Here is a 48,601-nt window from a genome sequence, read left to right on the forward strand (position 1 = left end):
GGATCAACCCGGTGCTGGATGCGGCCACCAGCGACAACGACTTCCTGCTCACCGACCTGCGCAAGAAGAAGATGACCATCTACATCGGCATCCAGCCCAACAAGCTGGCCGAGAGCCGCCTGATCATCAACCTGTTCTTCAGCCAGATCATCAACCTCAACACCAAGGAGCTGCCCAAGAGCAATCCGGCGCTGAAGTATCAGTGCCTGCTGCTGATGGACGAGTTCACCGCGATCGGCAAGGTCGACATCATCGCCTCGGCAGTGTCATATATGGCTGGCTACAATGTCCGCCTTCTGCCGATCATCCAGAGCATGGCGCAGCTCGATGCCACCTATGGCAAGGACATCTCGCGGACCATCATCACGAATCATGCACTGCAGATTCTCTACGCTCCGCGCGAGCAGCAGGATGCCAACGACTACTCCGAGATGCTCGGCTACACCACCTTCCGCAAGAAGAACGTCACCCGCGGCAAGGATGTGACCCGAAGCGTGTCGGAGGAGAAGCGGGCGCTGATGCTGCCGCAAGAGTTGAAGGCGATGGGCAACGATCAAGAGGTGTTCTTGTACGAGGGCATTCCGCATCCGGTGAAGTGCGACAAGATCAAGTACTACAAGGATCGCTACTTCACCGCGCGGCTGCGTCCCAAAGTCGATATTCCGACACTCTCGATATGAAAGTGTGACGAAAAACACCTATTTTTTGGGCTTATTTATCATTTGAACGTTTTTTTGCCAAATGCTTGACGTGGGCATGCCCCTGCGGCACATTCTCGCGAGTATGGCGGTGCGTTGGTAACAGAAACAGGAACAGGGGCGTGGGCCGAACGGCGCACGTAAGGGGTGACATGGAAGGTTTGCTGTCAAATTCCGTTTTCTTCGGCGCTGATCGCGCGGCCTCGGATACGTCCCGTTGTCTGCCGCAGATCCGTGCCCGCGCCGTTCCCGGCGCCTTCCTTGCCGCGACGCGCGTGTCGTGCCGTCGCGTCGAACTTCGCCATCCAGCAGTGGGCCGCCTGCGCGCCGCCCGCTCTCTATACGTTTCCGCAATTCAGAGGCTCGCGTGAAAAGAACGCATATGTTTCGGCTGATCGCTACGTTGAGTGCCGTCGCGCTATTGAGTGCCTGTGCAACCAGGCCGGCACCCGATTTCCGTGGCAAGTGGAAGCCGGTCAACCGTTTCTCCGAGTCGACCATGGAGATCCCGCTGTACTCGTCGTACGTGTATCAGGCGATCCCGATGGACGGCACGCTCAAGACGATGCTCGAGCGCTGGGCCAAGGATTCGAACATGCAACTGTCCTACGGCATCCAGTCCGATTACACGCTGTATGCCCCGGTCGCCAAGATCAACACCACCAGCATCCAGCAGGCGGTCGCCGAGCTGAGCGTGGTCTATGCGCAGGAAGGGCTGAGCGTGACCGCGGCGGGCAATCGCATCCTGGTGCAGCCGTCGTCGTCGCTGAGCGGCGCGCCGGCAGCCAGCGGCAGCGCGAAGTGACGTCACCGTCGGCCTGCACGCTGCGCGCCGACAGCCACATTACGAAACCTGGTGAAGTCTGATGTTCGGTAAAAAGCCGGTCGAAAGCGAAAACGTCAACAAAGCGGTAGCGAAGGCGGTCAACTACGAAATCAGCATTGCTGATCTGGCTCGCCGCAGCGAGCGCCGTGCGTGGTGGGTCGCGTTCGGCGCCATCATCATGTGCCTGCTCCTCGGCGGCGGGTACTACTACATGCTGCCGTTGAAGGAGAAGGTGCCGTATCTGGTGATGGCCGATGCGTATACCGGCAATTCTACCGTGTCTGTGCTGCGCAACATTGGCGATGTGCAGAGCGTCACCACCAGCGAGGCGCTGGCCAGGAGCAATGTGGCACGCTTCATTACCGCGCGCGAGTCCTACGACTCGGAGATGATGGGGCTCAACGACTGGAATACGGTGTTCTCGATGGCGCCCCGCGATACCGCGGTGGGGGCTGAGTACTTCAATCTGCATGCGCCCAGCAATCAGTCCGCGCCTTACTACATCTACGGCAAGGTGCGCTCCATTCGGGTCAAGATTCTGAGCATTACGCTGCTCGGTGGCGGCGGCAAGCCATATACCGGCGCCAATGTGCGCTTCCAGCGCAGCATCTACGACAAGAAGACCGGCCAATCCACGTTTCTCGACAATAAATTCGCCATTCTTGGCTTCCGTTACAACAATAATCTGGCCATGGACGAGGATCTGCGAGTGCAGAATCCGCTGGGTTTCCAAGTGACCGACTACCGGGTCGACAACGATTACTCGGCCATGCCGGTTCCGCCGTCGCCCGCCGTGCAGACGCCTGCCACGGGCGCGGTCCAGCAGCCGGCGTCCGCTCAGATGGATGGAACGACGGGGCAAGTGCCGGGGCAGCAGATGCCGGGCCAGCCGGTGGCGCCGGGCGCTGGCGGCACGATGCCGGTTCCGCAGCAGGCGCCGATGGCCAACCCGGCCAGCGCGCCAGTCTATCCGGGAGCGCAGCCCGCTACTGCGCCTCCCGCGCCCAACGTTGCACCTCAGCACAATGGTAATGGAGCGAACGTTCGATGAGTTTCCTGACGAAAACCGGTGCGGCGCATATTGCGTTGCTGGCTCTGGGCCTGTTCGCGCCGATCGCGTCGGCCCAGGTGGTCCAGCAGTACGAGTACGAGCCTGACAAGATCTATCAGGTGCGTACCGGCCTGGGCATCACCACCCAGATCGAACTGAGCCCGAACGAGAAGATCCTCGATTACAGCACCGGTTTCACCAGTGGCTGGGAACTCAGCCGTCGCGAGAACGTCTTCTATCTGAAGCCGAAGAACGTCGACGTCGACACCAACATGATGATCCGCACCGCCACCCATTCCTACATTCTGGAACTGAAGGTGGTGGCCACGGATTGGCAGCGGCTGGAGCAGGCCAAGCAGGCCGGCGTGCAGTACAAAGTGACCTTCACCTATCCGAAGGACACCAGCTTTGCCGCCGCCAGCGACGAGGTGAAGGATGAGTCGCAACTCGACACGCGGCTGACTAAGGACCGCCATTACTACTTCGACTACGACTATTCCACGCGTTCCAAGCAAATGTGGATCGTGCCGAGCAGCGTCTACGACGATGGCAAGTTCACCTACATCAAAATGGATCTGACGCGTTTCCCGACGGGCAATTTCCCGGCCGTGTTCGGGCGCGAGAAGGAAAGCGATGAGGATTTCCTGGTCAACACCACAGTCGAGGGCAATACCCTGATTGTCCACGGGACCTATCCCTTCCTGGTCATCCGCCACGGCAAGAATGTTGTCGGCTTGCGTAGGAACAAGCAAAAGTGAACTCGAATCTACCCCCGTCTGACGAAAACTACGGCAACGACCACGGTCAGCCGCGCTCCCCGCATGCGGACGATGCGCCGCGCGAGAATCCCTATTTCGCTCGCCAGCAGCAGACTGCTGACCCGAATCTGGACGCCAACGAGCCGGTGCTCCGCTCCAGCGATCTGAAGAAGCTCAATCGCAAGGCGCTGGTGTTCCTGGGCGGCATCGCCGCGCTGTTGGTCCTGGCGATCTTCTGGCTGGTGAGTGGCAGCAGCGCGCCTGAGCCGGCACCGAAGCCGCGCCAGGAAGCGGTGGTGGCACCTGCGTTGCCGCAGACCGCGGCGCCGCTACCGGTGCAGCCGGCCGAGCCGGTGCAACTGGCCGAGCAACCGAGCCTTCCGCCGCTGCCGCCGATGCCCACTGAAAAAGACCCCATGGTCCAGTCCTCGTCTCGGCAGGACCGCGGGCCGTCACTCCTGGAGCGGCGCATGGCCGGCATGCAGCAGGAAGCAGGCATGGGTGGGCAGGGTATCGGCATGCCGCAGGGTCAGGAGCTGGGAGGCTTGCAGCAGCAGGACCAGGTGACGTCCGCAAAGCCGATCGCCAATCCGGACGGTTTGCTGGTGCGCGGCACCTATATCCGTTGTGTGCTGGAGACCCGGATCATCACAGATTTCCCGGGCTTCACCTCCTGCATCATCACCGAGCCGGTGTACTCCATCAATGGCAGGCGCCTGCTGCTGCCGAAGGGATCGAAGATCCTCGGTCAGTACGGCGCCGCAGAGCCGACCGGTCCGCGCATGCAGGTGGTCTGGGATCGCATCACCACGCCTACCGGCATCGACGTGACCCTGGTTGGTCCTGGCGTCGACAACCTCGGCAGTGCCGGTCATCCGGGCCAATACAATGCACATTGGGCGAGCCGCATCTCGTCCGCGCTGATGATCAGCTTGCTCAGCGATGCCTTCAAGTGGGCGGCGGCCGAGCATGGCCCGAAGACCACGACGACCGGCCTCAACTCCGGCGTGGTCACCGAGCAGCCGTTCGAGAGCAATACGGCGCAGTCCATCCAGCGTCTGGCCGACCAGGCACTGGATCGCCGGCGTCCGGCCACCGTGACCATCAACCAGGGCACCATCGTGAACGTCTACGTGGCCAAGGACGTCGACTTCACGGCCGTGTTGCCGCGTTGACCGAGATCGAGACAGCGACGTGACGTTCGACGACTCTCCGACCGCGCAGATCTCCACGGATTTCCTGGATTACCAGTACTCGGTGCTGGGCATCCTGGATTATCTGAACTCGCCGGACGTGACGGAAATCTGCATCAACCGTCCCGGCGAGTTGTACCTGGAGACGCTGCGCGGCTGGCAGCGGATGGATATCCCGTCGCTGACCTTCGACCGCGCGCGCCAGTTCTGCACGGCGGTGGTCAACGAGAGCAATACCGGCCAGCGCATCACCGATGCCGATCCGGTGGTATCGTTGACCTTTCCCACCGGGCAGCGCGCGCAGTTCGTGATCCCGCCGGCCTGCGACGCCGGCAAGGTGTCGATCACCATCCGCCTGCCGTCAAAGCACACCAAGACCCTGGAGCAGTACAAGGAAGACGGCTTCTTCCAGGAGATCCTGGAGGTGCAGTCGGGTCTGAGCGAGCAGGATCGCGAGCTTCTCGAGCTCCGGCGGCAGCGCGATTACGCCGAGTTCTTCAAGAAGGCGGTGCTGTTCAAGAAGAACGTCGTCGTTGCCGGCGCCACCGGTAGCGGCAAGACCACCTTCATGAAGTCGCTGGTGAATCACATCCCGCACGAAGAGCGGCTGGTGACGATCGAGGACGCGCGCGAGCTCTTCATCAGCCAGCCCAATTCCGTGCATTTGCTCTACTCGAAAGGCGGACAAAGCTCGAGCAACGTCACCGCGAAGAGCTGCATGGAAGCGTGCCTGCGCATGAAGCCCGACCGCATCATCCTTGCGGAGTTGCGCGGCGACGAGTCGTTCTACTTCATCCGCAACTGCGCCTCCGGTCATCCCGGTTCCATCACCAGCTGCCATGCTGGCAGCATCGGGCAGACTTGGGATCAGTTGGCGCTCATGGTCAAGGCGTCGGCCGAAGGGTCGGGCCTGGAGTTCGCAGTCATCAAGCGGTTGTTGATGATGACCATCGACATCGTTGTCCACATCAAATCGCACGCGGGCCGGCGCTATATCACCGGTATCGATTTCGATCCGGAACGCATGCAGTCGGGTGGGGGATGAATATGTTCATTAAGGTGATAGGGCGAAGCGGCGCCGATTGACTTTGAATTTTTCTTCCAACACGATTGATTTGCGACATCTGCGGCGTTCTGGGCGATTTGCCACGACGCCGATGCATAGGGAGTAACCACGGCATGTTGCCAGGCATGGAACTACTCAGCTGTCCCGAAATGGCGGTTCCGGCTGAAGTCATGCAGCACGTTGTGCGCGTCGAGTCGTCGCACAATCCGTTCGCGATCGGTGTGGTCGGCGGTCGCCTGGTGCGTCAGCCGCAGAACCTGTCCGAAGCCGTCGCCACCGCGCGGATGCTGGAAGAGAAGGGTTACAACTTCTCCCTGGGTCTGGGGCAGGTCAATCGCTACAACCTGATCAAGTACGGCCTGGATACCTACGAGAAGGCATTCAAGACCTGTCCGAATCTGCAGGCCGCGTCGAAGATCCTGGCCGAGTGCTATAGCCGCTCCGGCGGCAACTGGGGCAAGTCGTTCAGTTGCTACTATTCCGGCAACTTCGAGACCGGGTACCGCCACGGTTACGTGCAGAAGGTCTACGCGTCGATCAACCAGGGCAGGGCGCTCGCCGCGTCCACCGCTGGTGCGATCCCGGTGATCCCGGCGGGAGGCGTGCGCCGCGTGGTCACAGACTCGGTGAAAGCCGCGGCGGTGCGCGAAGTGGATTCGATCGTGTCGAGGCGGATCGACGCGGCGGCCGGTCAGCTTGCCAGCGGTCTCGCCACGCAAGGTCAACCATCACTCCGTGCCCAAGCTGCCGTTGCGGCGCCAGCGCAGCCAACGGCAGGTGCTGTAGCGGCCGTGTCGGCACAGGCGGCTGCCGCAGATTCCGATCTTTATGTAATACGACCGACAGGCGCCGGCAAAGGAGTGGCGGTTCCTGCAGGTGGCGGAGCGCCCACAGTTCCGCACGTTGCCGCACACGCGCCTCAGGCAGTGGCGGGAACGGCCGTTCCTGGCACAAGTACGCCGCCGCCGACGTCTGGCGACGGGGCCTTCGTATTCTAGCCAGATGCAGTAGCACGGCCATGCAAATGGCTTTTGACCACCCCCTGTTTCCAAATCAAGGAGAAAACCATGATGTTCAAGAAAGCTAAAGTGAATTCGAACGCCAAGGTCATCGGTATGGCGGCGTTGAAGGCGGCGATGTTCACCGCAGCCGTGTTCGCCTCTGGCGTCGCGATGGCGGCGGGCTCCGGTGTCGACTATGCCGGCGCCGACCAGAAGGTCTGTGGCTTCCTCGGCAAGACCAACAACATTCTGAACATGGCTTCGATCGTGGTGGTGACGATCGCCGTCGTCTTTGCCGGTTACCAGATCGCCTTCGCGCACAAGCGGGTCTCCGAAGTGGCTCCGGTTCTGCTGGGTGGCGTGTTGATCGGTGCTGCCGGCCAGTTGGCCAAAATGCTCATCGGCGACACTGGCCAGACGGCCTGCTCCGCGGCCATCACGCTCGTTCAGCACGCCGTGCAGTATGCATAAGAACGTACTTTTCCGGGGCTGCACCCGGCCTGCGATGTTTTTCGGGGTGCCGTACATCCCGTTCTTCATCGGCGCGGGCGGCGGCTTCCTGATGGGTATCTATTTCAATATGTGGCTGCTGGCGCTCATTCCGGTCATCGTCTTCATCATGCAGCAGATGACCAAGCGGGACGAGATGATCTTCCGCATGCTCGGATTGCGCTGGATGATGCGGATGCGCGTGCGCAACCTGCAGCGCTATTCCGGCATGTGGGTGTTCTCGCCGAATGAGTACAGGAAAGAGGTGCCGGGCGCCAAGCGCTAGCTTGGAACCGGGCGCCGAGTCTCGACCCCATGCACGACGCCTGTGTCGTGCATGGGGTTGTTCGGTTTTTCGTGTCGACTCGCCGGCAGTGCTGGTGTGAGCGAGGTCGGCGGTTCCCGGTGCATCTGCGCCGGGCCTTGGCAAGACGAAACGGATTCTGAGTTCTATTATGTTCATCCCGGATACTTCGATCAGCGAATTCATCTCCATCTCCACGCATGTGGCGCCGTCCGTTCTGAAGACGACGGGAGGAGATTTCATGCTGGTCTGGCACCTGGGCGGGCTTCCATTCGTGGGCCGCGAAGAGTGGGAGATCGAACACCGGCACAACACGTTCAACCGCATGCTGCAGACGCTGCGCGCTCCGGATTTCGCCAATGTGGCGTTCTGGGTGCACGATGTGCGCCGCCGCCGTCGCATCAAGAACGGCAGCAAGTTCAAGCAGGCGTTCAACCAGGCCTTGTCTGATCAGTACTACGGGACATTGTCCTCGCAGAAGATCATGCAGAACGAGCTGTACATGACCATGATCTATCGCCCGGTAGTGACCGGTAAGCGTCTCATGGATAAGTCGTCGAACATTTCCCAGTTGCAGTCAGAACAGGACCAGGCGATCGCCAAGGTCCTTGAACTTGCAGGCAACGTCGAAGCCGTGCTCAAGGATTACTCGCCCTACCGGCTGAGCATGTACGAAGCCAGCAATGGCGTGGTGTTCTCCGAGGCGCTGGAGTTCTTCGGCTATCTGATCAATCGCATCGACGAGCCGGTGCCGGTGCTGCAGGCGCCGGTGCCCGCCTACCTGCCGGTCAGCAAGCACATGTTTGCCAACAAGACCGGCGACTTCGTGATCAAGACCCCGGAGGGCGTCAATCATTTCGGTGCCATTCTGAACATCAAGGAATACACCGACGGCACCTATCCGGGCATCCTCAATGGCCTGAAGTATCTCGACTTCGAGTATGTGGTGACCCACTCCTTCAGCCCGATGGGCCGGCACGACGCGCTGAAGGTGCTCGATCGCACCAAGGGCATGATGGTGTCCTCGGGCGACAAGGCGGTCAGCCAGATCCACGAACTCGACTTGGCGATGGATCAGCTGTCGTCGGGCAACTTCGTCCTGGGCGAGTACCACTTCACCATTGCGGTCTACGCCGATACGCAGGAGAAGCTCTCGCAGCAGGTGGCGACCACCCGCGCGGAACTGTCCAATGCCGGCTTTGTCTCGACCAAGGAGGATCTTGCGGTTGCGTCCTCTTTCTACGCCCAGTTGCCAGGGAACTGGCGCTACCGTACGCGTATCGCCAGTGTCAGCTCGCTGAACTTCCTCGGTCTGTCGCCGCTGCACAATTTCGCCCAGGGCAAGCGCGAGAACAATCCGTGGGGCGAGTGCGTCACCACCTTGCAGACCACCAACGGCCAACCGTACTACTTCAATTTCCACGCCACGCATCCTGCGGAGAACTCGCTCGGCGAGAAGGCGATCGCCAACACCATGGTGATCGGCAAGTCCGGTACCGGTAAGACTGCGTTGATCAACTTCCTGCTCAGCCAGGTGCAGAAGTTCGATCCGATCCCGACCATCTTCTTCTTCGACAAGGATCGCGGCGCCGAGATCTTCGTGCGCGCCTGCGGCGGCAATTACCTGGCGCTGGAGAACGGCAAGCCCACCGGCTTCAACCCGTTCCAGTGCGAGCGCACCGAGGCGAACGTGCAGTTCCTGGCCGACCTGATTAAGGTCCTCGCCGGCAAGATCGAGTACACCTCGCGCGAGGAGGAGGACATCTTCCGCGGCGTGGAGGGCATGCTCGACACGCCCATGCATCTGCGCAGCATGACCAACTTCCGCAAGAGCCTGCCCAACATGGGCGACGACGGCCTGTACGCGCGCATGCGCAAGTGGACCGCCGGCAACTCGCATGGCTGGGTGTTCGACAATCCGGTCGATACGATCGACCTCGAGAAGGCCAGCATCATCGGCTTCGACTACACCGACGTCATCGACAATCCGGAAGTGCGGGTTCCGGTCATCAACTATCTGCTGCATCGGCTGGAAGCCCTGATCGACGGCCGGCCGCTGATCTACGTGATGGACGAGTTCTGGAAGATCCTCGATGGCAAGGGCGGCCTGAAGGAATTCGCCAAGAACAAGCAGAAGACCATCCGTAAACAGAACGGCCTGGGTATCTTCGCCACCCAGAGCCCGGAGGATGCGCTTGCCAGCGACATTTCCGCGGCGCTGGTCGAACAGACCGCGACGATGATCCTGCTGCCCAATCCCAATGCCAGCAAGGAAGACTACATGGACGGCCTCAAGCTCACCGAGGCCGAGTACCAGGTCGTGGTCAGCCTGGACGAGCGCTCGCGCTGCTTCCTGGTCAAGCAGGGCCATGGATCGTCGGTGTGCCAGCTCAATCTGCGCGGCATGGACGATGCGCTGTCGGTCATCTCGGCGTCGACCGACAATATCGAAATCATGCACCAGGTGCTGGAGCGCAAGGCCAAGGAGCACGGCGTCGCGCCGGACGATCTGACGCCCGAGCAGTGGTTGAACGAGTTCTACGCACGTCGCAAGGGCTCCGGAAAATCGGGTCCGGCGAGGTCGGTGTCTTCGGATAATCGGGGGGCGGCGGCGGTCAGCTGACCGCTTTGCCCAAATCACGCATGACGGCTTTTCTACAAGAATCGAGGAGAGCAGGAAAAACCAGGACTACGATTCGCTCGGACAGTATCAACGAGTCTGTCCGCTCGCATTGAAGTCCGGTAGTTGGAAGGGAACAAAGCCGGCAAATATGTCGCCAACGGAACACTGAAAAAGACATGCAGGCTTAGGTCTGTCGATTGCCCTCGAAGAAGTTGGTCTGGCTAGGCGATCAGGCATGTCAAAACTATCTGGTCGCTATACCTGGTACTCGAAGCCTTAGGGGTGAGACTCCTGAATACGTATGCAAGTACCGCTGAAATTCCTGCATCAACGCTACTCTAGCGCAGCGTTTCGCGTGCCCGTCGCACGCGCGATCTCTGCCCGAAGGGGGGCGTTGCATGTCTCAGTCTCCATGGTGGCGCGGTGCCGTCATCTATCAGATCTATCCGCGTAGCTTCCTCGACGCCAACGGCGACGGTATCGGCGACTTGCCGGGCATCGTGCGCAAGCTGGACTACATCGCGGCGTTGGGCGTGGATGCGATCTGGATCTCGCCGTTCTTCAAGTCGCCGATGGCCGATTTCGGCTACGACATCGCCGACTATCGTGAGGTCGATCCGCTGTTCGGCACCATGGCCGACTTCGATGCGCTGCTGGCCAAGGCGCATGCGCTGGGCCTGAAGGTGATGATCGACCAGGTGCTCAGTCACACCTCGGTGGAGCACGACTGGTTCAAGGAAAGCCGGCAGAGCCGAGACAATCCGAAGGCGGATTGGTACGTGTGGGCCGATGCGCGCGAAGACGGGGCGCCGCCGAACAACTGGCTGTCGATCTTCGGTGGCGTGGCGTGGCAGTGGGAACCGCGCCGCGGGCAGTACTATCTGCACAATTTCCTTGCCTCTCAGCCGGATCTGAACTTCCACAATCCGCAGGTGCAGCAGGCGACGCTGGACAACGTGGAGTTCTGGCTGGCGCGCGGTGTCGACGGCTTCCGCCTGGACGCGATCAATTTCTGCTTCCACGATCCGCAACTGCGCGACAACCCGCCCAAACCGCCGGAAAAGCGCGTCGGCCGCGGTTTCAGCCCGGACAATCCGTACGCGTTCCAGTACCATTACTACAACAACACGCAGGCGGAGAACCTGCCGTTCCTGCAGAAGCTGCGCAGCCTGCTCGACCGCTATCCGGGGACGGTGAGCCTGGGCGAGATCTCGTCGGAGGATTCGCTGGCGACCACGGCCGAATACACCCGCGCCGGGCACCTGCACATGGGCTACAGCTTCGAACTGCTGACCGACGATTTCAGCGCGGCCTACATCCGCGAGACGGTCTCGCGTCTGGAAGCGGCGATGACCGAAGGCTGGCCGTGCTGGGCGATTTCCAATCATGACGTGCAACGCGCGGTGACGCGTTGGGGGCAGGGTGCCGAGACGCCGGCCTTCGCGCGGCTGCTGATCGCGATGCTGTGTTCGCTGCGCGGCTCGGTCTGCGTCTACCAGGGCGAAGAGCTCGGCCTTGGCGAGGCAGAGGTGCCGTTCGAGGCGCTGCAGGATCCCTACGGCATCGCATTCTGGCCGAACTTCAAGGGCCGCGATGGGTGCCGGACGCCGCTGCCATGGGATGCCAGCGAGCAAGCCGGTTTCAGCACCAGGACGCCTTGGTTGCCGATCGCGGCAGCGCATCGCGCGCAATCGGTGGCGGCGCAGGAGGCCGACCCGCAGTCGGTCCTGCATGCGATTCGCCAGTTCCTGGCCTGGCGCAAGCGCCATCCGGCCTTGCGTGAGGGCGACATCGTCTTCCACGAGACGGCCGAGCCCGTGCTGATGTTCCAGCGTCGCCACGCCGCGCAGCGCTTGCTGCTGGCGTTCAATCTTTCCGCCGAGGCCGCCGACGTGGCGCTGCCTGAGGGCAGCTGGCAGGCGCTGCAGGTGCCGGGCGTGGTCGCGGGTGCGGTCGAAGAGCGCTTGCGTTTGCCCGGCTATGCGATGGTGTGCCTGCAGGGCGCATGAGCGGGACCAAATGATTCCTGCGACGGCAGCGTCGCATCCTGCTGTGTGGCTACGGCACTGCCGAGCTGTTGTTTTGGAAAGACAGTCCGGCGTGCATCGCGTCGGATAAGGCCTCATGCATACCACGGACGTGGGCGTTTGTTGGACGACAAGGATCGCTCTGGAAGTTCAGTGTCCGTAGTAAGCATGTTGCGGTGACCACGCCACGCCGTCTTCGCGGTTTGGCGTGCCCGGTAACCTGGGCACGCGTCGTCGCCGACAATCATGCCGTCCTGGAACCAAGGCCAGCTCGGAGACTTGCCTTGCTGGCCCACACAACAGACTGCTGCGTCGCTGTCGCTCTTGCTGCCGGCTAGGCGACGCGGCCACGAATCCGCCGTCATCGCTGCGCTGGTGTCCATCGCGGCAATGTCACCATGTCTGCACGCCAGCCTTTGTGATCTGAAACGCCGCTTTTCCAGCGACGCCACCTGGTCTCGATCTCGCGGCCTACTGGCTGAGACCCGTCGTTGGCGATGGCGGTGCTGGCGTCGATCAACTGCCGCAGCATCGTGTCGGTGCGGATGCATCCTCCGTTGTGCGGTCAGGCCGGCCAGTTCGCAGTTCAGCGTTGAATGTCCGGGTATGGCGCTTTCTGGCACGCAAAGGGCTTGGGCCATGCACTCCTGAAGTGCAGATTTTTTTCGGCGACGCGGCCATTCCGCGCGCTCGCGGCGTTTTGTCGGGAACTTCGCGGGCGCGGCGAGATCTCCATCAGTTCGCGCGATCGCTTTCTGTAGATCTTCTTGCAGGCGAAAGGGCTGGTGTGCGCCCTCCAGGCCGCTCGTCTTGATCCCGATCGGCAAACTAAATCGCCACCGCTCCTCGATCCTGATCTCATCGTTTTCTCTCTGGTCACCCCGGCATTTGACGCAACCGTCCGCGGCAACCGCCCCAACGAAAACGCCCGCCGGGTGCGCCGGCGGGCGTCGTCTGCAGCCTCTACGCGGGACTCAGAACTTGTAGTTCACGCCCAGCATGTAGGTGCGTCCCCATTCGACGTACTCCAGCGGGCGATCCTTGGTGCCGGCGTAGGTGCGGTAGGGCGAGTTGGTCAGGTTGCTCGCCTGCAGCAGCAGGCTCAGCCCGGCCAGGCTGCTGCCGTCGGCGAAGGTATAGCTGACCTGCGCGTCGGTGACGTTCTCGCCGACGACGTAGCGCAGCGTGCGGTTGCCGTTGAAGTTGCCGATCTCGCCGATGAAGTCCGAACGCCGCCGCTGGCTGACGCGTGCTTCGAAGCCGTTGCGCTCGTAGTAGGCGGTGAAGTTGTACACGCGCTTGGACAGGCCGGGCAGGTCGATCGGCGCCGAGCCCACGCTGGAGGCGCTTTCGGGATCGACGATCTTGATGTCGCTGTCGTTGAACGTGGCACTGGCCTGGATGCCGAAGCCGCGCAGGCTGTCGGTGAACATGTCCAACGGCAGCGAGGCGGTCAGCTCGAGCCCGCGCAGAGTGCCGCCCTTGCCGTTCTGCGGCGAGGAGAAGGTACCGGTGGTCTGTACCGGCACGGTCATGTTGGGCGGGCGCACGTAGCTGGCGAGCAGGGCGGAGAAGTCGTAATCGTCGCGCGATTGCGTGTAGATGTAGCTCTTCAGGTCCTTGTAGAACACCGCGGCGGCCACGTAGGCCTTCTCGCCGAAGTACTTCTCGTACGACAGGTCCAGCGCGTTGGCGCGCCACGGGTCGAGCAGGGGATTGCCGCCGCTGCCGCCGGGCTTGCCGGTGGAGGTGTCCACGCCGAAGTCCAGGCCGGCGCGCATCTGGTCCACGCGCGGCCGCGCCACCTGCTTGGCCGCGGCGAAGCGCAGGGTCTGCTGGTGCGGGAACAGGAAGGCCAGGTTGAGGCTCGGCAGCCAGTCGTTGTAGGTCTTGCCGGCGTCGATCGGCAGCACATTCTGGCCGGCCGGACGGGACTGGTCGAAGTAGCTGGACTGCGAGCTCTGGTCGGCGTGCTGCAACTGCACGCCGATGTTGCCGCGCACGCCGACCTCGCCGATGTCGGTGTTGATGTTGGCGCGGAGCCAGGCCGTGGTGATCTTCTCCTGCACCGTCCACGACTTCGGAATCAGGTAGTCCAGATTGGTGACCGGGTTGAAGGTCATGTAGCGCGAGACCGCCGCCGGCACGTTCCAGGCCGGGATGGTGCCGATACCGGCGAAGCCGAGGTTGACCGGGTCGTACTGCAGGTCGCTGGCGATGCTGGTGTCGCCCTGCGCGCCGAGCAGGATGTTGCCTTCGGCCTGGGTCTTCTGCTTGCGCCGGTCGGCGTAGTTGACGCCCACGTCGATGTCCGAGAACCAGGTCAGCGCCTGCGGTGCCGGCAGCGTCGCCGCCAGGCGGCCGCCCTTCAGCCGGTCCTCGACCTCCGGCACCTTGCCGTAGCCGGAGCCGTAGATGGTGTTGGTCAGGAACAGGTTGTTCGGGTCGGAGTAGTCGCGGCCGGGGGTGATCTGCGAGAAGCCATTCGGCTTGACCACGAGACCGACCGTGTCCAGCTGCGGCATCGGCACCAGCTGTAGGTTGTTCTCCAGGTTCAGCTCCTTGCGGGTGGCCTTGGAGTAGTTCAGGTCGGCCATCAGGCGCACGCTGCCGAGGTTGAACTCGTTGTTCCAGCCGAATGCGTCGATCTTGTCCTTGCGCTTGTTGTACATGCCGCGCACCAACGGGTACACGCCGCTGGCGGTGCCGCCGGTGAAGCTGCCGCTGGCGTCGACCTGCGGATTGGTGATCAGCAGGCCGGGCGTGTAGCCGCCGTTGTAGTTGCTGAGATTGACCTCGAACTGATTGGCGGTGTCGATCTGCTCGGCTTCGGTATGGAATGCGTCGAAGGTGCTGGTCCAACTGCTGGACGGACGGAACTGCACGGTCGCCATCACGCCGTCGCGCTTGTTGTTGCCGGTGCGGCGCAGCGCCTTGATGCCGTCGGAGAAGTAGGTGCCAGGCGCCACGCCGGGACGGCTGCCGCTGTCGGTGTTCTGCGTGGTCCACGGCTCGTACAGGCCGACCTGATTTTCCTGGATGGGCATGTCGCTGTGGGCATAGCCGATCGAGAAGCCCAGGGTGTTGTCCAGGAACTGGTCGATGTAGCTGGCGCTGAAGCGGTTGCCGAAGGCGTCGACGTTGGCGGCCTTGCCGAGCGAGCTCCTCTGCAGGCGGCCGCTGACGGCGATCACCCGGTCCGGAAAGCTCAGCGGACGCACGGTCTGCATGTCGATGGTGCCGGACAGGCCCTGGCCGACCAGGCCGGCGTCGGGCGTCTTGTACACGGTCACGCCGTTGACCAGCTCCGAAGGGTACTGATCGAACTCGACGCTGCGGTTGTCGCCGGTGCTGACCACTTCGCGGCCGTTGAGCAGGGTAGTGGCGAAGTCGGGCGACAGGCCGCGCACGCTGATCACCTGGGCGCGGCCGGCGACGCGCTGCGCGGCCAGGCCGGGCAGGCGCCCGAGCGATTCGGCGATGCTCACGTCCGGCAGCTTGCCGATGTCCTCGGCCGAGATCGCTTCGACGATGGACGTCGAGTCCTGCTTGATCGCGATGGCGTTCTCGATGCCGCGGCGGATGCCGGTCACCTGGACCTTGTCCAGTTCGGTGACCGGATCCTTGGACGTGGTGGTGGTATCGGACTGTGCAGCAGCCAGCATCGGCGTCATCGCGACGGCCAGCGCCAGCGTCAGCGCGTTGCGCTTGTGGTTCAACATTTTCCCCTCCCAGGCAATGTTGTCTTGCGAATGTCTGAACCGGCGAGGCGGCCGGATGTGCGTGTCGCGCAGCCGCAGGGCGGTGTCGCGATTGCGCTGTATGGTAGACACGCGGCTTCGTCGCGAACGTCCGCTGCATACGTATTCACTGGCCTGCATCGCATTGGAAGCGCTTTCAGGATCGCAATGTCGTGCGCGCGCCGCTACGCCGGTGCCGCGGCGAGCATGCGCGTGCTTCATGCAACTAACGTCGCCTGGCATGAACATTCGGGTGCTGCACTGAGAGTGATGCCAGGGAGTACGCCGGCATGCTGACGTCGGGCGAGCTCGCAGATGGCGCGACATGGTTTGGCGGAAGCGGCGCGCCGCGCGCCGCTGACCTGCCGCGCACGATGGCGCGGCGCCGCAGAGGCGAGCGCCGTGATCCGGCATGGCGAGTGCATGCCTCCGCCGCTGTGCTGCCGGCGGTGCCGCGTGCCGCATGGTGGTGCGTCAGCGCGATGCCGCCGTGCCAGCGGAGGCCGGCGCCGGGTCCAGCGGGACGAAACGGATCGCCTGGCCGCCGCCGGGCGCCAGCTTCACCTGCAACTGATCGCGGCTGGTGACCTCGCGCTGTTCGCGCACGAAGTCGAACGGATTGTGCTGGTAGTCGGCGGCGTCGCCGTCGCGGTAGATCTCGGCGCGATAGCGCACGCCCGGTTCGAGGAAGCTCAGCGCGATCGGCAGCACGCGGCCGTGCTCGTCGGTGATGCTGCCGAGGAACCAGTCGCGGCTGTGGCGGTCCTTGCGCACGATGGTCACGTAATCGCCGATCTCGCCGTCGAGCACGCGGCTGTCGTCCCAGTCCACCGCCACGTCCTCGATGAAGCGGAAGGCGTCGCGGTGCTGCAGGTAGTGCTCGGGCAGGTCGGCCGCCATCTGGATCGGGCTGTACAGGGTCACGTACAGCGCCAGTTGCCGCGCCAGCGTACTCGGAATCGCGCGTCCGCCGCGGCCCGTCAGGCTGAGGATGCCGGGGGTGTAGTCCATCGGCCCGGCCAGCATCCGCGTGAACACCAGGTTCACTTCGTGCTCCGGCGGGTTCGGCGGCTCGCCCCAGGCGTTGTACTCCATGCCGCGTGCGCCTTCGCGCGAGAGCCAGTTAGGGTAGGTGCGACGCAGGCCGGTGTCCTTGATCGGCTCATGGGCGTTGACCGACAGGTGGCGCTTGGCGGCTTCCTCCACCACCTTGAGATGGTGGCGGGCCATGAACTGGCCGTCGTGCCATTCGCGCAACAGGGGGCCGCCGGCGGGATTGCGCCGGTCTACCTGTCCGTCGTCGCAGACGTAGCCGGTCTTGAAGGTGTCCACGCCCAGTCGTGCATATAGATCCAGCGCCGCATCGAGCTGGTCTTCGTAGTGCTCCACCGCGCAGCCGGTCTCGTGGTGACCGATCAGGTGCACACCCTTCTTCGCCGCGTAGGCGCTGAGCGCATCGATGTCGAAGTCCGCGGTGGCGTGGGTGAAGTCGAAGTCGTCGCCGTTGCCGACCCAGTTGCCGTCCCAGCCGGGGTTCCAGCCTTCGACCAGCACGCCACGAAAGCCGTGCGCTGCGGCGAAGTCGATGTAGCGGCGGGTGTTGGCGGTGGTGGCGGCATGCCTGGGGCCGCGCGCCCAGGTGTCCTGATTCAGGTGCATCGACCACCACACGCCGATGTACTTGGCCGGGTGCACCCAGCTCACGTCGCCCAGCGCGTTGGGTTCGTTGAGATTGAGGATCAGGTTGGAATCGACCAGGCCGCCGGCGGTGTCGCTGATCTGCAGCGTGCGCCACGGCGTGTCGAAGGGCGGGGACCGGCGCACCTTCCAGCCTTCCGCCGACGGCGACAGTTGCGCATGCAGGCGCTGGCCTTCGCCGCGGCGCAGCCACATGCCGGCGTAGTCGACCAGGGCGGCCTCGTGAATCGCCAGGTGCAGGCCGTCCTGGCTGCGCAGGGTGAACGGCGTGTGCGCCAGCGGCACTTCGCGCAGCGGGGTGCGCCGGTACAGGTATTCGTAGTGGATGGGGGCGCCGGCAGGAATCCACCAGGCGGTGGCCTCGGGGACGATGTCGAACTCGGTCAGTTCCTCGTCGACGATCGCCTCCTGCATTCCCGCCTGCTGCGGAAAGCTGTAGCGAAAGCCGAGCCCGTCGTCGTAGACGCGGAACACCACCGCGAAGCGGCGCTGGCGGCCGCCGCGCTCGCCCAGGTCCACGCGCAGTTCGTTGTAATGGTTGCGCACGTAGCGGCGCTCGCCCCACGGCTGTTCCCAGGTCTCGTCGACGCTGCGGCTGTGCTGGTCCAGCACCGCCAGGTCGCGATCCAGCGCGCCGTCGCGCAACTGAAAGCCCAGCCGCGATTCGCCGATCACCGCCTCGCCCAGCCGCTGCACGCGATAGCTGGGAAGGCCGTCGTCCAACTGCAGGGAGACGCGCAGGATCCTGCCCGGCGAGTCCACGCTGGCCACCGTCTGCGGCGCGGCGTGCAGGCATGGCGCAACGCACCACAATGCGCTCGCCAGCAACGACGGCACACGCAGGCGCGACAGGACCTCAAACAGCGGCATATCCCCTCCCAGGGCGACCGTGGCAGCGCATCGACTATAGCGAGGCGGTCCGCGGCCGCCGTGGCGCATGCGATGAATACGTATGCAACTGCACGCGCCGCGGTGTCGCCCGTCTACCATGTCCGCAGCGCCCCGCGATGCGGAGGCGGCGACCGCAGCGCCGGCGTGCCGGCCTGCGCTTCCACCATGCAGGCAAAGAGGGAGGGAGGTCGATCGGTGCGAGCCGGTCTGCCGCTTCGATGCTGAAGATGATTTGCTTGGCCGCCACCTTGGGTGCCGCGGCGTCGGCGTCTGCTGGACAGACGTCATTGCAATGGCGTGGCCAGACCGCGCAGGCCGAGGCCACCGCCGACGGCGGTTTCGTGCTGCATGCGGCCCAAGGCACACGCACGGTGCCGGCGCAGCCGTTGCGCAGCGAGACCGATAGCCCGTTGTTCGATGCGCTGTTCGCGCTGGCGCAACAGGAACTGCACGACGATCAGGTGCAGGCGATCCGCGATCCGGCGTTCGATCACGGCAAGCCGTTGCCGTGCGATTGCTACCAGACCGGCGAGCGCTGGCCCTACGTGTGGACCCGCGACGTCAGCTATGCCGCCGACCTGGCCCTGGCGCGGCTGGATCCGGAGCGCACGCGGCGCTCGCTGCGCTTCAAGCTGTCGCCGATGCGCGGCGCCGACGCGCTGCCGGGGCTGTTCGTGGCGCAGGACACCGGCTCCGGCGGCAGTTGGCCGGTGAGCAGCGACCGCGTGGTGTGGTTCCTGGCCGCGCGCCACCTGCTGGACGATCCAGCCTTCGCCGCCGACACCCGCGCCGCGCTCACGGCCACGCTGGCCCAGGATCGCGCGTTCGCGTTCGACCCGCGCATCGGCCTGTACCGCGGCGAGACCTCGTTCCTGGACTGGCGCGAGCAGACCTATCCGGCCTGGACCCGCGAGGATGTCAGCTTCATCGCCAGTTCCTTCGCGCTGTCCACCAACGTGCTGCATTACCAAGCGCTGCGCCTGGGCGAGCGCCTGGCCCGGGAGCAGGGCGACACGCAGGCGGCCGCGCGCTATGCCGACTGGGCCGATGCACTGCGCCAGGCGATCGCGCAGCGTTTTTGGCGCGAGGACCGCGGCACCTACGTCAGCTACATCGGCACCGCCGAGCACCCGGTGCGCTACGAACGCTACGATCTGCTGGGCCTGTCGCTGGCGGTGCTGGCCGACGTACTGCCGGCCGCGCGCGCGCGCCAGGCGCTGGCCCGCTATCCCGCGGTGGAGGCGGGCAGTCCGGTGGTGTGGCCGCAGCAGCGCGACGTGCCCATCTACCACAACCGGGCCATCTGGCCGTTCGTCAGCGCCTATGCGCTGCGCGCGGCGCGGCAGACCGACGACAGCGCGCGCATCGACCTGGAAGTGCGCTCATTGCTGCGCGGCGCCGCGCTGGCCGGCTCGAACATGGAGAACTACGAGTTCCTGAGCCAGGCCGCACATGTGGACGACGGCCCGCTCAGCGGCCCGGTGGTCAATTCACCGCGGCAATTGTGGTCGGTGGCCGGCTATCTGGCGATGGTGATGGAAGGCGTGTTCGGCGTGGAGGACGACGGCCGCGTGCTGCCCAAGTTGCCGACCAGCCTGGTGCCCATGCTGTTCGGCGAGCGCCAGGAGATTGCGTTGCAGTTGCAGGACCGGCGCATCGTGTTGCGACGTCCGGCGCAACTGCAAGGCGACCTGCTGGTCGCCGGCAAGACCCGTACCCGGGACAGCGTGACCACCGTCGACCTGGTCGCCCGCCACAGCGGCGCTGCGCCAATGCAAATGCTCACCGCCGCAGACGCCTTCGCGCCGCTGGCACCGCCGGCACCGCAGGTGCGGCGCGAGACCGGGGGCTGGCGGGTGCAGGCGGCTGCGGACTCGGTGTTGTACGTCGATGGGCAGGCACGCGAGGGCAGCGCCGACGGCGCGCTGCTGCCGCTGGCCGAGCGCGTGCAATGCCTGAGTCTCACCCGGCAGGGCGCGCGTTGGGAGTCGTTGCACAGCCCCACCGTCTGCGTCGGTGACGTCGCCCGCGTGGAGGGCGCCGACGATTGGACGTGGACGGCGCCGCACGATGGCATGTATCGCCTGAGCCTGCGTTACGTCAACGCGCACGGTCCGATCAACACCGGCGTCACCGCCGCGGTCAAACGCCTGCAGGTGCAGTGCGGTGCAGATTCGCCGCAGTCGCAGCCGTTGGTGATGCCGCACAGCGTCGGCGAGCAGACCTCCACGACGGCGCTGTTCGAGCTGCAGGCCGGGCAACGTTGCGTCGCGCGGCTGCTGCCGGCGGCAAACATGAGCGCATTGCAGCACTTCGCGCGCTACACCGGTGGCCAGGGCGGCGCCGATGGCGTGGTCAATGCCGCCGATGTCGCCGCGCTGCTGATCGCGCCGGCCGGCCCAATGGAGGAGCGTCCATGAGCGCCTTGCCACGTGCCAAGCCGGCGCTGTCGTTCTGGCAGATCTGGAACATGTGCTTCGGCTTTCTCGGTATCCAGTTCGGCTTCGCGCTGCAGAACGCCAACGCCAGCCGCATCTTCCAGACCCTGGGCGCGGACATGGAGCAGGTGCCGGGATTGTGGATCGCCGCACCGCTGACCGGCCTGGTCGTGCAGCCGATCGTCGGCTACCTGTCTGACCGCACCTGGAACCGCTTCGGCCGGCGTCGCCCGTACTTCATGGTCGGTGCGCTGTTCACCACGTTGGCCCTGCTGGTGATGCCGAACTCGCCGACGCTGTGGGTGGCAGCCGGGACGCTGTGGGTGCTGGACGCCTCGATCAACATCTCGATGGAGCCGTTCCGCGCCTTCGTCGGCGACCAGTTGCCGACGCGCCAGCGCGCCACGGGCTATGCGATGCAGAGCTTCTTCATCGGTGTCGGCGCGGTGGTGGCGAGCATGCTGCCGTGGCTGCTGGCGCACTGGGGCGTCAGCAATACCGCGGGGCCCGGAGAGGTGCCGGCGACGGTGCGCTACGCGTTCTATGTCGGCGGCGCGGTGCTGTTCCTGTCCATCGGCTGGACCGTGCTGCGCACCCGCGAGTATCCGCCCGAAGATCTGCATGGCAGCGCCGTCGTCACCGCAGATGCAGCGGTGCAACCGCGCCGTGTCGATGGCGCCGCTTCGCTGTGGTGCGCGGTGGGCATCGCCGGCGCGGCGGCCATCGCCTGGTGCCGCGGCGACCGCATGCTGTACGTGCTGGCCGGCCTGTGCATCGCTTACGGCGTGCTGCAGGGCGTCGCGCCGCGCCTGCGTCGCGGACACATGCTGGCGGCGATCGTCTGCGATCTGCAGACCATGCCACAGGCGATGCGGCGGCTGGCCTGGGTCCAGTTCTTCTCCTGGTTCGCGCTGTTCGCGATGTGGATCTACACCACCGCGGCGGTCACCCAGACCCACTACGGTACCCAGGACGTCACCTCGGCCGCCTACAACGAGGGCGCCAACTGGGTCGGCGTGCTGTTCGCCGCCTACAACGGCTTCGCCGCACTGGCCGCGATCGCCATTCCGCTGCTGGTGCGCGCCTGCGGGCTGCGCGTGAGTCATCTGCTGAATCTGTGCCTGGGCGCGGCCGGCCTGCTGTCGTTCCTGTGGATCCGGGATCCGCAGTGGCTGTTGCTGTCGATGGTCGGGGTGGGCTTCGCCTGGGCCTCGATCCTGTCGTTGCCCTACGCCTTGCTGTCGGACAGCGTGCCGGCGGCGAAGATGGGCGTGTACATGGGCATCTTCAATTTCTTCATAGTGATCCCGCAGTTGGTCGCGGTCAGCGTGCTGGGCTTCGTGCTCACGCACTGGCTCGGCGGCCGGCCGCTGTACGCGCTGGCGATCGGCGGCGGCAGCCTGCTGGTGGCGGCGCTGTGCGTGCTGTGGGTGCCATCGGATTCGGGAGCGAACGCATGATCGATCGGATGTCGTTGTTGGCGCTGGCCCTGCTGGGTGCCTGCGCCGCGTCGGCGCAGGCCCAGGCGCCTGCGCAGGAGGAGTTCTACGGCACGCTGGAGCCGTTCGCCAGCGAGGCGGTGTACTTCGTGGTCACCGATCGCTTCGTCAACGGCGATCCCGGCAACGATCACCGCGACCAGGGCGGCGCGCATCGCACCTTCGACATCCCGATCCCGGCGCCGCCGGGCGAGAGCGACAACATCGGCTACCTCGGCGGCGACTTCAAGGGCGTGGTCGACAACGCCGGCTACATCCGCGACCTGGGCTTCGGCGCGGTGTGGATCACCCCGATCGTCGACAACCCGGACGAGGCCTTCACCGGCGGCAAGCCGATCACCTGGGGCAGCTCGCTGAGCGACCGCGGCAAGACCGGCTACCACGGCTATTGGGGCGTGAACTTCTACAAGCTCGACGAACATCTGCCGAGCCCCGGTCTGGATTTCGCCGGCTTCACCCAGGCGATGCACGCGCAGCAGCTGAAGGTGGTGCTGGACATCGTCGGCAACCACGGCTCGCCGGCCTGGACCATGCCCAAGCGGCAGCCGATGTTCGGCCAGGTCTTCGACCGCGACGGCAAACTGATCGCCGACCACCAGAACCTGCCGCCGTCCAAGCTGGACCCGGCGCACAACCCGCTGCACGCGTTCTACAACACCGGCGGCAACCTGGCGCAGCTGTCCGATTTCAACGAGCGCAACCCGGCGGTGATGGAGTATCTGGTCGGCGCCTATTCGCAGTGGCTGGGGCAGGGCGCCGATGCGTTCCGGATCGACACCATCGGTTGGATGCCGGACAGCTTCTGGCACGAGTTCGTGCGCCGCATCCGCGCGCAGCGTCCGGGCATGTTCATGTTCGGCGAGGACTTCGACTACAACGCGCACAAGATCGCCGGTCACACCTGGGCCGACAACGCCGGCGTCAGCGTGCTGGATTTTCCGCTCAAGCAGGCGTTGGCGGCGACCTTCGGCCATGCCCGGCGCGGTTACGAGACGCTGCAGCCGCCGCTGTACCTGGAGCGCGGCCCGTACGCCAATCCGTACGAGTTGATGACCTTCTACGACAACCACGACATGGCGCGGCTGGACGCCAGCGACGCCGGTTTCATCGATGCGCACAACTGGCTGTTCACCGCGCGCGGCATCCCGGTGATCTACTACGGCTCGGAGACCGGCTTCATGCGCGGGCGCGCCGAGCACGCCGGCAACCGCAACTACTTCGGCCAGGAGCGGGTGAACGCGGCGCCGAGCAGCCCGATCTTCGCGCCGCTGCGGCGCATCGCCACGCTGCGCCAGCGTAGCCCGGCGTTGCAGCGCGGCCTGCAGCTCAATCTGCAGCTGTCCGGCGACGAGGCGGTGTTCTACCGGGTGTTCCAGCATGCGGGCAGCACTCAGACCGCGCTGGTGCTGCTGAACAAGAGCGACGCGCCGCGCACGCTGGAGGTGCGCCGCTACCTGCAGCCCGGCACCTGGCACGACGGCTTCGACGGCAGCGCCACCGAGGTGACCGGTGCGCTGCGCGCCGAGGTGCCGGCACATGGTGTGCGCGTGTTCCTGTCCGATGCGCCGATCGTGCGCCCGGACCTGCGCGCGCGGCTGCGCTGGCTGATGGCGGCCAAGGACGGGGTCGCGCCGACACCGTGAACGCGGCACTGCCGGTCGGCGTCAGCGCGCCGGCCGTCGGCGCGTCGGTGCCCGAGCAGGGCTCAGTTGCGCAGCAGCGAGGAGCCGCGCAGCGCCAGCGTCACCGGTAGGGTGCGGCTGCTCACCGGCTGTCCGGCGATCTGCGCCAGCAGGGTGTCCACCAGCACCGCGCCGGCCAGCTTGGTGTCTTGCTGCACCGTCGACAACGCCGGATCGACGCTGGCCGCCACCGGGATATCGTCGAAGCCGGCCAGGGCCACGTCCTCGGGCACGCGCAGGCCGTGCTCGCGCAAGGCCTTCAACGCGCCGATGGCGATCAGGTCGCTGGCGGCAAACAGCGCATCGAAGCGCTCGCCGCGGCCGAGCAGGGCCAGCGCCGCCTCGTAGCCGGATTGCTCGGTGGTGATCGCATCGACCTGCAGCGCCGGTGTGGCGTCGGCGCCGGCCGCGCGCAGCGCCTGCAGGTGGCCGCGGTAGCGTTCCAGGAATTCGGGGTAATGGTTGGAGGCGTCGCCGAGGAAGGCGATGCGGCGGCGGCCTTGCGCCAGCAGGTGCGCGGTGATGTCGTGCCCGCCCTGGAAGTTGTCGCTGCCGATCGACACCCCCGGCTGCCCGGGCAGCACCGCGCCCCAGCGCACGAAGTGCGTGCCCTGGTCGACCAGGTGCTGCAGCCGCTGCTGCGCCTGCAGGTAGTCGCCATAGCCGAGCAGGATCAGCCCGTCGGCCTTCTGGCTGTCGCCGTAGTCGGCGCGCCAGTTGTCCGACAACTGCTGGAACGACACCAGCAGGTCGTAGCCGTGGCGGGCGCAGGCGCGGGTGATCGAGCCCAGCATCGAATGGAAGAACGGATTGATCAGCGAGTCGTCGGTGGTCGGGTCTTCGAAGAACAGCAGCGCCAGGGTGCCGGCATTGCGCAGGCGCAGGCTGGAGGCGTGCTTGTCGACCTTGTAGTTCAACTCGCGCGCGATCGCCAGGATCTTGCGCCGGGTCTGCTCGTTGACCGCCGGACTGCCGCGCAGCGCGCGCGAGACCGTGGGTTGCGATACGCCTGCCAGGTAGGCGATGTCCAGCGATGTGGCCTTGCCTTTGATGACGGCGCGTCCGGGTGCGGAGAAAACGTCGGCGAAGCATGCCATGGCGCCCGCTGTAGCTCTTGCTGCGGCGCAGCGAAGACCTCGGGCGCGCACCAGGAATGACCGTTTTGGTAAACGGCCGCAATTACCATTTTGGTAAAAGCTGGTTTACCATTCTTGTCTATCGACCTGATCCGGACATGGGTGGCCCGCGGCAACGCCGGCCGAGCGTGCGACATGAGCACTACCACCGCCCTCGCTTGAGTTCCCGCCCAAGGCTGTCCGAGCAGGCGCCCTTGTGGCGCCTTCTTTCTATCCCGCGCCCAGGCTGGCCTGCCGCCGAGGTGGCGCGGACGTCATCCCCCAGTTTCCCTTTCCGCCGACTCCCATGATCACGATCACGCTCCCCGACGGCAGCCGCCGCGAATTCGAACACCCCGTCAGCCCCATGGACGTGGCCCAGTCCATCGGCCCCGGTCTGGCCAAGGCGACCATCGCCGGTCAGGTCGATGGCCGCCTGGTCGACGCCTGCGACCTCATCGACCACGACGCCAGTCTGCGCCTGATCACCGCCAAGGACGCCGAGGGCGTGGAGATCATCCGCCACTCCTGCGCGCACCTGGTCGGCCACGCGGTCAAGCAGCTGTATCCCGAGGTCAAGATGGTGATCGGCCCGGTCATCGCCGAGGGCTTCTACTACGACATCTACAGCGAGCGCCCGTTCACCCCCGAGGACATGGCGGCGATCGAGAAGCGCATGCAGGAGCTGATCGCGCAGGACTACGACGTGATCAAGAAGGTCACCCCGCGCGCCGAGGTCATCGAGCTGTTCAAGCAGCGCGGCGAGGACTACAAGCTGCGCCTGATCGAGGACATGCCCGACGACGTCACCGCGATGGGCCTGTACTACCACCAGGAATACGTGGACATGTGCCGCGGCCCGCACGTGCCGAACACGCGTTTTCTCAAGGCCTTCAAGCTGACCCGCATCTCCGGCGCCTACTGGCGCGGCGACGCCAAGAACGAGCAGCTGCAGCGCATCTACGGCACCGCCTGGGCCGACAAGAAGCAGCTCGAGGCCTACATCCTGCGCATGGAGGAGGCCGACAAGCGCGACCACCGCAAGATCGGCAAGCAGCAGGACCTGTTCCACCTGCAGGAAGAGGGCCCGGGCCTGGTGTTCTGGCACCCCAAGGGCTGGTCGATCTGGCAGGTGGTCGAGCAGTACATGCGCAAGGTCTACCGCGACAGCGGCTACGGCGAGGTGCGCTGCCCGCAAATCCTGGACGTGTCGCTGTGGCAGAAGTCCGGTCACTGGGACAACTACCAGGACAACATGTTCTTCACCGAGTCGGAGAAGCGCACCTACGCGGTCAAGCCGATGAACTGCCCCGGCCACGTGCAGGTGTTCAACCAGGGCCTGCACAGCTACCGCGACCTGCCGATCCGCTACGGCGAGTTCGGCGCCTGCCACCGCAACGAGCCGTCCGGCGCGCTGCACGGCATCCTGCGCGTGCGCGGTTTCACCCAGGACGACGGCCACATCTTCTGCACCGAGCAGCAGATCGAGGCCGAGGTCACCGCCTTCCACCAGCAGGCGCTGAAGGTGTACGGCGACTTCGGCTTCGACGACATCCAGATCAAGATCGCCTTGCGCCCGGAAAAGCGCCTCGGCGACGACGCCACCTGGGACAAGGCCGAGGCCGCGCTACGCGCCGCGCTCGGCGCCTGCGGCGTGGAGTGGCAGGAACTGCCGGGCGAGGGCGCCTTCTACGGCCCGAAGATCGAGTACCACCTCAAGGACGCGATCGGCCGCACCTGGCAGCTCGGCACCATGCAGGTGGATTTCATGATGCCCGGCCGCCTCGGCGCCGAGTACGTGGACGAGCACAGCCAGAAGAAGCATCCGGTCATGCTGCACCGGGCCATCGTCGGGTCGATGGAGCGGTTCATCGGCATCCTGATCGAGCATCACGCCGGCATGTTCCCGGCCTGGCTGGCGCCGGTGCAGGCCGTGGTCATGAACATCACGGACGCGCAGGCAGACTATGTAGACAACGTGCGGAAACTCCTTGCAAATCAAGGCTTCCGCATCGAGGCCGATTTGCGGAACGAAAAAATCGGTTATAAGATTCGCGAACACACGCTGCAGCGGGTGCCGTACCTGTTGGTCGCGGGCGACCGCGAGACGGAAAACGGCGCGATTGCGGTCCGTACGCGATCGGGGGAGGATTTGGGCACCATGTCGGTCGCCGCCTTCGCCGAACGGCTGCGCGCCGAGCAGTTGGCGTGACACCACCCTGGTGCGGACGGAGCCTCCGTCCGCGCCAGTCCGATTCCCCTGGGAGATTGCAACATCAGTACCCCTGACAACAAACAGAACCGCAAGAACCAAGAGATCCGCGTGCCGCGCGTGCGCGTGATCGGCGCGGACGGCGAGATGGTCGGCGTGTTGACCCGCGACGAAGCGCTGGCGCTGGCCGAAGAGGATGGACTCGATCTGGTCGAGATCCAGCCGCAGGCCGATCCGCCGGTCTGCAAGATCATGGACTTCGGCAAGTTCAAGTTCGAGCAGCAGAAAAAGGCCAACGAAGCCAAGAAGAAGACCAAGCAGGTCGAGATCAAGGAAATCAAGTTCCGTCCGGTCACCGACGAAGGCGATTACCAGATCAAGCTGCGCAACATGCGCCGTTTCATCGAGGAAGGCGACAAGGTCAAGGTCAATATCCGTTTCCGCGGCCGCGAGATGAGCCATCAGGAGCTCGGTCGCGAAATGGCCGCGCGGATCGAGGCCGATCTGGGCGAAGACATCGTCATCGAATCGCGTCCGCGCCTGGAAGGCCGGCAGATGGTGATGATGATCGCGCCGAAGAAGCGCTGATCCGCCGCCGCAGCACGGGATCGCGCCCCGCCAACGGCAGGCGCGCGGTTCTCGGGTCTCTGTGGCCAGCTTCTTCTTGACGTTCCGGGCGTAGCGCGGCTGCGCCGTTGCGGCGTGCTCGTGCGCCGCGCAGCCTGCGCGAATCCCGAATCCCGAATCCCGGCGCGCAAGCGCCCGTCGAACTGCATGATTTGCAAGGCATTCCAAGCCCTGGCATAATGCGCGGCCCAGTTCATCGGGTTTGCCGCTCGCGCGGCAATAGGACCCGCCCGGATCCTCAGTGGATCAAGGGCTTACAAGCAGGTAAGGGCACGGACGGAAAGTGTGGCGCAGCCACCGCCCTGACCAGTGACAAAACACCATCAAGGACATTGCAATGCCCAAGATCAAGACCAACCGGGCGGCGGCCAAGCGTTTCCGCAAGACCGCCTCCGGCAAGTACAAGGCCGGCCACGCCAACCGTAGCCACATCCTCACCAAGAAAGCGACCAAGCGGAAGCGCAACCTGCGGCAGACGAACCACGTCCGTGCCGAGGACGCAGGCCGTCTGGACCGTATGCTTCCCTACCTCTGAGGACTGAACCATGGCTCGAGTCAAGCGTGGCGTCCAGGCGCGCCGCCGTCACAAGAAAGTTCTGAACCTTGCCAAGGGCTACTACAACGCCCGTCGCAAGGTCTTCCGCGTCGCCAAGCAGGCGGTGATCAAGGCGCAGCAGTACGCCTACATCGGCCGCAAGCAGAAGAAGCGCAATTTCCGTTCGCTGTGGATCACCCGCATCAATGCGGCGGCCCGCATCAACGGCATGAGCTACAGCCGTTTCATGAACGGCCTGCTCAAGGCCGGCATCACCCTCGACCGCAAGGTGCTGGCGGACATCGCCGTGCACGACGCGCAGGGCTTTGCCGCCCTGGCGGAGAAGGCGAAGGGCGCGCTGGCGGCATAAGTTTGCGAGTCCCTGCAGAAACCCGTGCGTCCACGTGCGGGGTTTCGGCGGGAGCCATCGCAGGCATGCAGGGGAAGGGCGCAAGTCCTTCCCCTTTTGCGTTTTTGGGCGTCCCGATGCGGGGCGCCTGCCGGGTAGGTGAGGTCCCGCATCGGCGGGACACGGTGGCCACGGTTCGGCCGGAGCAGTGAGGCGCGAGTGCAATGAGTGAGATCGATTCCCTGAGCGGGCAGGCGCTGGCGGATATCGCCGCGGCGCAGAGTCCGGAGGCGCTGGAGCAACTGCGGGTCGCGCTGCTCGGCAAGAGCGGCAGCATCACCGCCCAGCTCAAGCAGCTCGGCGCGCTGGCGCCGGAGCAGCGCAAGCTGGCCGGCGAGGCGATCAACCGCGCGCGCGACACGGTGTCCGCCGCGCTGGCCGAGCGCCGCACGCTGCTGGAAACCGCGGCGCTGGACGCGCGCCTGGCCGCCGAGCGCATCGACGTGACCCTGCCGGGCCGGCGCGGCGAACGCGGCGGGCTGCATCCGGTCACCCGTACCCTGGAGCGCATCACCGAGATCTTCGCGCGGCTGGGCTACGAGTTGTCCGACGGCCCCGAGATCGAGGACGACTGGCACAACTTCGAGGCGTTGAATTTCCCGCCGCACCACCCGGCGCGGGCGATGCACGACACCTTCTATTTCGGCGACGGCCGCCTGCTGCGCACCCACACCTCGGGCGTGCAGGTGCGCTACATGGGGGAGCATGCGCCGCCGCTGCGCATGATCGCCGCCGGCAAGGTCTACCGCAGCGACAGCGACCAGACCCATTCGCCGATGTTCCACCAGGTCGAAGGCCTGCTGGTCGACGAGCACGCGACCTTCGCCGACCTCAAGGGCACCCTGGCCGAGTTCGTGCGCGCGTTCTTCGAGCGCGATTTCCAGATGCGCTTCCGTCCCAGCTACTTCCCCTTCGTCGAGCCCGGCGCCGAGGTCGACATCGCCTGGCAGCAGCCCGACGGCAGCACCCGCTGGCTGGAAGTGCTCGGCTGCGGCATGGTGCACCCGAACGTGCTGCGCAACGTCGGCATCGACCCCGAGCGCTACACCGGCTTCGCCTTCGGCATGGGCGTGGAGCGCTTCGCGATGCTGCGCTACGGCGTCAACGACCTGCGCGCCTTCTTCGAGAACGACGTGCGGTTCCTGCGGCAGTTTGCTTGAGGCTGGGAGTCGGGAAGCGGGAATCGGGAATGGGCAAAGCAACGCAAAGGCTCGTTTCCCCTCTCCGTTTCCGTTCCTAGTAGACCGCGTCTTCGATTCCCCATTCTCCATTCCCGATTCCCGGCCCTTCCATGAAATTCAGCGAAAACTGGCTGCGCAGCCACGTTCCGACCCAGGCCACGCGTGAGCAGCTCACCGCGACCCTGACCGCCATCGGCCTGGAGGTCGAGGAGGTCGTGCCGCTCGGCGACAGCCTGCAGCAGGTGGTGGTGGCGCGGATCGTCGAGGCTGCGCCGCATCCCGAGGCCGACCGGCTGCAGGTGTGCCGGGTCGATGCCGGGCAGGGCGAATTGCTGCAGATCGTCTGCGGCGCGCCCAATGCGCGCGCGGGTCTGGTCGCGCCGCTGGCGCTGGTCGGTGCGCAGGTCGGCGGCATCGCGATCAAGCCGGCCAAGCTGCGCGGCGTCGCGTCCAACGGCATGCTGTGCTCGGCCAAGGAGCTGGGCCTGGACAGCGACGCGTCCGGCCTGTTCGAACTGCCCGACGATGCGCCGATCGGCCAGGCGCTGATCGAGTATCTGGGCCTGCCCGACGCCAGCATCGAGATCAAGCTCACCCCCAACCGCGCCGACTGCTTCGGCGTGCGCGGCATCGCCTACGACGTGGCCGCGGCCTGCGGCAGCGACGTGCTGCCGCTGGCGGTGACGCCGGCCGCGGTGAGCAGCGAGCGTACGCTGCCGGTGGCGCTGGACGCGGGCGCCGACGCGCCGCGTTATTGCGGCCGCGTGGTCGAGGACCTGGATCCGGCGGCGAAGACGCCGCTGTGGATGGCCGAACGCCTGCGCCGCAGCGGCGTGCGTCCGCTGTCGCTGCTGGTGGACATCACCCAGTACGTGATGCTGGAACTGGGCCAGCCGATGCATGCCTTCGACCTGGACACCTTGCAGGGCCCGGTCGGCGTGCGCCACGCGCGCGACGGCGAGACCCTGACCCTGCTCGATGGCCGCGAGGCCGTGCTGGATCCGGCGTTCCTGCTGATCACCGATGCCGATCGGCCGGTGGCGCTGGCAGGCCTGATGGGCGGCCACGCCACCCGCGTGACCGAGACCACCTGCCACGTGTTCCTGGAGGCCGCGCATTTCGCGCCGGCCGCGATCATGGGCCGTGGGCGCAAGCTCGGCCTGCACACCGATGCCGGTCACCGCTTCGAGCGCGGCGTGGATCCGGCGCTGCCGCGGCAGGCGCTGGAGCTGGCCACGCGGCTGGTGCTGGAGCTGGCCGGCGGGCGCGCCGGCCCGGTGGTCGAGGCCGCCTTGCCCGAATTCCTGCCGGCACCGGCACCGATCGCGCTGCGCCGCGCGCGCATCCTGCGCGTGCTCGGCATCGAGATCGCCGACGCCGACGTCGAGCGCATCCTGCGCGCGCTGGGCATGGACGTGGTCGCCTCGGCCGACGGCTGGCAGGTCACCGCGCCGAGCCGCCGCTTCGACATCGCCATCGAAGAGGATCTGATCGAGGAGCTGGCGCGCATCCACGGCTACGACCGCCTGCCGACCACCTTGCCCGGCGGCGCCACGCGCATCGCCATGGACAGCGAGACCCAGCTGGACGAGCGCAGCGTGCGTCGCCAGTTGCTGGCGCGCGATCTGCTGGAAACCATCAACTACGCCTTCGTCGATGCTGCGCTGCTGGACCAGTGGGGCCTGCACGACGGGCGCGTGGCCCTGGCCAATCCGCTCAGCGCCGAACTGGCGGTGATGCGTCCGTCGCTGCTGCCTGGGCTGGTCGCCGCGCTGGGCCGCAACGCCGCGCGCCAGGCCGGGCGCGTGCGCCTGTTCGAACTGGGCAAGGTGTTCGCCGCGGCGGCGGAAGCCGGCGCCGCGCCGACCGAAACCCAGCGGGTGGCGGCGGCGGTGTGCGGCGATGCCGACGCCCTGCAATGGGGCCTGCCGGCGCGCAAGGTCGATTTCCACGACCTCAAGGGCGACCTGGAAGCCTTGGCCGCGGCCTCCGGCGCACGCCTGGACTACCGGCCGTCGGCGCACCCGTTCGCGCATCCGACCCGGTCGGCCGACGTCTATCGCGACGACGTGCGGATCGGCTGGATCGGCCAACTGCACCCGCGGCTGCTGCAGGCGATGCAGATCGACGTCGATGTGCTGGCGTTCGAGCTGGACCTGGCGCCGCTGGCCGCGCGTGCCCTGCCGCGCGCCGCCGAGCTGTCGCGGTTCCCGTCGGTGCGTCGCGACCTGGCCTTCGTGGTGCCGGACGCGGTGAGTTGGGCGGCGCTGGCGCGCAGCGTGCGCGCGGCGGTGGGGCCCTTGCTGCGCGAGGTCGTGCTGTTCGACCGCTACGTCGGCGCGGGGGTCGAGGCTGGTTGCAAGAGTCTCGCTATGGGCTTGATTTTGCAGGACAACACGCGCACTCTGACGGACCGCGACGTGGAGGCGGTGGTCGCCGATGCGGTGGCCGCGCTGGCGCGGGAACACGACGCGCGGATGCGTGGTTGAGAAGGACAGGGGATAGCAGGGCGATGGCGTTGACCAAAGCGGAAATGGCCGAGCGGTTGTTCGACGAAGTCGGGCTGAACAAGCGCGAGGCCAAGGAATTCGTCGATGCGTTCTTCGACGTGCTGCGCGATGCGCTCGAGCAGGGGCGGCAGGTGAAGCTGTCCGGTTTCGGCAACTTCGACCTGCGCCGCAAGAACCAACGGCCCGGCCGCAATCCCAAGACCGGCGAAGAGATCCCGATTTCGGCGCGGACGGTGGTGACCTTCCGCCCCGGACAGAAGCTCAAGGAGCGAGTGGAGGCTTATGCTGGACCCGGGCAGTAACCGCGAACTTCCGCCGATTCCGGCCAAGCGCTACTTCACCATCGGTGAGGTCAGCGAGCTGTGCGACGTCAAGCCGCATGTGCTGCGCTATTGGGAGACCGAATTCCCCAGCCTGGAACCGGTCAAGCGGCGCGGCAACCGGCGCTACTACCAGCGCCACGACGTGCTGATGGTGCGGCAGATCCGCAGCCTGCTGTACGAACAGGGCTACACCATCGGCGGCGCGCGCCTGCGCCTGGAAGGCGAGGGTGCCCGCCAGGAATCGGCGCTGAGCAACCAGATCATCAAGCAGGTGCGGCAGGAGCTGGAAGAAGTCCTGCAGTTGCTGCGGCGGTGAGCCATGGCGGCGCTGCTGCCGCTAGGAATGGCCGCGGCAAACCCGCTATAATCGCCAGCTCGCCGCAAGGCGGGTCCGCCTTGACGGCGGAGACGCAACACACCGGGGTATAGCGCAGCCTGGTAGCGCACTAGTCTGGGGGACTAGTGGTCGTCGGTTCGAATCCGGCTACCCCGACCATCTTTCGAAGGCCCATGTCTGCGACATGGGCCTTTTTTGTTTGGGCGCGTCGGATCGGCGGCGCGCGTGCGGCCGGTGTCGGCAATGGGCTGCCCGCCGGGATGGCAACGCGTGTCGGTATCGCGACATAGGGCGATCTGTATCGGCGCAGAGAGGCTGGCGCGTCGCCGTAGACAAAATGCGCGGGATTGCGCTGTCCCGCGACGAGGTCGTCGCCCCACCAGAGCGGAAAGCCCCATGGGAACTGAGAGCTGCGCAGCGTCAATGCCTTGACATTGATCACGTTAACATCGCGTCGATGGAACGTTCACGGGTCCTTGCTACGCTGAATAGCCGGACATGTAGTTGAACCCTCACGTTACTGCGTCAAAAAAATGTCGGGTAACGCCTTGGTGGCGGCAGATGCCTGTGCCATAGTGCGTTGCAACACGAAGCTTCGCTGTTGGCCAGGGCCGTTCGTCCCAGGCAGGAATTGACACCGTAATCATCCTCCGACCGGGAACGGAACCCTGGCCGGCTGGGGGAGTGCGGCGCTTCGAAAACCAATCGACAGAGGGCATCAGCATCGCGCATGGGTAAACTTTCCGTGACCTTCCAATGGGCGCTTGCCCTGTTCTGCCTGGGGCTGCTGTCCGCATGCAGCAGCGGGCCGGCGATGCGTACCGACCTGCCGGCGGGCGATCCGCTTGCCGCTTCAATGGGCAAGCCGGAATACCTGCTCGGCCCGGGCGACCTGCTGACGGTCAAGGTGTTCCAGGTCGACGATCTGGAACGGCAGGTGCGGGTCGACAACGAGGGCCGCATCTCGTTGCCGCTGATCGGCGACGTGAAGGCCGCCGGCTCCAGCGTCAATGCGCTGCAGAAGGAGATCGCCGACCGTTACCGCAACGGCTATCTGCAGAACCCGCAGGTGTCGGTGCTGGTCGACGAGTTCACCGGCAACCGGGTCACGGTCACCGGCGCGGTCAGCGAGCCGGGCATCTATCCCATCCAGGGCTCCGCCTTGACCCTGCAGCAGGCACTGTCTCTGGGCAAGGGCGTCAGCGACGTGGCCAGCCGCGGCAATGTGGTGGTGTTCCGCACGGTGGGCGGGCAGAAGATGCTGGCGCGTTTCGATCTGCGCGATATCCAGAAGGGCGCCGCGCCGGATCCGGCGATCTACGGCGGCGACATCGTGGTGGTGTACCGCTCCGATGCGCTGGTACTGCTGCGCACCGTGGTGCAGCTGACCCCGTTCGTGATGGTCTGGAGGGCCTACCGATGAGCGCCTCCACCTTGCCTCCCGTTTCCGCGCCGCGCCCGCGTCCTGTGGGTGCCCCGCTGAGCCCGGCCGACATCGGCCTGCTGGATTACTGGAATGCGCTGTACCGGCAGCGTTGGCTGATCATCGGTATCACCGGGGCAGTCGTCCTGCTGGCGTTGCTGGTCCTCCTGCTGATGACGCCGAAGTACCGCGCCACCAGCGTGCTGCAGATCGAGCGCGAATCGCTCAACGTCGCCAATGTCGCCAACCTGATGCCGGTGGAATCGCCGCAGGATCGCGACTTCTACCAGACGCAGTACGAACTGCTCGGCAGCCGGTCGCTGGCGCGGCAGGTGATTCGCGAGGCCAAGCTGACTGAGGCGCCGGCGTTCAAACCGCTGGTCGATGAGGCCCTGGAGAAGCTGCAGGACAACGGCGACGGGCGTGCGCCGACGCCGCAGGCGCGTGCCGCCGCGGCGGAGAACGCGCTGGTCGGTCCGGTGCTGGACGCCTTGACCATCGAGCCGGTGCGCGACTCGCGCCTGGTGCGGATCAACTTCGATTCGCCCGACCGCGTGCTGGCCACGCGCGTGGCCAACACCTACGCCAAGATGTTCATCGCCTCGACCCAGGAACGCCGCCTGCAGGCGTCCTCGTTCGCCGCGCGCTACCTGTCCGAACGCCTGGCGCAGCTGCGCGACAAGGTCGAGGAGTCGGAGAAGAACGCGGTCGACTATTCCAGCCAGGAACAGATCGTGTCGATGGGCGAGGACAAGCCCTCGCTGCCGACGCAGAACATGAGCGAACTGAATGTGCGCCTGGCCGCGGCGCAGGATGCGCGGATCAAGGCCGAGGCGGCCTGGCGCCAGGCCGGCATCGGCGACGGCATGGGCCTGCCGCAGGTGGTCAGCAACCCGTTGATCCAGAATCTGCGCGCCGAGCAGGCCAAGATGACCGCCGATTACCAGCAGAAGCTGGCGACGTTCCAGCCCGGCTACCCGGAGATGCAGCGCCTGCAGAATCAGATCGCCGAGACCAAGCGCCAGATCGCCGACGAGGTCGCCAATATCCGCAGCGCGCTGAAGAACGACTACGAGTCGGCGCGTCAGCAGGAAACCTTGCTGGCCGACCGCATCGCAGCGCTGAAGAACGACGAACTGGACCTGCAGACCCGCAGCATCCGCTACACCATGCTGCGCCGCGAGGCCGACACCAACCGCCAGCTCTACGATGCGCTGCTGCAGCGCTACAAGGAGATCGGCGTGGTCGGCAACGTGGGCACCAACAACATTTCGATCGTCGACCGCGCCGATGTGCCGGGCAAGCCGAGTTCGCCGAAGAAGCTGCTCGGCCTGGCGCTGGCCTTCGTGTTCGGCCTGTTCCTGGCGGTGGCGGTGGCGCTGGTGCGCTACTTCATCCGCGAGGCCGAAGCCGCGGCGGCGGCCTCGGCGTGATGTCGCGGTGTCATGGCGCGCCGCACCGCGCGAGGCGCGGGTGCGTGCCGCACCGCACACAACGGCATCGGTTCGACGCACAGTCTTCAGTGAGGTGATACGTGGTTCAGCTAGGCAATGAGGTGCTCCATTATTTTCCAGCGCGGTTGTACGAAGACGTTGTTCTGTTGAAGTAATCACGGGCTGCCGTGGACCTGGGGTCGGCGAGGGAGGCGCCGCAGCGGTCCACAGGCAGGCGAAATCGAGGCCCGGCGGCGTCGCATGTTCCCCCGCATGCCGATCGACCGGGTTTGGATAGGAATCCCGATCATGCTTTTGGCAGACCTGAGTAGCGCCACCTATACGACCTCCTCGCCGCGCATGTTGTCCAAGTACGCGGCCGCGGCAGACATCCTGTTGCGCGTGTCCGACCTGACCGTCATGGTCGGCGGCGCGTTGCTCACCCACCGGTTGCTGTTCGGCACCTGGATGCCGGAACCGGCCTACCGGGTGGCGATTGGCACCACCCTGCTGTACGCGGTGATCTGCTTCGCGCTGTTCCCGCTGTACCGCAGCTGGCGCGGGCGCGGCCTGTTGCGCGAGATGATGGTGTTGAGCCTGGCCTGTGGCGGCGTGTTCGCCCTGTTCGCCATGCATGCCTTCGTGGTGCAGTTCGGCCAGCAGGTCTCGCGGCTGTGGATCGGCACCTGGTTCGTCACCAGCCTGGCGACGCTGCTGCTCTCGCGCACGCTGGTGCGCGGTGTGCTCAACCGGCTGCGCTCGGAAGGCGTGGACGTGCAGCGCGTGGTCGTGGTGGGCCTGCGCCATCCGGTGGTGAAGATCCACAACTACCTAAGCCGCAATCCCTGGGTGGGCATGCAGGTGGTGGGCTACTTCAGCAGCGACTACGACCTGTCGGTGGCCGACCATCCGCAGAAGCTGCAATGCCTGGGCGAGGGCACCGCCGACGCGCTGATCGACTACCTCGACGACCACCAGGTCGAGCAGGTGTGGATCTCGTTGCCGCTGGGCGAGCGCGACCACATCAAGCAGCTGCTGCAGCGCATGGACCGCTATCCGATCCAGGTCCGGTTGATTCCCGATCTGTTCGACTTCGGCATGCTCAACCAGTCCGGCGACCAGATCGGCAACGTACCGGTGATCAACCTGCGCCAGGGCGGGGTGGACCGCAACACCTACTTCGTGGTTGCCAAGGCGCTGCAGGACAAGCTGGTGGCCCTGGCCGCACTGGCCGTGCTGTGGCCGCTGATGCTGGCGATCGCGGTGGGCGTGAAGCTGAGCTCGCCGGGTCCGGTGTTCTTCCGTCAGCGCCGCCACGGCCTGGGCGGGCGCGAGTTCTACATGTACAAGTTCCGCTCCATGCGCGTGCAGCAGGAGCCCAGCGACGTGGTGGTGCAGGCCACGCGCGGTGACAGCCGGGTGACCCGCTTCGGCGCGTTCCTGCGCCGCACCAGCCTGGACGAGCTGCCGCAGCTGTTCAACGTGCTCGGTGGCAGCATGTCTGTGGTGGGGCCGCGTCCGCACGCGGCGCAGCACAACACCCACTACGAAAAGCTGATCCACCATTACATGCAGCGGCACTACGTCAAGCCGGGCATCACCGGCTGGGCGCAGGTGAACGGCTTCCGCGGCGAGACGCCGGAACTGCGCACGATGAAGAAGCGCATCCAGTACGACCTGGACTACATCCGCCGCTGGTCGTTGTGGCTGGATACGCGGATCATCGTGCTGACCGCGTTCAAGGTGCTCGGGCAGAAGACCGCCTACTGATGCGCCCGATGCGTCTTCTTCCCGCCGACCGTGTACAGCGCCGGCGCCGCCTCCGCGTCGCCGTCGTTCCCGTGCTGCCTGCGTCGAATGACGTGGCGCGCGACACGTTTCTGCCGCGCGTGACGGCAGCCGATGGCCGCGTTGGCGTGCAATGCGCCGCCGCCGCAGCGAGGTGCGCATGCTGAGCGTGCCGGACATGCCGCTGCGCGAGCAACGCCGCAATCTGCTGATCGAGCTGGTGCTGCTGTTCGCCGTCGGCTACAACTTCGTGCTGGCGGTGATCAACGCCAAGGTGTTCCGGGTCAGCCCGGCGATGACCTACGCGGTGGAACTGGCGGTCTATGCGGCCTGTTTCCTGCTAGGTATGCGCGCGCTGGACCGCAAGCGCATGGCGATGGTGTTCACCGGCATCGCGCTGCTGGCGCTGCTGATGCTGGTGCGCCTGTTCATGGCGTGGACGCTGGATCCGAAGTTCTTCCGCGATGCGCTGATCCCGTTCGCCTTCCTGTTGCTGGGCGCGGCCTATACCGGCTCGCTGCCGCGCATGTTCGTGCGCATGGCGCTGCTGGTGTCGCTGGTGGCGGTGTTCGAGCTGGCCCTGCCCAAGGTCTACGGCGATGTGGTCAACCCCAAGAGCTATTTCGTCAACGCGCGCGGCGCCAGCGCGTCGAGCTTCTGGAATCAGGACAGCAACCTGTTCGTCAGTGCGACACGGCCGGGCGCACGCAATTTCCTGCCGTCCTCGAACCTGCCGCGCGCCTCCTCGGTATTCATCGAGCCGGTGACGATGGGCAACTTCATCATCTTCTTCACCGCGATCCTGCTGACGTTCTGGCGCTGGATGCGGCCGCTGGCGATCGTCGCCTCGGTGGCGATGATCGGCTTCCTGATCGTGGCCTCGGACGGGCGCCTGGCCGCCGGTACCTGCGTGATGATGGCGCTGCTGAGTCCGCTGCTGCTGCGCATGGACCAGCGCCTGGGCTTCTTGATCTTCTTCGCGGTGATGGGCGGGGCGTGGCTGCTGGTGTGGGCCTCCGGCATCCAGAGCTATGAGGACACCACGCTGGGGCGGGTGTTCTTCACCGTCGATTCGATCCGCAGGATGAGCGCCGATGCGTGGATGGGGCTGGACGTGGACCAGCCGTACCGCTACTTCGACAGCGGCATCGCCTACTTCATCTCTTCGCAGTCGGTGCTGCTGGTGCTGGCGTTCCTGCTGGCGTACTCGTTCGCGATGCTGATGCGCACCATCGAAGGGCAGCTGTTCAAGAACCTGCTGATCTTCGCCTTCTCGCTGAGCCTGCTGGTCTCCAACGGCTACTTCTCGATCAAGACTGCGGCGCTGTGGTGGTTCGTCTGCGGGTGCCTGTGGCAGATGACGCCGCGCCTGCGCGATGCGTCGGCGCTGCCGGCGACAGCGGCGACGCCGGCTCCGCGTCTCCCGGCGGTGCCGGCATGAGCGCGCCCGCCACGGCTGTTTCCGCATCCGTGCCGGCGCAGGCGCGCACCGCGCGGACGCGCGCGCCGCGCGATATGCGCATCGATGCGGCCAAGGCGCTGGCGATCCTGCTGGTGGTGTTCGGGCACGCCAAGGGCATTCCGCACGCCTACGTCATCCTGGCCTACAGCTTCCACGTGCCGATGTTCTTCCTGCTGTCGGGCTGGGTCGGCGAGGCCTTCGGCAACCGCCCGCTGACCCTGGCCACGGTCGGCAAGCTGGCGCGCAGCCTGCTGCTGCCGTACGTGGCGTTCTTCTTCGTCGCCTACGCGTACTGGATGCTGACCCGGCATATCGGCAGCAAGGCGCAGCTGTGGGGCGACCGGCCGTGGTGGGAGCCGCTGCTGGGCCTGGTCAGCGGCATCGGCCCCAAGCTCTACGTGATGCCGGCGCTGTGGTTCCTGCCGGCGCTGTTCGTGACCACGCTGGCGTATCTGGCGCTGCGTCGGACGCTGTCCTTGCCTGTGCTGGCCGGGCTGTCGTTGCCGCTGGCCTGGGGCTGGGCGTGCTGGTTCCCGGGGCAGGACATGCGCCTGCCGTTCTCCCTGGACGTGCTGCCGGTGGCGCTGTGCTTCTTCGCGATCGGTGCGCTCGCGGCCACGCGGGCGCAGTGGTGGCCGGCGCGGCCGGCCGGCAATGCGCTCGCGGCGCTGCTGCTGGGTGCGGCCTGGTTCGCGATCGCCTGGCACAACGGCCGCGTGGACGTGAACATGCTCAAGTTCGGCGATTCCCCGCTGGGCTTCCTGGCCGCAAGCCTGCTCGGCAGCGCCATGGCGCTGTGCATCGCCGGGCTGCTGCAGCACTGGGCCTGGCTGCAGTGGATCGGGCGCAATACCTTGCTGATCCTGTGCACGCACACCTTGTTGTTCTCGGTGATGGCCGGGGTCGCCGCCCGTACCGGCCTGGTCCGCGGCGATGCCTGGGGACCGGCCTGGGCGGTGTCGGTGAGTGTGCTGGCGGTACTGGCCAGCGTGCCGATCCGCGTGGTGCTGGTGCGGATCGCGCCGTGGATGATCGGCGTGCGCCGCAGTGCGGTCGCGGGAGCGACGGCATGACGGCGGCGCTGCGGGCCGCGCACGGGCGCGACGGAGGCCGGGCATGAAGGTGGTGCATGTGGTGCGCCAGTTCCATCCGTCGGTCGGCGGCATGGAGGAGGTGGTGCTGAATATCGCGCGCCGCCATCTGCAGCAGGGCCGCGACCAGGTCGAGGTGGTGAGCCTGGACCGGGTGTTCACCGATCCGCAGCAGCGCCTGGTGCCGCGTGACAGCCACCAGGGCGTGCCGATCGTGCGCTTGCCGTACCGCGGCTCCTCGCGCTATCCGCTGGCGCCGTCGGTGCTGGCGGCGGTGCGCGGCGCCGATCTGCTGCACGTGCATGGCATCGACTTCTTCTACGACTTCCTGGCCCTGACCCGGCCGCTGCACCGTGTGCCGATGATCGTGTCCACCCATGGCGGTTTTTTCCATACCACCTATGCCTCGCGCCTGAAGATGCTCTGGTTCAAGACCCTCACCCGTGCATCCGCACTCGCCTACGCGCGGGTGGTGGCGACCAGTGAGAACGACGGCCAGCTGTTCTCGCAGGTGGTCGCGCCGCAGCGGCTGCGGGTGATCGAGAACGGGGTGGACGTGGACAAGTTCGCCGGGCAGGGCAGCGCCACGCCGGGGCGCACGCTGATCTACTTCGGGCGCTGGTCGGTCAACAAGGGCCTGCTGGAGACCCTGGACCTGGTGCGCGCGCTGGCCGCGCAGGATCCGGCCTGGCAACTGATCGTGGCCGGGCGCGAATACGACTTCAGCATGGCCGACCTGCAGCAGGCGATCGCCGAGCGCGGCCTGCAGCAGCGAGTGCGCCTGCAGGTGGCGCCGACCCAGGCGCAACTGGCGCAGTTGCTCGGCAGCGCGCAGTACTTCGTGTGCCTGTCGCGGCACGAGGGGTTCGGCCTGGCCGCGGTGGAAGCGATGAGCGCGGGGCTGCTGCCGATCCTCAGCGACATCCCGCCGTTCGCGCGCCTGCACCGCGAGTCGGGGCAGGGCGTGCTGGTCGACCCGGCCGATGCGCAGGCGGCCGCGGCCACGGTGCGCGCCTTCGCCGCCGGCACCGATGCGGACTTCGCCGCGCAGCGCGCAGCGGCAATGGCCTACGCGCATCGCTACGACTGGGACCGTGTGGTCGGCGCCTATCTGGACGAATATCGCCTGGCGCTGGGCGGCACGGAGGGCGGCCGATGAGCGGCGAGAGCCAGCGCCATGGCACGTCGCAGCAGGCCGCGCCGGCGGTCACCGTGCTGCTGTCCACCGAGCGCCCGACCGCGACCACCAATCCCTATCTGACCCAGCTCTACGCGGCGTTGCCGCCGCAGGTGCAGCTGCGCTTCTTCTCGATGCGCGCGGCGCTGCTGTCGCGCTACGACGTGCTGCACCTGCACTGGCCGGAGTACCTGCTGCGGCATCGCACGGCGCTCGGCACGCTGGCCAAGCAGCTCTGTGTCGCCGTTCTGCTGCTGCGCCTGCGCCTGGCTGGCGTGCCGCTGGTGCGCACCCTGCACAACGTGGCGCCGCACGAGGACAAGGGCTGGCGCGAACGTCTGCTGCTGCGCTGGATCGACCGCCAGACCGCGCGCTGGATCCGCATCAATGCGACCACGCCCGAACGCACGCCGGCCACCGACACCATCCTGCACGGCCATTACCGCGACTGGTACGCGCCGCTGCCGCAACCGCCGCGGGTGCGCGGGCGCCTGCTGCACTTTGGACTGCTGCGCCCGTACAAGGGCGTAGAGACGTTGATCGCGACGTTCGGCGCGCTGCCCGATCCGCAACTCAGCCTGCGCATCGCCGGCAATCCGATCGATGCGCAGATCCGCGGTGTGGTCGAGCGCGCCTGCGCCGAGGATCCGCGGATCAGCGCGCGCCTGCAGTACGTGGAGGACGCGGTGCTCGCGCAGGAGATCGGCGAGGCCGAACTGGTGGTGCTGCCGTACCGGCAGATGCACAACTCCGGCACCTTGCTGCTGGCGCTGTCGCTGGCGCGCCCGGTGCTGGCGCCGTGGAGCGAGGCCAATGCGGCCATCGCCGACGAGGTCGGCGCGCAGTGGGTGCAGCTGTACCGGGGCGAGCTGGATGCGGAGCAACTGGCGCAGGCCCTGGCGCAGGCGCAGCAGTTGCCCGCCGACGCCGTGCCGGACCTGTCGCGGCGCGACTGGAACGGCATCGGCCTGCAGCATTACCGCAGCTATCTGCAGGCGCTGACCGTGCGCCGCGGGGAGGACGCATGAGTAGCGCCGAGACCCCGCGGCCGGCAGCGCCGCAACCCGGACTGGGCGCGCGCGCCGCCGGCGGCGCGGCGGTGACCATGGCCGGGCAGCTGGCCAAGATGGTGGTGCAGTTCGGCGGCATCATTCTGTTGGCGCGGCTGCTGACGCCCTACGACTACGGCCTGATGGCGATGGTGACGGCGATCGTCGGCATGGCCGAGATCCTGCGCGACTTCGGCCTGTCCTCGGCGGCGATCCAGGCCAAGCACGTCAGCCGCGAGCAGCGCGACAACCTGTTCTGGATCAACAGCGGCATCGGCCTGGCGTTGGCGATCGTGGTGTTCCTGTCCTCGTCGTGGATCGCGCACTTCTACCGCGAGCCGGCCTTGCTCGGCATCTCGCAGGCGCTGGCGGTGACCTTCCTGTTCAACGGCATGACCACGCAGTATCGCGCGCACCTGAGCCGTGCGCTGCGCTTCGGCCAGGTCTCGCTGAGCGACGTCGGCGCGCAGGTGCTGGGCCTGCTGGCCGGCGTCGGCGTGGCCCTGGCCGGCTACGGCTACTGGGCGCTGGTCTGGCAGCAGGTGGTGCAGGCGCTGGTCAATCTGCTGATCGCCGGCGCCTGCGCGCGTTGGCTGCCGCGCGGCTACCGGCGCGATGCGCCGATGCGCACCTTCCTGAGCTTCGGCTGGAACCTGATGGCCGCGCAGCTGCTCGGCTACGCCAGCCGCAACGTCGGCCAGGTGATCATCGGCCACCGCATCGGCGCCGAGGCGCTGGGCCTGTACAACCGCGCATTCCAGCTGCTGATGATGCCGCTGAACCAGATCAACGCACCGGCCACCTCGGTGGCGCTGCCGGTGCTGTCGCAGCTGCAGGACGACCCGCCGCGCTTCGGCAACTTCCTGCTGCGCGGGCAGACGGTGATGGTGCACCTGATCGTCGCGCTGTTCTCCTTCGCCTGCGCGCTGGCGATGCCGTTGATCGTGCTGGTGCTGGGCGAACAGTGGCGGCCGGCAGTGCCGCTGTTCCAGGTGCTGACCCTCGGCGGCATCTTCCAGACCGCGTCCTACGCCACTTACTGGGTGTTCCTGGCGCTGGGCCTGATGCGCCAGCAACTGGTGTATTCGGTGGTCGGGCGGGTCATGCTGATCGCCTGCATCTTCGCCGGCTCGCTGTGGGGCGTGATGGGCGTGACCGTGGGCTACACGCTGGGCTTGTTGGTGATGTGGCCGCTGTCGGTGATCTGGATCGCGCGCATCGCGCCGCAGATCCCGGCCTGGGAGTTGTTCAACAACGCCTTGCGCGCGGTGCTCGGCTACGGCGTCTGCGGCGTTGCCGCGTACTTCGCCGCACAGCAGTGGGGTGGCGCGTCGTTGTGGCTGCAACTGATCGTCGGCGCGGTGGCGATGGCGCTGGGCTGCCTGCTGGTGTTCGCGCTGTGGCCGGCGTTCCGCCGCGACGTGCTGGCGATCCTGCAGATGCGCACGCTGCTGCGCCAGGCGCGGGGGCCGCGATGAACGCCGGACTGCCGCGTCTTTCTTTCCCTTCCACCCGCACAGGAGCGAGCGCATGAGCGATTCTTCCGCAGCGGCGCTGCCCGCATCGGCACCGGCCGCGGCCACCAGTGGGCGTGCGCCGTGCTATCTGGTGCTGTCGGCGCACGACTACCGCACGCCGCGTCGCGCCAACATCCACTTCATTGCCGACGAGCTGGCCAAGCGCGGCCCCACGCGGTTCTTCTCGCTGCGCTACAGCCTGCTGTCGCGGCTCAAGGGCGACCTGCGCCTGCCGCTGGACGCGACCGCCAACCAGGTGGTCCGCCACAACGGCGTGGACTGCTATCTGTGGCGCGCGCTGCTGCATCCGTTCAACACCCGGCGGCGCTGGCTGCGGCCGCTGGAAGACCTGATGTTCAAGGTCTACGCGGCGCGCGCGCCGGCCACGCTGATCCGCTGGATGCGCGAGGCCGATGTGATCGTGTTCGAGAGCGGCATCGCGGTGGCGTTCATCGCGCTGGCGGCGCGGATCAATCCGACCGCACGCAAGGTGTACCGCGCCTCCGACGGCTTGAGCACGATCAACGTCGCCGACTACATCGAGCGCGAATTCGACCGCGTGGCGCCGAGCCTGGACGTGATCGCACTGGTGTCGCCGGCGATGGCCGAGGAGGTCGCCAGCCGCCACAACGTGTACCACGTCGGCCACGGCGTGGACCACGATCTGCACACGTTGGGCGACCCGTCGCCGTACGGCGAGGGCATCCATGCGGTGGCGGTGGGCTCGATGCTGTTCGATCCCGATTTCTTCGTCGCCGCCAGCCGCGCCTTCCCGCAGGTCACCTTCCACGTGATCGGCTCGGGCATGGGGCGCGCGCCGGGCTATGGCGACAACGTGGTGGTGTACGGCGAGATGAAGCACGCCGAGACCATTCGTTACATCAAGCACGCTCGCTTCGGCATCGCCCCGTACGCGTCCGAGCAGGTGCCGGCGTATCTGGCCGACAGTTCGATGAAGCTGCTGCAGTACGACTTCTTCGGCCTGCCGGCCGTCTGTCCCAATGCCGTGGTCGGCCGCTATCCGTCGCGCTTCGGTTACACGCCCGGCGACGAGGCGTCGATCGTCACGGCGATCGGGCAGGCGCTGCAGGCGCCGCACGTGCGCCATCGGCAGTGCCTGAGCTGGTCCGATACCACCGACCGGGTGCTGGACCCGGCCGCCTACCCGGAGACCCGTCTGTTCGCCGACGGCGTGGCCTGAGTCCAGGCCCCGGCTTGTCCGCCGTACCCCCCGCGCAACCAAGGAGGACCGATGTCCGCATTGCAAAAATGGATCGATTACGAAGAGCGCCGGGCGCTGTTCTGGTGGAAGCCGAAGAACGGCGAGATCAACGTCGGCGATCATCTTTCCAAGATCATCGTCTCCAACGTGCTTGGCCAGCGCGACCGCACCTTGCTGGACAAGCGCGACAAGCGCACGCGGCTGATCGCGATCGGCTCGGTGCTGCACTTCGCCCGCGACGGCGACACCGTGTGGGGCAGCGGCGTCAACGGCAAGATTCCCGCCGACCGCCATACCTTCCGCCAGCTCGACGTGCGTGCGGTGCGCGGCCCCAAGACCCGCGCGTTCCTGCGCGAGCGCGGCCTGCAGGTGCCGGAGGTCTACGGCGATCCGGGTCTGCTGATGCCGTTGTTCTTCCCGCGCGAGGCGCTGTTGGCGCCATCGGCACGGCAGCCGTTCCTGGTGGTGCCGCACTTCAACGAACCGTTGGACAAGTATGCGCAGTACAAGGACCACCTGGTGCTGCCGAACCGCCAGCCGGCCGCGTTCGTGCGGCAACTGCTCGGCGCCGACCTGGTCGTGTCCAGCTCCTTGCACGGGCTGATCCTGGCCGAAGCCTACGGCGTGCCGTCGGTGTACCTGGACTGGGGCAACGGCGAGGACCGCTTCAAGTACGACGACTACTATGCCGGCACCGGCCGCGGCCGCTGGCATGCCGGGCACACGGTGGAGGAATGCGTGGCGCTGGGCGGCAATACCGTGTTCGACCTGGCCGCGGTGCAACGCGGCCTGCTGGAGAGCTTTCCGCATGACCTCTGGTGAACGCGCGACCGGCGAGGTGCTGGCGCTGGGCGGTTATCCGATCCTGCGCAGCACCGAGACCGAGTTCGTTGCCGCGTTGCTGCAGGCGCTGGCGCGCGGCGAGCGCCGCCAGGTGTTCTTCGCCAACACCAACTTCGTGGTGCAGTGCCAGGCTCTGTGCGAGCGCCTGGCCGCGCCGGACGTGTGCATCGTCAACGACGGCATCGGCATGGACCTGGGCGCGCTGCTGGTGCACGGCCGCCGCTTCGCCGGCAATCTCAACGGCACCGACCTGATTCCGGCGCTGTGCCGGCAGAGCCCGCGGCCGCTGCGCTTCTTCCTGCTCGGCGGCCGGCCCGGCGTGGCCGACGCCGCGGCGCAGACCTTGCGGCAGTCGCTGGGGCAGCAGGTGGTCGGTACCTGCGACGGCTATGCCGAGTTTGCCGCGGCCGGCGACGGGCTGGCCGCGCGCATCAACGCCAGTGGCGCCGACGTGCTGCTGGTGGCGTTCGGCAATCCGCTGCAGGAGCGCTGGCTGCTGCAGCACGCGGCGCAACTGCAGGTGCCGCTGGCGTTCGGCGTGGGCGCGTTGCTGGACTTCCTGTCCGGCACCGCCCGGCGCGCGCCGGCCTGGGTGCGCCGGCTGCGCCTGGAATGGATCTATCGCCTGCTGCGCGAGCCGCGGCGCCTGCTCAAGCGCTACAGCTGGGACCTGCTGGTGTTCTTCGCCCTGTGCCTGCGGCACGGCAGGCGGCTGGGCGCCATGCCGCCTGCACGCGACTCGCTGCGCCCCTCGTGACGTCGAGCGGCCGCCGCCGCGGAAATGGCGCGGCCTGACATCCGCACGGCCACGCGCCGGATTAGACTGGAGGCATGTCCAGCGCCGCCGCCTTCCGAATCGCCGCCTTGGTGCGCGACCTGTCGCTGCTGCCGCACCCGGAAGGCGGGCGCTACGCGCGCGTGCATACCTCGGCCCTGATGGTGCAGCACGAGCAGACGTTGCGCCCGGCCTGCACCGCGATCCGCTTCCTGCTGGCGCAGGGCGAAGTCAGCAATTGGCACCGCATCGATGCCGACGAGACCTGGCAATGGGAAGAGGGCGGGGCACTGGAACTGCTGGGCTTCGATCCGCAGCATGGCCTGCAGCGCTACCGCCTGGATGCCAGCGAGCGCGGCGGCATGCCGTCGGTGGTGATCGCGGCCGGCACCTGGCAGGCCGCGCGTCCGCTGGCCGACTACTGCCTGGTGCGCTGCGTGGTGGCGCCGGGGTTCCTGTGGGAGCGCTTCGAACTGCTGGCGGACACCGACCCGCTGGCCACGCACCTGCCGAAGCTGGCGGACTGATGACGGCGCGGCGCGGGGTGCGCGCAGCGACCGCGCCGGGGGCCGTCGCGCGCCGGCTCGGCCCGGCGTTGTGCCTGGCGGCGGCGTTGCTGGCGGCGGGCATGCCCGCCGCGCAGGCGCAGACCGCGACGCCGGCCGCACCAGCCCATCCGCCGGTGGTCGACCTGGAGGCGGTGCTGGTGAGCGGGCGCCAGCCCGGCCCGGGGCTGTGGCAGGTGCGCCGCGGCGACCACGTGCTGTGGATCCTCGGCACGGTGTCGCCGCTGCCCAAGCGCATGCAGTGGGAATCGGGCGAAGTGGAGCGGGTGATCGCCCAATCGCAACAGGTGATCGCGGCGCCGACCCTCACCCTGGACTCGGGCCTGGGCATGTTCCGCAGCCTGATGCTGCTGCCGTCCTTGCTCAAGGCGCGGCGCAATCCCGACGACCGCACCCTGCAGCAGGTGCTGCCGCCGGAGCTGTATGCGCGTTGGCTGCCGCTGAAGGCGCGCTACCTGGGCCGCGACAGCAGCGTGGAACGCTGGCGGCCGGTGTTCGCGGCGCAGGAGCTGTACGAAGCGGCGATGCGCACTTCCGGCCTGAGCCTGGGCAGCGTCGTGCAGCCGGTGATCGCGCGTGCGGCCAAGCGCGCCAGGGTGCCGATCGTGCCGGTGGTGGTGGAGGTCAAGGTGCCCGACGCCAAGCGCGCGCTGCAGGAGTTCCGGGCGACCTCGCTCAACGACAGTGCCTGTTTCGCGCGCACCTTGCAGGTCATCGATCGCGACCTGGAGACGATGCGCCAGCGCGCCAATGCGTGGTCCGAAGGCGATCTGGACACGCTGGCCGCGTTGCCCGCCAACGATCAGTACCGGGTCTGCCTGGACGCGGTCGGCGAAGCGGCGATCGCGCGCAAGCTGGGCCTGGGCGATGTGCGCCAGCGTGCGCAGGCGGCCTGGTTGCAGGTGGCCGAGCGGGCGCTGGCGCAGAACCGCTCCAGTTTCGCGGCGTTGCCGATGCAGACCCTGCAGGAGCCGGGCGGGCCGCTGGATCGGCTACGCGCCAGCGGCGCCGAGGTGATCGCG

The 48,601-nt window shown here is 66.6% G+C and carries 39 protein-coding genes and 1 tRNA gene (1 of these 40 running past the window's edge); 36 read left to right on the plus strand and 4 right to left on the minus strand.

Going from position 1 to position 48,601, the window contains the following annotated elements; translation table 11 throughout:
* On the plus strand, positions 1-680 hold the 3' portion of the coding sequence (locus tag SLW55_RS18890) for a type IV secretory system conjugative DNA transfer family protein (protein WP_026143628.1). Its footprint begins 994 nt before the window's first position; 680 of the gene's 1,674 nt are visible here — the last part of the coding sequence; the start codon falls outside the window, past its left edge; the stop codon is at positions 678-680.
* A 185-nt stretch (positions 681-865) separates the two neighbouring features.
* On the opposite strand, the gene SLW55_RS18895 is transcribed toward SLW55_RS18890, so the two are convergent.
* A complete protein-coding gene (locus SLW55_RS18895) occupies positions 866-1,003 on the minus strand; it encodes a hypothetical protein (RefSeq protein ID WP_157835126.1) in 138 nt (45 codons plus the stop codon).
* Between the two features lie 77 nt (positions 1,004-1,080).
* On the opposite strand from SLW55_RS18895, the gene SLW55_RS18900 reads away from it, so the two are divergent.
* The 10 genes from SLW55_RS18900 (at position 1,081) to SLW55_RS18945 (ending at position 12,018) form a co-directional block, all read left to right on the plus strand.
* Positions 1,081-1,503, plus strand: coding sequence for a hypothetical protein (locus tag SLW55_RS18900; protein WP_017916128.1), 423 nt, complete (start codon positions 1,081-1,083; stop codon positions 1,501-1,503).
* A 61-nt stretch (positions 1,504-1,564) separates the two neighbouring features.
* Positions 1,565-2,575 (plus strand): VirB8/TrbF family protein, encoded by a 1,011-nt coding sequence (locus SLW55_RS18905; RefSeq protein ID WP_267099263.1) that lies wholly within the window; start codon positions 1,565-1,567, stop codon positions 2,573-2,575.
* On the plus strand, positions 2,572-3,333 hold the full coding sequence (locus SLW55_RS18910) for a TrbG/VirB9 family P-type conjugative transfer protein (protein ID WP_043084564.1): 762 nt from the start codon (positions 2,572-2,574) through the stop codon (positions 3,331-3,333). Before SLW55_RS18905 ends, SLW55_RS18910 begins: the two co-directional genes overlap by 4 nt.
* Positions 3,330-4,508 (plus strand): TrbI/VirB10 family protein, encoded by a 1,179-nt coding sequence (locus SLW55_RS18915; RefSeq protein ID WP_017916125.1) that lies wholly within the window; start codon positions 3,330-3,332, stop codon positions 4,506-4,508. Before SLW55_RS18910 ends, SLW55_RS18915 begins: the two co-directional genes overlap by 4 nt.
* A gap of 19 nt (positions 4,509-4,527) precedes the next feature.
* The gene (gene virB11, locus SLW55_RS18920; protein WP_017911233.1) at positions 4,528-5,571 is read left to right on the plus strand and encodes a P-type DNA transfer ATPase VirB11; all 1,044 of its coding nucleotides are present in this window, start codon (positions 4,528-4,530) and stop codon (positions 5,569-5,571) included.
* Between the two features lie 146 nt (positions 5,572-5,717).
* A complete protein-coding gene (locus SLW55_RS18925; protein WP_267099262.1) occupies positions 5,718-6,590 on the plus strand; it encodes a lytic transglycosylase domain-containing protein in 873 nt (290 codons plus the stop codon).
* Positions 6,591-6,659: 69 nt separating this feature from the next.
* Entirely contained in the window at positions 6,660-7,064 is a 405-nt protein-coding gene (locus SLW55_RS18930) for a TrbC/VirB2 family protein (RefSeq protein WP_193314780.1), read from the plus strand.
* Positions 7,057-7,368, plus strand: coding sequence for a VirB3 family type IV secretion system protein (locus SLW55_RS18935; RefSeq protein ID WP_081613540.1), 312 nt, complete (start codon positions 7,057-7,059; stop codon positions 7,366-7,368). The genes SLW55_RS18930 and SLW55_RS18935 overlap by 8 nt, the downstream gene beginning before the upstream one ends.
* Positions 7,369-7,537: 169 nt before the next feature.
* Positions 7,538-10,009 (plus strand): VirB4 family type IV secretion/conjugal transfer ATPase, encoded by a 2,472-nt coding sequence (locus tag SLW55_RS18940; protein WP_267099261.1) that lies wholly within the window; start codon positions 7,538-7,540, stop codon positions 10,007-10,009.
* 398 nt (positions 10,010-10,407) lie between these two features.
* Positions 10,408-12,018 (plus strand): alpha-amylase family glycosyl hydrolase, encoded by a 1,611-nt coding sequence (locus SLW55_RS18945; RefSeq protein ID WP_320745547.1) that lies wholly within the window; start codon positions 10,408-10,410, stop codon positions 12,016-12,018.
* Between the two features lie 992 nt (positions 12,019-13,010).
* Here the strand turns inward: SLW55_RS18945 and SLW55_RS18950 are convergent.
* Positions 13,011-15,758, minus strand: a complete 2,748-nt coding sequence (locus tag SLW55_RS18950; RefSeq protein WP_267099259.1) for a TonB-dependent receptor — start codon at positions 15,756-15,758, stop codon at positions 13,011-13,013.
* A 492-nt stretch (positions 15,759-16,250) separates the two neighbouring features.
* The gene (locus SLW55_RS18955) at positions 16,251-18,344 is read right to left on the minus strand and encodes a glycoside hydrolase family 97 protein (RefSeq protein WP_267099258.1); all 2,094 of its coding nucleotides are present in this window, start codon (positions 18,342-18,344) and stop codon (positions 16,251-16,253) included.
* Positions 18,345-18,583: 239 nt separating this feature from the next.
* On the opposite strand from SLW55_RS18955, the gene SLW55_RS18960 reads away from it, so the two are divergent.
* Genes SLW55_RS18960 through SLW55_RS18970 form a run of 3 tightly spaced genes read left to right on the plus strand, consistent with a single transcriptional unit; the run spans position 18,584 to position 23,945 of the window.
* Positions 18,584-20,785, plus strand: a complete 2,202-nt coding sequence (locus SLW55_RS18960) for a Six-hairpin glycosidase-like protein (RefSeq protein WP_267099257.1) — start codon at positions 18,584-18,586, stop codon at positions 20,783-20,785.
* The gene (locus tag SLW55_RS18965; RefSeq protein WP_267099256.1) at positions 20,782-22,263 is read left to right on the plus strand and encodes an MFS transporter; all 1,482 of its coding nucleotides are present in this window, start codon (positions 20,782-20,784) and stop codon (positions 22,261-22,263) included. The genes SLW55_RS18960 and SLW55_RS18965 overlap by 4 nt, the downstream gene beginning before the upstream one ends.
* 8 nt (positions 22,264-22,271) lie before the next feature.
* Complete coding sequence (locus SLW55_RS18970; protein WP_267099369.1) at positions 22,272-23,945, plus strand: alpha-amylase family glycosyl hydrolase; 1,674 nt, start codon at positions 22,272-22,274, stop codon at positions 23,943-23,945.
* Between the two features lie 62 nt (positions 23,946-24,007).
* On the opposite strand, the gene SLW55_RS18975 is transcribed toward SLW55_RS18970, so the two are convergent.
* Positions 24,008-25,081, minus strand: a complete 1,074-nt coding sequence (locus tag SLW55_RS18975) for a LacI family DNA-binding transcriptional regulator (protein ID WP_267099255.1) — start codon at positions 25,079-25,081, stop codon at positions 24,008-24,010.
* Positions 25,082-25,406: 325 nt separating this feature from the next.
* On the opposite strand from SLW55_RS18975, the gene thrS reads away from it, so the two are divergent.
* The 22 genes from thrS to SLW55_RS19085 form a co-directional block, all read left to right on the plus strand.
* Positions 25,407-27,311, plus strand: a complete 1,905-nt coding sequence (thrS, locus tag SLW55_RS18980; RefSeq protein ID WP_017911219.1) for a threonine--tRNA ligase — start codon at positions 25,407-25,409, stop codon at positions 27,309-27,311.
* A gap of 63 nt (positions 27,312-27,374) precedes the next feature.
* Positions 27,375-27,899 carry a translation initiation factor IF-3 gene (gene infC / locus SLW55_RS18985; RefSeq protein ID WP_304412340.1) on the plus strand — a complete coding sequence of 175 codons (525 nt, stop codon included), beginning with the start codon at positions 27,375-27,377 and terminating at the stop codon, positions 27,897-27,899.
* 376 nt (positions 27,900-28,275) lie between these two features.
* Positions 28,276-28,473: a 50S ribosomal protein L35 gene (gene rpmI / locus SLW55_RS18990; RefSeq protein ID WP_010342861.1), complete on the plus strand. Its 198-nt coding sequence runs from the start codon at positions 28,276-28,278 to the stop codon at positions 28,471-28,473.
* Positions 28,474-28,483: 10 nt separating this feature from the next.
* Positions 28,484-28,843: a 50S ribosomal protein L20 gene (gene rplT, locus SLW55_RS18995; protein WP_010342859.1), complete on the plus strand. Its 360-nt coding sequence runs from the start codon at positions 28,484-28,486 to the stop codon at positions 28,841-28,843.
* A gap of 203 nt (positions 28,844-29,046) precedes the next feature.
* Positions 29,047-30,042 (plus strand): phenylalanine--tRNA ligase subunit alpha, encoded by a 996-nt coding sequence (pheS, locus tag SLW55_RS19000; protein WP_010342858.1) that lies wholly within the window; start codon positions 29,047-29,049, stop codon positions 30,040-30,042.
* 131 nt (positions 30,043-30,173) lie between these two features.
* The gene (gene pheT, locus SLW55_RS19005; protein WP_320745548.1) at positions 30,174-32,552 is read left to right on the plus strand and encodes a phenylalanine--tRNA ligase subunit beta; all 2,379 of its coding nucleotides are present in this window, start codon (positions 30,174-30,176) and stop codon (positions 32,550-32,552) included.
* 23 nt (positions 32,553-32,575) lie between these two features.
* Positions 32,576-32,875 carry an integration host factor subunit alpha gene (locus SLW55_RS19010; protein WP_003466661.1) on the plus strand — a complete coding sequence of 100 codons (300 nt, stop codon included), beginning with the start codon at positions 32,576-32,578 and terminating at the stop codon, positions 32,873-32,875.
* Positions 32,856-33,212 carry a MerR family transcriptional regulator gene (locus SLW55_RS19015; RefSeq protein WP_009597860.1) on the plus strand — a complete coding sequence of 119 codons (357 nt, stop codon included), beginning with the start codon at positions 32,856-32,858 and terminating at the stop codon, positions 33,210-33,212. Before SLW55_RS19010 ends, SLW55_RS19015 begins: the two co-directional genes overlap by 20 nt.
* A gap of 103 nt (positions 33,213-33,315) precedes the next feature.
* Positions 33,316-33,392, plus strand: a tRNA-Pro gene (locus tag SLW55_RS19020).
* A 571-nt stretch (positions 33,393-33,963) separates the two neighbouring features.
* Positions 33,964-34,656 (plus strand): polysaccharide biosynthesis/export family protein, encoded by a 693-nt coding sequence (locus tag SLW55_RS19025; protein WP_043092309.1) that lies wholly within the window; start codon positions 33,964-33,966, stop codon positions 34,654-34,656.
* Positions 34,653-36,089 (plus strand): GumC family protein, encoded by a 1,437-nt coding sequence (locus SLW55_RS19030; protein WP_267084498.1) that lies wholly within the window; start codon positions 34,653-34,655, stop codon positions 36,087-36,089. The genes SLW55_RS19025 and SLW55_RS19030 overlap by 4 nt, the downstream gene beginning before the upstream one ends.
* Before the next feature lie 309 nt (positions 36,090-36,398).
* Complete coding sequence (locus SLW55_RS19035) at positions 36,399-37,859, plus strand: undecaprenyl-phosphate glucose phosphotransferase (RefSeq protein ID WP_148829266.1); 1,461 nt, start codon at positions 36,399-36,401, stop codon at positions 37,857-37,859.
* A 178-nt stretch (positions 37,860-38,037) separates the two neighbouring features.
* Positions 38,038-39,318 carry a polysaccharide biosynthesis protein GumE gene (locus tag SLW55_RS19040; RefSeq protein WP_320745553.1) on the plus strand — a complete coding sequence of 427 codons (1,281 nt, stop codon included), beginning with the start codon at positions 38,038-38,040 and terminating at the stop codon, positions 39,316-39,318.
* Positions 39,315-40,412 carry an acyltransferase family protein gene (locus SLW55_RS19045; protein WP_320745549.1) on the plus strand — a complete coding sequence of 366 codons (1,098 nt, stop codon included), beginning with the start codon at positions 39,315-39,317 and terminating at the stop codon, positions 40,410-40,412. The genes SLW55_RS19040 and SLW55_RS19045 overlap by 4 nt, the downstream gene beginning before the upstream one ends.
* A 43-nt stretch (positions 40,413-40,455) precedes the next feature.
* On the plus strand, positions 40,456-41,589 hold the full coding sequence (locus SLW55_RS19050) for a glycosyltransferase family 4 protein (protein WP_320745550.1): 1,134 nt from the start codon (positions 40,456-40,458) through the stop codon (positions 41,587-41,589).
* A complete protein-coding gene (locus tag SLW55_RS19055; protein WP_267099249.1) occupies positions 41,586-42,635 on the plus strand; it encodes a GDP-mannose--glycolipid 4-beta-D-mannosyltransferase in 1,050 nt (349 codons plus the stop codon). The genes SLW55_RS19050 and SLW55_RS19055 overlap by 4 nt, the downstream gene beginning before the upstream one ends.
* Positions 42,632-44,134 (plus strand): lipopolysaccharide biosynthesis protein, encoded by a 1,503-nt coding sequence (locus tag SLW55_RS19060; RefSeq protein ID WP_017910242.1) that lies wholly within the window; start codon positions 42,632-42,634, stop codon positions 44,132-44,134. Before SLW55_RS19055 ends, SLW55_RS19060 begins: the two co-directional genes overlap by 4 nt.
* Before the next feature lie 52 nt (positions 44,135-44,186).
* Entirely contained in the window at positions 44,187-45,374 is a 1,188-nt protein-coding gene (locus SLW55_RS19065) for a glycosyltransferase family 1 protein (protein WP_267083248.1), read from the plus strand.
* 51 nt (positions 45,375-45,425) lie between these two features.
* Entirely contained in the window at positions 45,426-46,217 is a 792-nt protein-coding gene (locus SLW55_RS19070) for a polysaccharide pyruvyl transferase family protein (RefSeq protein WP_017910240.1), read from the plus strand.
* A complete protein-coding gene (locus SLW55_RS19075) occupies positions 46,204-46,995 on the plus strand; it encodes a WecB/TagA/CpsF family glycosyltransferase (protein WP_267099248.1) in 792 nt (263 codons plus the stop codon). Before SLW55_RS19070 ends, SLW55_RS19075 begins: the two co-directional genes overlap by 14 nt.
* Positions 46,996-47,069: 74 nt before the next feature.
* On the plus strand, positions 47,070-47,540 hold the full coding sequence (locus SLW55_RS19080) for a cupin domain-containing protein (protein ID WP_017916102.1): 471 nt from the start codon (positions 47,070-47,072) through the stop codon (positions 47,538-47,540).
* 17 nt (positions 47,541-47,557) lie between these two features.
* Positions 47,558-48,601 (plus strand): TraB/GumN family protein (locus SLW55_RS19085; protein ID WP_320745551.1); only part of this gene is annotated, 1,044 nt, incomplete at its 3' end.

Origin of the sequence: Xanthomonas sp. LF06-19, from assembly GCF_034105425.1 — a bacterium.
Lineage (GTDB): Bacteria > Pseudomonadota > Gammaproteobacteria > Xanthomonadales > Xanthomonadaceae > Xanthomonas_A > Xanthomonas_A sontii.

Coding starts and splice junctions, on each gene's coding strand:
- SLW55_RS19010 (WP_003466661.1), top strand. CDS start 32,576: ATGGCGTTGACCAAAGCGGAAATGGCCGAGCGGTTGTTCGACGAAGTC.
- SLW55_RS18960 (WP_267099257.1), top strand. CDS start 18,584: ATGCTGAAGATGATTTGCTTGGCCGCCACCTTGGGTGCCGCGGCGTCG.
- SLW55_RS19045 (WP_320745549.1), top strand. CDS start 39,315: ATGAGCGCGCCCGCCACGGCTGTTTCCGCATCCGTGCCGGCGCAGGCG.
- SLW55_RS19015 (WP_009597860.1), top strand. CDS start 32,856: ATGCTGGACCCGGGCAGTAACCGCGAACTTCCGCCGATTCCGGCCAAG.
- SLW55_RS18910 (WP_043084564.1), top strand. CDS start 2,572: ATGAGTTTCCTGACGAAAACCGGTGCGGCGCATATTGCGTTGCTGGCT.
- SLW55_RS18895 (WP_157835126.1), bottom strand. CDS start 1,003: ATGGCGAAGTTCGACGCGACGGCACGACACGCGCGTCGCGGCAAGGAA.
- rplT (WP_010342859.1), top strand. CDS start 28,484: ATGGCTCGAGTCAAGCGTGGCGTCCAGGCGCGCCGCCGTCACAAGAAA.
- SLW55_RS18935 (WP_081613540.1), top strand. CDS start 7,057: ATGCATAAGAACGTACTTTTCCGGGGCTGCACCCGGCCTGCGATGTTT.
- SLW55_RS18925 (WP_267099262.1), top strand. CDS start 5,718: ATGGAACTACTCAGCTGTCCCGAAATGGCGGTTCCGGCTGAAGTCATG.
- SLW55_RS18945 (WP_320745547.1), top strand. CDS start 10,408: ATGTCTCAGTCTCCATGGTGGCGCGGTGCCGTCATCTATCAGATCTAT.
- thrS (WP_017911219.1), top strand. CDS start 25,407: ATGATCACGATCACGCTCCCCGACGGCAGCCGCCGCGAATTCGAACAC.
- SLW55_RS18940 (WP_267099261.1), top strand. CDS start 7,538: ATGTTCATCCCGGATACTTCGATCAGCGAATTCATCTCCATCTCCACG.
- SLW55_RS18950 (WP_267099259.1), bottom strand. CDS start 15,758: ATGTTGAACCACAAGCGCAACGCGCTGACGCTGGCGCTGGCCGTCGCG.
- SLW55_RS19060 (WP_017910242.1), top strand. CDS start 42,632: ATGAGTAGCGCCGAGACCCCGCGGCCGGCAGCGCCGCAACCCGGACTG.
- SLW55_RS19025 (WP_043092309.1), top strand. CDS start 33,964: ATGGGTAAACTTTCCGTGACCTTCCAATGGGCGCTTGCCCTGTTCTGC.
- SLW55_RS19035 (WP_148829266.1), top strand. CDS start 36,399: ATGCTTTTGGCAGACCTGAGTAGCGCCACCTATACGACCTCCTCGCCG.
- SLW55_RS19030 (WP_267084498.1), top strand. CDS start 34,653: ATGAGCGCCTCCACCTTGCCTCCCGTTTCCGCGCCGCGCCCGCGTCCT.
- SLW55_RS18965 (WP_267099256.1), top strand. CDS start 20,782: ATGAGCGCCTTGCCACGTGCCAAGCCGGCGCTGTCGTTCTGGCAGATC.
- SLW55_RS19075 (WP_267099248.1), top strand. CDS start 46,204: ATGACCTCTGGTGAACGCGCGACCGGCGAGGTGCTGGCGCTGGGCGGT.
- rpmI (WP_010342861.1), top strand. CDS start 28,276: ATGCCCAAGATCAAGACCAACCGGGCGGCGGCCAAGCGTTTCCGCAAG.
- SLW55_RS19070 (WP_017910240.1), top strand. CDS start 45,426: ATGTCCGCATTGCAAAAATGGATCGATTACGAAGAGCGCCGGGCGCTG.
- SLW55_RS19055 (WP_267099249.1), top strand. CDS start 41,586: ATGAGCGGCGAGAGCCAGCGCCATGGCACGTCGCAGCAGGCCGCGCCG.
- SLW55_RS18905 (WP_267099263.1), top strand. CDS start 1,565: ATGTTCGGTAAAAAGCCGGTCGAAAGCGAAAACGTCAACAAAGCGGTA.
- SLW55_RS18975 (WP_267099255.1), bottom strand. CDS start 25,081: ATGGCATGCTTCGCCGACGTTTTCTCCGCACCCGGACGCGCCGTCATC.
- SLW55_RS19065 (WP_267083248.1), top strand. CDS start 44,187: ATGAGCGATTCTTCCGCAGCGGCGCTGCCCGCATCGGCACCGGCCGCG.
- SLW55_RS19040 (WP_320745553.1), top strand. CDS start 38,038: ATGCTGAGCGTGCCGGACATGCCGCTGCGCGAGCAACGCCGCAATCTG.
- SLW55_RS18930 (WP_193314780.1), top strand. CDS start 6,660: ATGATGTTCAAGAAAGCTAAAGTGAATTCGAACGCCAAGGTCATCGGT.
- pheS (WP_010342858.1), top strand. CDS start 29,047: ATGAGTGAGATCGATTCCCTGAGCGGGCAGGCGCTGGCGGATATCGCC.
- SLW55_RS18970 (WP_267099369.1), top strand. CDS start 22,272: ATGTCGTTGTTGGCGCTGGCCCTGCTGGGTGCCTGCGCCGCGTCGGCG.
- SLW55_RS19080 (WP_017916102.1), top strand. CDS start 47,070: ATGTCCAGCGCCGCCGCCTTCCGAATCGCCGCCTTGGTGCGCGACCTG.
- pheT (WP_320745548.1), top strand. CDS start 30,174: ATGAAATTCAGCGAAAACTGGCTGCGCAGCCACGTTCCGACCCAGGCC.
- SLW55_RS18900 (WP_017916128.1), top strand. CDS start 1,081: ATGTTTCGGCTGATCGCTACGTTGAGTGCCGTCGCGCTATTGAGTGCC.
- SLW55_RS19050 (WP_320745550.1), top strand. CDS start 40,456: ATGAAGGTGGTGCATGTGGTGCGCCAGTTCCATCCGTCGGTCGGCGGC.
- SLW55_RS18955 (WP_267099258.1), bottom strand. CDS start 18,344: ATGCCGCTGTTTGAGGTCCTGTCGCGCCTGCGTGTGCCGTCGTTGCTG.